At 41.8% G+C, this 57,671-nt stretch carries 51 protein-coding genes, 1 tRNA gene and 1 pseudogene (1 of these 53 only partly in view); 26 read left to right on the forward strand and 27 right to left on the reverse strand.

Annotated features, from left to right (window positions below; genetic code table 11):
• Positions 1–494: 494 nt before the first annotated feature.
• The 4 genes from modA to NSTC745_RS05485 all read left to right on the forward strand — a co-directional run bounded on the left by modA (position 495) and on the right by NSTC745_RS05485 (position 3,488).
• A complete protein-coding gene (modA, locus tag NSTC745_RS05470) occupies positions 495–1,349 on the forward strand; it encodes a molybdate ABC transporter substrate-binding protein (protein ID WP_445636240.1) in 855 nt (284 codons plus the stop codon).
• 62 nt (positions 1,350–1,411) lie between these two features.
• Positions 1,412–2,029, forward strand: coding sequence for a DUF642 domain-containing protein (locus tag NSTC745_RS05475; protein WP_445636241.1), 618 nt, complete (start codon positions 1,412–1,414; stop codon positions 2,027–2,029).
• Positions 2,030–2,414: 385 nt separating this feature from the next.
• Positions 2,415–3,110: a PEP-CTERM sorting domain-containing protein gene (locus tag NSTC745_RS05480; RefSeq protein WP_445636242.1), complete on the forward strand. Its 696-nt coding sequence runs from the start codon at positions 2,415–2,417 to the stop codon at positions 3,108–3,110.
• 304 nt (positions 3,111–3,414) lie between these two features.
• Positions 3,415–3,488, forward strand: a tRNA-Met gene (locus NSTC745_RS05485).
• Positions 3,489–3,674: 186 nt separating this feature from the next.
• Here the strand turns inward: NSTC745_RS05485 and NSTC745_RS05490 are convergent.
• Positions 3,675–5,972 (reverse strand): amylo-alpha-1,6-glucosidase, encoded by a 2,298-nt coding sequence (locus tag NSTC745_RS05490; RefSeq protein WP_445636243.1) that lies wholly within the window; start codon positions 5,970–5,972, stop codon positions 3,675–3,677.
• A gap of 130 nt (positions 5,973–6,102) precedes the next feature.
• Here NSTC745_RS05490 and NSTC745_RS05495 point away from each other — a divergent pair, with 130 nt between their 5' ends.
• Entirely contained in the window at positions 6,103–6,714 is a 612-nt protein-coding gene (locus tag NSTC745_RS05495; RefSeq protein ID WP_096535801.1) for a peroxiredoxin, read from the forward strand.
• Between the two features lie 198 nt (positions 6,715–6,912).
• Here NSTC745_RS05495 and NSTC745_RS05500 read toward each other — a convergent pair whose 3' ends face one another.
• On the reverse strand, positions 6,913–7,044 hold the full coding sequence (locus NSTC745_RS05500) for a hypothetical protein (protein ID WP_445636244.1): 132 nt from the start codon (positions 7,042–7,044) through the stop codon (positions 6,913–6,915).
• Between the two features lie 66 nt (positions 7,045–7,110).
• Here NSTC745_RS05500 and NSTC745_RS05505 point away from each other — a divergent pair, with 66 nt between their 5' ends.
• The 4 genes from NSTC745_RS05505 to NSTC745_RS05520 all read left to right on the forward strand — a co-directional run bounded on the left by NSTC745_RS05505 (position 7,111) and on the right by NSTC745_RS05520 (position 10,390).
• Positions 7,111–7,653, forward strand: coding sequence for a peroxiredoxin family protein (locus tag NSTC745_RS05505; RefSeq protein ID WP_445636245.1), 543 nt, complete (start codon positions 7,111–7,113; stop codon positions 7,651–7,653).
• Positions 7,654–8,186: 533 nt separating this feature from the next.
• On the forward strand, positions 8,187–8,825 hold the full coding sequence (locus NSTC745_RS05510; protein ID WP_096535797.1) for a lysophospholipid acyltransferase family protein: 639 nt from the start codon (positions 8,187–8,189) through the stop codon (positions 8,823–8,825).
• Positions 8,826–8,980: 155 nt separating this feature from the next.
• The gene (locus NSTC745_RS05515; protein WP_445636246.1) at positions 8,981–10,018 is read left to right on the forward strand and encodes an AI-2E family transporter; all 1,038 of its coding nucleotides are present in this window, start codon (positions 8,981–8,983) and stop codon (positions 10,016–10,018) included.
• A gap of 75 nt (positions 10,019–10,093) precedes the next feature.
• Entirely contained in the window at positions 10,094–10,390 is a 297-nt protein-coding gene (locus NSTC745_RS05520) for a DUF2288 domain-containing protein (protein WP_445636247.1), read from the forward strand.
• Positions 10,391–10,400: 10 nt separating this feature from the next.
• Here the strand turns inward: NSTC745_RS05520 and cofG are convergent, their stop codons facing one another.
• The 9 genes and pseudogenes from cofG to aroC all read right to left on the reverse strand — a co-directional run bounded on the left by cofG (position 10,401) and on the right by aroC (position 18,606).
• A complete protein-coding gene (gene cofG / locus NSTC745_RS05525) occupies positions 10,401–11,381 on the reverse strand; it encodes a 7,8-didemethyl-8-hydroxy-5-deazariboflavin synthase subunit CofG (RefSeq protein ID WP_445636248.1) in 981 nt (326 codons plus the stop codon).
• Between the two features lie 252 nt (positions 11,382–11,633).
• Positions 11,634–12,395 (reverse strand): beta-carotene ketolase CrtW, encoded by a 762-nt coding sequence (crtW, locus tag NSTC745_RS05530; RefSeq protein ID WP_445636249.1) that lies wholly within the window; start codon positions 12,393–12,395, stop codon positions 11,634–11,636.
• 161 nt (positions 12,396–12,556) lie between these two features.
• Positions 12,557–12,796 (reverse strand): hypothetical protein, encoded by a 240-nt coding sequence (locus tag NSTC745_RS05535; protein ID WP_445636250.1) that lies wholly within the window; start codon positions 12,794–12,796, stop codon positions 12,557–12,559.
• Positions 12,797–13,494: 698 nt separating this feature from the next.
• Positions 13,495–13,947, reverse strand: a complete 453-nt coding sequence (locus NSTC745_RS05540) for an SRPBCC family protein (protein WP_445636251.1) — start codon at positions 13,945–13,947, stop codon at positions 13,495–13,497.
• A 19-nt stretch (positions 13,948–13,966) separates the two neighbouring features.
• Positions 13,967–14,155: a CPXCG motif-containing cysteine-rich protein gene (locus NSTC745_RS05545; protein WP_096535781.1), complete on the reverse strand. Its 189-nt coding sequence runs from the start codon at positions 14,153–14,155 to the stop codon at positions 13,967–13,969.
• A gap of 155 nt (positions 14,156–14,310) precedes the next feature.
• A complete protein-coding gene (locus NSTC745_RS05550; protein WP_445636252.1) occupies positions 14,311–15,924 on the reverse strand; it encodes a B12-binding domain-containing radical SAM protein in 1,614 nt (537 codons plus the stop codon).
• A gap of 82 nt (positions 15,925–16,006) precedes the next feature.
• Positions 16,007–16,261 carry a SemiSWEET transporter gene (locus NSTC745_RS05555; protein ID WP_096535777.1) on the reverse strand — a complete coding sequence of 85 codons (255 nt, stop codon included), beginning with the start codon at positions 16,259–16,261 and terminating at the stop codon, positions 16,007–16,009.
• Between the two features lie 276 nt (positions 16,262–16,537).
• Positions 16,538–17,431 (reverse strand): annotated as a pseudogene (locus NSTC745_RS05560) (hypothetical protein).
• Positions 17,432–17,517: 86 nt separating this feature from the next.
• Positions 17,518–18,606 (reverse strand): chorismate synthase, encoded by a 1,089-nt coding sequence (gene aroC, locus NSTC745_RS05565; RefSeq protein WP_445636253.1) that lies wholly within the window; start codon positions 18,604–18,606, stop codon positions 17,518–17,520.
• Positions 18,607–18,926: 320 nt separating this feature from the next.
• Here aroC and NSTC745_RS05570 point away from each other — a divergent pair, with 320 nt between their 5' ends.
• From NSTC745_RS05570 to NSTC745_RS05585, 4 genes are all read left to right on the forward strand, one after another.
• Positions 18,927–19,355: a hypothetical protein gene (locus NSTC745_RS05570; RefSeq protein WP_445636254.1), complete on the forward strand. Its 429-nt coding sequence runs from the start codon at positions 18,927–18,929 to the stop codon at positions 19,353–19,355.
• A gap of 426 nt (positions 19,356–19,781) precedes the next feature.
• Positions 19,782–20,957: a hypothetical protein gene (locus NSTC745_RS05575; RefSeq protein ID WP_445636255.1), complete on the forward strand. Its 1,176-nt coding sequence runs from the start codon at positions 19,782–19,784 to the stop codon at positions 20,955–20,957.
• Between the two features lie 216 nt (positions 20,958–21,173).
• Positions 21,174–22,613 carry an NB-ARC domain-containing protein gene (locus tag NSTC745_RS05580; RefSeq protein ID WP_445636256.1) on the forward strand — a complete coding sequence of 480 codons (1,440 nt, stop codon included), beginning with the start codon at positions 21,174–21,176 and terminating at the stop codon, positions 22,611–22,613.
• Entirely contained in the window at positions 22,607–24,424 is a 1,818-nt protein-coding gene (locus NSTC745_RS05585) for a tetratricopeptide repeat protein (RefSeq protein WP_445636257.1), read from the forward strand. The genes NSTC745_RS05580 and NSTC745_RS05585 overlap by 7 nt, the downstream gene beginning before the upstream one ends.
• 239 nt (positions 24,425–24,663) lie before the next feature.
• On the opposite strand, the gene NSTC745_RS05590 is transcribed toward NSTC745_RS05585, so the two are convergent.
• From NSTC745_RS05590 to NSTC745_RS05620, 7 genes are all read right to left on the reverse strand, one after another.
• Positions 24,664–24,963, reverse strand: a complete 300-nt coding sequence (locus NSTC745_RS05590; RefSeq protein ID WP_445636258.1) for a hypothetical protein — start codon at positions 24,961–24,963, stop codon at positions 24,664–24,666.
• 45 nt (positions 24,964–25,008) lie between these two features.
• A complete protein-coding gene (locus NSTC745_RS05595; protein WP_445636259.1) occupies positions 25,009–26,499 on the reverse strand; it encodes a catalase in 1,491 nt (496 codons plus the stop codon).
• A 605-nt stretch (positions 26,500–27,104) separates the two neighbouring features.
• Entirely contained in the window at positions 27,105–28,481 is a 1,377-nt protein-coding gene (locus NSTC745_RS05600; RefSeq protein ID WP_445636260.1) for an alkaline phosphatase family protein, read from the reverse strand.
• 50 nt (positions 28,482–28,531) lie between these two features.
• The gene (gene eboE, locus NSTC745_RS05605; protein WP_445636261.1) at positions 28,532–29,794 is read right to left on the reverse strand and encodes a metabolite traffic protein EboE; all 1,263 of its coding nucleotides are present in this window, start codon (positions 29,792–29,794) and stop codon (positions 28,532–28,534) included.
• 132 nt (positions 29,795–29,926) lie between these two features.
• Positions 29,927–30,859 (reverse strand): UbiA-like protein EboC, encoded by a 933-nt coding sequence (gene eboC / locus NSTC745_RS05610; RefSeq protein ID WP_445636262.1) that lies wholly within the window; start codon positions 30,857–30,859, stop codon positions 29,927–29,929.
• 173 nt (positions 30,860–31,032) lie between these two features.
• Entirely contained in the window at positions 31,033–31,962 is a 930-nt protein-coding gene (locus tag NSTC745_RS05615; RefSeq protein ID WP_445636263.1) for a TatD family hydrolase, read from the reverse strand.
• 132 nt (positions 31,963–32,094) lie between these two features.
• Positions 32,095–32,961: an EboA family metabolite traffic protein gene (locus NSTC745_RS05620; protein ID WP_445636264.1), complete on the reverse strand. Its 867-nt coding sequence runs from the start codon at positions 32,959–32,961 to the stop codon at positions 32,095–32,097.
• A gap of 500 nt (positions 32,962–33,461) precedes the next feature.
• Here NSTC745_RS05620 and NSTC745_RS05625 point away from each other — a divergent pair, with 500 nt between their 5' ends.
• From NSTC745_RS05625 to NSTC745_RS05640, 4 genes are all read left to right on the forward strand, one after another.
• The gene (locus tag NSTC745_RS05625; RefSeq protein WP_445636265.1) at positions 33,462–34,664 is read left to right on the forward strand and encodes a 3-dehydroquinate synthase; all 1,203 of its coding nucleotides are present in this window, start codon (positions 33,462–33,464) and stop codon (positions 34,662–34,664) included.
• A 274-nt stretch (positions 34,665–34,938) separates the two neighbouring features.
• On the forward strand, positions 34,939–35,991 hold the full coding sequence (locus NSTC745_RS05630; protein ID WP_445636266.1) for an aldo/keto reductase: 1,053 nt from the start codon (positions 34,939–34,941) through the stop codon (positions 35,989–35,991).
• Between the two features lie 240 nt (positions 35,992–36,231).
• Positions 36,232–36,804 carry a DNA starvation/stationary phase protection protein Dps gene (gene dps, locus NSTC745_RS05635; RefSeq protein WP_445636267.1) on the forward strand — a complete coding sequence of 191 codons (573 nt, stop codon included), beginning with the start codon at positions 36,232–36,234 and terminating at the stop codon, positions 36,802–36,804.
• Positions 36,805–37,415: 611 nt separating this feature from the next.
• Entirely contained in the window at positions 37,416–38,132 is a 717-nt protein-coding gene (locus NSTC745_RS05640; RefSeq protein ID WP_445636268.1) for a pirin family protein, read from the forward strand.
• Positions 38,133–38,433: 301 nt separating this feature from the next.
• Here NSTC745_RS05640 and NSTC745_RS05645 read toward each other — a convergent pair whose 3' ends face one another.
• From NSTC745_RS05645 to NSTC745_RS05660, 4 genes are all read right to left on the reverse strand, one after another.
• Positions 38,434–39,651, reverse strand: a complete 1,218-nt coding sequence (locus NSTC745_RS05645; protein ID WP_445636269.1) for an ABC transporter permease — start codon at positions 39,649–39,651, stop codon at positions 38,434–38,436.
• Between the two features lie 10 nt (positions 39,652–39,661).
• Positions 39,662–41,131, reverse strand: coding sequence for an efflux RND transporter periplasmic adaptor subunit (locus NSTC745_RS05650; protein WP_445636270.1), 1,470 nt, complete (start codon positions 41,129–41,131; stop codon positions 39,662–39,664).
• Positions 41,132–41,475: 344 nt separating this feature from the next.
• Entirely contained in the window at positions 41,476–42,123 is a 648-nt protein-coding gene (locus NSTC745_RS05655; protein ID WP_445636271.1) for a response regulator, read from the reverse strand.
• A gap of 424 nt (positions 42,124–42,547) precedes the next feature.
• Complete coding sequence (locus tag NSTC745_RS05660) at positions 42,548–43,927, reverse strand: sensor histidine kinase (RefSeq protein WP_445636272.1); 1,380 nt, start codon at positions 43,925–43,927, stop codon at positions 42,548–42,550.
• 31 nt (positions 43,928–43,958) lie between these two features.
• On the opposite strand from NSTC745_RS05660, the gene NSTC745_RS05665 reads away from it, so the two are divergent.
• The 7 genes from NSTC745_RS05665 to NSTC745_RS05695 all read left to right on the forward strand — a co-directional run bounded on the left by NSTC745_RS05665 (position 43,959) and on the right by NSTC745_RS05695 (position 49,966).
• On the forward strand, positions 43,959–44,189 hold the full coding sequence (locus NSTC745_RS05665) for a hypothetical protein (protein WP_445636273.1): 231 nt from the start codon (positions 43,959–43,961) through the stop codon (positions 44,187–44,189).
• A 164-nt stretch (positions 44,190–44,353) separates the two neighbouring features.
• Positions 44,354–44,722 carry a hypothetical protein gene (locus tag NSTC745_RS05670; RefSeq protein WP_445636274.1) on the forward strand — a complete coding sequence of 123 codons (369 nt, stop codon included), beginning with the start codon at positions 44,354–44,356 and terminating at the stop codon, positions 44,720–44,722.
• Positions 44,723–45,033: 311 nt separating this feature from the next.
• Positions 45,034–45,273, forward strand: coding sequence for a hypothetical protein (locus NSTC745_RS05675; RefSeq protein WP_196515431.1), 240 nt, complete (start codon positions 45,034–45,036; stop codon positions 45,271–45,273).
• Positions 45,270–45,716: a type II toxin-antitoxin system VapC family toxin gene (locus NSTC745_RS05680; protein WP_445636275.1), complete on the forward strand. Its 447-nt coding sequence runs from the start codon at positions 45,270–45,272 to the stop codon at positions 45,714–45,716. Before NSTC745_RS05675 ends, NSTC745_RS05680 begins: the two co-directional genes overlap by 4 nt.
• Positions 45,717–46,028: 312 nt before the next feature.
• Positions 46,029–46,568 (forward strand): hypothetical protein, encoded by a 540-nt coding sequence (locus NSTC745_RS05685; protein WP_445636276.1) that lies wholly within the window; start codon positions 46,029–46,031, stop codon positions 46,566–46,568.
• A gap of 120 nt (positions 46,569–46,688) precedes the next feature.
• Positions 46,689–47,255, forward strand: coding sequence for a CAP family protein (locus NSTC745_RS05690; protein WP_445636277.1), 567 nt, complete (start codon positions 46,689–46,691; stop codon positions 47,253–47,255).
• Positions 47,256–48,070: 815 nt separating this feature from the next.
• Positions 48,071–49,966 carry a cadherin-like domain-containing protein gene (locus NSTC745_RS05695; protein WP_445636278.1) on the forward strand — a complete coding sequence of 632 codons (1,896 nt, stop codon included), beginning with the start codon at positions 48,071–48,073 and terminating at the stop codon, positions 49,964–49,966.
• Here NSTC745_RS05695 and NSTC745_RS05700 read toward each other — a convergent pair whose 3' ends face one another.
• Positions 49,967–50,158, reverse strand: a complete 192-nt coding sequence (locus NSTC745_RS05700; protein ID WP_445636279.1) for a hypothetical protein — start codon at positions 50,156–50,158, stop codon at positions 49,967–49,969. It abuts the gene before it with no gap.
• Between the two features lie 427 nt (positions 50,159–50,585).
• Between NSTC745_RS05700 and NSTC745_RS05705 the strand changes: the two genes are divergently transcribed.
• Together NSTC745_RS05705 and NSTC745_RS05710 are read left to right on the forward strand one after the other, a co-directional pair.
• Positions 50,586–52,664: a TIGR03032 family protein gene (locus tag NSTC745_RS05705; protein ID WP_445636280.1), complete on the forward strand. Its 2,079-nt coding sequence runs from the start codon at positions 50,586–50,588 to the stop codon at positions 52,662–52,664.
• Position 52,665: 1 nt separating this feature from the next.
• Positions 52,666–54,603, forward strand: a complete 1,938-nt coding sequence (locus NSTC745_RS05710) for a cadherin-like domain-containing protein (protein WP_445636281.1) — start codon at positions 52,666–52,668, stop codon at positions 54,601–54,603.
• 232 nt (positions 54,604–54,835) lie between these two features.
• Here NSTC745_RS05710 and NSTC745_RS05715 read toward each other — a convergent pair whose 3' ends face one another.
• From NSTC745_RS05715 to NSTC745_RS05730, 4 genes are all read right to left on the reverse strand, one after another.
• Entirely contained in the window at positions 54,836–55,477 is a 642-nt protein-coding gene (locus NSTC745_RS05715; protein ID WP_445636282.1) for a Uma2 family endonuclease, read from the reverse strand.
• Between the two features lie 228 nt (positions 55,478–55,705).
• The gene (locus NSTC745_RS05720) at positions 55,706–56,344 is read right to left on the reverse strand and encodes a hypothetical protein (RefSeq protein ID WP_445636283.1); all 639 of its coding nucleotides are present in this window, start codon (positions 56,342–56,344) and stop codon (positions 55,706–55,708) included.
• A gap of 44 nt (positions 56,345–56,388) precedes the next feature.
• Positions 56,389–57,414 carry a glucokinase gene (locus NSTC745_RS05725; protein WP_445636284.1) on the reverse strand — a complete coding sequence of 342 codons (1,026 nt, stop codon included), beginning with the start codon at positions 57,412–57,414 and terminating at the stop codon, positions 56,389–56,391.
• Positions 57,415–57,499: 85 nt separating this feature from the next.
• Positions 57,500–57,671: the end of a histidine phosphatase family protein gene (locus tag NSTC745_RS05730; protein ID WP_445636285.1), read on the reverse strand. Its footprint extends 476 nt past the window's final position; 172 of the gene's 648 nt are visible here — the last part of the coding sequence; the start codon falls outside the window, past its right edge — the gene reads right to left on this strand; its stop codon occupies positions 57,500–57,502.

Consider the following 57,671-nt stretch of genomic DNA (forward strand, 5'->3'; position numbering starts at 1 on the left):
GGGGGAAAGGGTTTAAATCCCTTACCCTTTTCCCTTTCCCCTTTCCCCAGCCCTCACAAGCGCGTTTTTGGGTTGGCAGACTACTAGAGTGTTCAGTAGATTACCAACCTGAAGAGTAAAACTAGTTTGGTTGGTATTTAATTAGCTATATGGCAGAGAACAGGTAACAAGCTTAAAGCTCTCTTGGTGTCAGGGTTAATTATGTCCTAACCTAGCTGGCAACTGCTATATTAAGGATTTTTTAGGCATAAATGACCTGAGAGAACTACGAACTTATACTTTAATGTCATGATTTATTTACCAAACATTTTGGTAAATACCTACTTTACTGGTAGAATTTCTACATTCTATCCTTTTTACTCTCTGTTTAAGTAAACCTACTGGAAAATCATCAATTTCCATCGTCGGATTCGCTTTGGGCGATTCCGGCACGGTTATTTGTTTTCAGGTATCGATTACGTGAGTGATGGGATTTCATCTCCAACTATGACTTTATGAACAGAAGAAGACTTATTGCTTGGATTGCTACGGCACTTACCAGCATGATGCTGGTAATAGGCTTACAGTTTGTCAATTTATCGCCAGCAAGCTCCACAACCACACTTAGAGTGTTTGCGGCTGTCAGCTTAACAAACGCGCTCAATGACATTAAGACTCAGTACCAAAGTGCTAACCCAAGTGTCAATATCGTCTATACCTTTGGCGCTTCTGGTACTTTACTGAGCCAAATACAAGCAGGAGCAACAGCAGATATTTTCATTTCTGCTGCCAGCGACCAAATGGATGTCTTGCAGAATGCAACTCCAAGTAAATTGGTTGCAGGTAGCCGTAAAAATATTGTCAAAAACCGTCTAGTTTTGATCGCCCCTACAACGCCTCCTGTTAGTGCTGGTAGTGCTGCTCTGACTAGCTTCAATGGTTTGACTAACGCCAACATTACTGGGATTGCTATAGGTGACTATACAGGTACTCCACCACTTGTACCAGCGGGAAATTATGCCAAACAAGTTCTAACTAGCCGAGGTATTTTCACTACTGTTAGTCCTAAGACATACCTTGCTAGCAATGTGCGTAATGTCTTAACTGCTGTTGAAAATAAAACTCTTGTAGTTGGAGGCGTAAATAAAACTATTGATGCAGGTGCCGTTTACAAAACTGATGCTGCCATTTCTAACAAGGTAAGAGTCGTAGAAACTGCCTTAACAACAGAGAGCGATCCGATTGTCTATCCACTGGGTATACTCGCCAACACTACAGTTTTATCGACAGCACAGAGTTTTTCTACCTACTTAAGTGGTACTACTGCCCAAAATATCTTCAAAAATACTTACGGATTTATCTTGCCTTAGTCACCACAAAGTAAATCAAGTACTTGCCATCGTGAATTTTGAACCATTTGGAGTTATGTCTTGTGAAGTTCGCTAAAAAACTCTCAATTATTGTTTGTAGTTTGACCGCTGCTCTCGTTCATACTGCTGTGATTGCCAATACTTATAAATCAGCAGCACAAGCAGAAGGACAAGAACTGATTACCAACGGGGGATTTGAAGACGACCAACTCGTAGATCCTAATAACGCAAACGCTACAAATCCTAATGTTACAGGATGGGTTAAAACTGGCGATCCGATAGATACATCAGGCACTAGAATTGACAATTTTGCTAACACTGGTAAACAAGGTTTATCGCTTGGTGGATTTTCAGCCTTAAGCTACATATCACAGACTATCCCTACAGTTGTTAATCAACACTACCGACTTACTTTCTATTTGGCATCTACAGAAGAAGTACCTGACTTGGATAATAAATTTAAGGCTTTTATACGTGGACACAGGGTTTGTTGGAAAAAGAATACTTCTTACCAACCCTACACACTATACACGTTTTATTTTAAAGCGAAAGAAACATCCACCGAGATCAAGTTTGCTTCCAGAGTCAAGTATGCATTTTTATATTTGGATGATGTGAGCGTCAAATCAATAGAAGAACAAGGGGAAAACTCTGTGTGTGACGATCCTGAGAGTGAATAAACCACAGATCGCAAGCTAACTCTCATTGTCTTAAAATGCGAAACGATATCTGGCTCTATAGTGTTGAGAATATCACTAAAATTCATCTGATTGAAATTAGCGATCGCCGGTTTATTGAGAAAAATTACTTGGGATGTCTGAATCGCAATCTACATCTATAGCTAAGTCTTATAAACCAGAATTCAGTGTTCAGTTTTATTAGCATTGTTTAGAGCCAGCGTTAATTTTATAGCAGTTGAAACATGCTTTAGCACATCAACTAATTGTAAAACCATTACGCCAAGAGAGTTCTTTGCCTGTTGTCTGTTACCTAGTGCCTATTCCCTGCTCTAACTACCAACTTGTTTTAATTGTTGCGATTTGGAATTATTCGGAGTCAAGCTTGATGAAGTTAACTAAAAAATCGACTATTGTTTTTAGTGCCACTACTACCTTAGCTAGTACTATTCTAATGACTGGAACTTATATTCCAGTAGCACAAGCACAATACGATCCTAACTATGTTGTAGATCCGACGGACATTGTTTTCAATGGAGGATTTGAACTCGACCCCCTCGTAGATCCTAACAATCCCAACACTACAAATCCCAATATTACAGGATGGACTAAAATTGGCGATCCCATCAATACATCGGGAACTAGAATTAGTAATTTTCCTCAAAGTGGTAATCAAGGTTTATCGCTTGGTGGGTTTGTAGATTTGAGCTACATATCACAGACCCTTTCTACACAACCCGGTCAGCAATACGAACTGAGTTACTATTTAGCATCTATAGCTGAAGCCCCAGATCTTGATAATCAGTTCCAAGCATTTATCGGTGGAAATAAGATTTTCGATGGCAAAAATATTTCTTTCCAACCATACACTCTATATCAGTTCAATTTCACAGCAGACTCATCATCCACAGAATTAAAATTTGGGAATCTGGATAAATATGCATTTTTGTATTTAGATAATGTGAGTGTCAAACCTGTACCTGAGTCATCAACTGTTGGAGGGATAGCAATTGCAGGATTGCTAGGAATTTTGTTGAAGAAAAAGCGATCGCTCTCACTACCATCTAATAAACTCTCTAATTGATTTACACTGTAATATCTGCATCTTGTCAGCCAAGGTGAAAGATTAAAGCTTGGGATGTAAGATAACCCCAGTTCTAAAGGGCTGGGGTTTTTGGGAACATAGGAGGGTATGCAATGGTAAACGCCTGTTCACACTCTTTGTTTAGCTAGATGCTGATGTCATAAATCGCACAAGCAGCAGATGAAAATACTCTCTTCCTAGTCACCAATCCCCAATTCCTATTTTCAAAACAGGAAAACTAATCGCAAAAGAGGCTAGCCATGAGTGAATTTGTATGTTATATTCGTAAATGACTAAAAAGCACGGCTCAGTAGCTCAGTTGGTTAGAGCACGGGACTCATAAGCCTGGGGTCGTTGGTTCAAATCCGACCTGAGCCACTCTAAAAATTATCAAGATAATGGTAACTACAAAGATTTCGGCTTGTAGCAACAGAAGATAGTAGCTAAGAGAAAGAATCATAGGAGATTGCATTGATGAGCTAGGGCGCTAGCAGCAGCGGTGCGGTTTACGATCGCCTTCTGCTTCTAGAGCCTCTTGCGTCCAATGCTCAACCCTACTCGGCACTACTTGATATGGCGAATGACTTCGGCAATTGACCAAGCTTGAGCGATCGCTCCTCTGGGTGTATGAGGTGGATCGCCATCAAATATTTCAGAAATAGAACCGATACAAGCGGCAAATAAAAAGTGATCTATTAGGGGTTGCCAATCAAAAGGCAGCGTTTGTTCTGGATAAAAACGTTGCCAAGCACGAATATATGGGCCAATTAACCAAGGCCAAACACTGCCTTGGTGATAAGCGCGATCGCGTTGCTCTTGGTTCCCTTCATATTTCCCTTTGTACTCCGGGTCTCCTGGGTCGAGACTGCGAAGACCGTAGGGAGTCAGCAAGCTGGCAGTTGCCAAATCTAGTATCTGGCATCCTTGGTGTTGAGAAAACCCACAATGGTGCAATGACAGGGCCAAAACAGCATTGGGACGAATTTGAAAATTTCGGCGATCGTCCGGCTCAATAGTATCGTAAAGATAACCTAGCTGGGGATTCCAAAATTTTTGCAGGGAGTTTTTTACCTGTTGTGCTTGCTGAGCATAACGCTGTGCTTGTTTACCAAGACGCACTGGTTCGCCAAACTTAAGCTGGCTCAGGCGTTCTGCCCACTTACTTAACCAACATAAAGCAGAATACCACAGCGCATTGATTTCTACTGGCTTTCCACGACGAGGAGTAACAGGGTTTGCCCCAATTACCACATCCATCCAAGTCAGGGCTACACCACGAGCATCCCAACCAATTAGTCTATCAGTAGCATCAGCCTGGATATTATAGCGTGTGCCACCGACAAAGGCTTTATGAATTTGCTGCACTACAGAAAACTGCTCTGCCAAAAATTCCCAGTCTTGTGTAGCTTCCAAATAAAGCCCTAAAGCTTCAATCCACCAAAGCGGTGCATCGATACTGTTATAAAATGCTTCCCTATCGACTTCAGGAAAGGCATTCGGAATCAAACCGTGACGACAGTAATGCCCAAAAGCTCGCAATATTCCTTTTGCTAATTCAAAGCGCTGGGGAACGAGGGTCAATCCCGTTAAGGCAATTAATGTATCCCGTGCCCAATCATTAAACCAATGATAACCAGCAATCACTGTTGGGCCTGCTATTGAGGCTCGATAGGCGATAAACCGATCGCTGGCTTTGAGTAGTTGTTGCTTAATTGGGGATGGGGCATGGGGCATTGGGCAAGCAGGAAGTGTGGGAGGTGTGGGAGGTGTGGGAGGATAGTGAAGAAATCTTTCCCCCCTCTCTCCCCACACTTCCCCATCTCCCCATCCCTCCATCTCCCCATCCCCCATTCCCGATGCCCGATGCCCGATGCTCGATGCCCCATTCCATCCAAAAATCTGAGAGAGCCTTTCTTGTTCTGCTTCCACTGCTTCTGCAAAGGTTTCGGGGGTAAGAACGCCCAGCATTGGGTTAGGAAAACCTAACCGTGCCTCCAGAGTTACTGCATCTCCTGGTTGGAGTGTAACTGTCAAGTAACCGGGACTGTGCAGGTCTTCGCGATCGCCTAATCCCCGTTTTGTCTCCTCAGAGAATCGATAATTCCAATACCAAACTGCATCAGGTTGATAATTTCCTTTTGTCCAGCGCAAGTGCCAAGGTATACCAAAATGCTCAGCTTTTCTTGCTTGCAGGCAGACTTGCTGTTGTCCTAGCAGTTGCGAGAACTGTAATTCTGAGCTAAAAGCCTGTTGTTGGTGAAAGTCACGTTCTGCTATCAGCAGTCGCAACCTTAAAATAGCTTGTTCGCTTCCCTCGTAGCGATAGTGGATTAAAATGCGATCGCAAAATTGGACAGGGGCATTGGGCATTGGGCAAGCTGGAAGTGTGGGAGGATTGGGAGGATTGGGAGGATGGGGAAGGAATCTTTCCCCCCACACTCCCCCATCTCCCCTGCTCCCCTGCTCCCCTGCCCCCTTGCTCCCCTGCTCCCCACTCCCTATTCCCCATTCCCCAGTCCCTACCAAGCCATAGGGCATCACCAATTGTCTGGTTAATTGCCAGTCATCTTCACCCCAAATCCATTTTGGAACTGGGTTAATATCAAAAGAGCGCAACAGCTCATAACCGCCCCGCTCTATCTGAACGTTACCCCAAATATTTGTCCCCAGTCCGATAACGCCCCCTAATACTTCCAAACTAGCTTCGAGGTGCGATAACAGCAAAGTACGCTCAGAAGGTGGATTTTTAGCGGCAAACAACCAACCGTGATAAGTACGCGTGCGGATATCAGAAACTGTCCCACTGGCATAACTTCCTAGACCATTGGTAAGTAACCATTCTCTTGTATCTAAATCAGACATTTGCTACTCAAAATCGTTATGAGTATGATATAGTCGTAACAGATCGTAATCAAACTGTGAAGCGTGGATGGGTGAGTTTTACCTGACCCAAATTCCAACGCTAGTAAACCGATAAAGGAGAATTAAGTTAATGTCTCTAACTTACGGATTAGAAGGAAGCCTCCGCGTTGGTCAGCAAGCTCCCGATTTCACAGCAACAGCTGTGGTAGATCAGGAATTTAAGACAATCAAACTTTCCGATTATCGTGGTAAGTATGTCGTCCTGTTTTTCTACCCCCTAGACTTTACGTTTGTTTGTCCTACTGAAATTACAGCATTTAGCGATCGCTACGAAGAATTCAAGAAAATCAATACGGAAATCCTTGGGGCTTCCGTAGATAGTGAATTCTCGCACCTCGCTTGGATTCAAACCGATCGTAAGTCTGGTGGCGTTGGCGACCTGAATTATCCTCTAGTCTCCGACATCAAGAAAGAGATTAGCGCAGCTTACAACGTGCTTGACCCAGCAGCCGGCATTGCCTTGCGTGGTCTGTTCATCATCGACAAAGATGGTATCATACAGCACGCCACAATTAACAACTTAGCATTTGGCCGCAGCGTTGATGAAACCCTGCGGACATTGCAAGCAATTCAGTACGTTCAATCTCACCCAGATGAAGTTTGCCCAGCTGGTTGGCAACCTGGTGATAAAACAATGAATCCTGACCCTGTGAAGTCCAAAGTCTACTTCTCTGCTGTCTAGATTAGATATGCTGGAGTTAATCCGGCAATGAACAATAACCACAGATAAACAAAGAATCTATCTGTGGTTTTGTTATTGAAAGGGGAGTGGGGCATGGGGAAAGGGGGATGGGGAAGTGTGGGGAGTGTAGGGAGAGAGGGGGGATGGGGGAGTGTGGGGAGTGTGGGGAGTGTGGGGAGAGAGGGGGGAAAGATTTCTTCACCAACCTCCCACACCTCCCACACCTCCCACACCTCCCACACCTCCCACACCTCCCACACCTCCCACACCTCCCACACCTCCCACACCTCCCACCCCTCCCACACCTCCCACACCTCCCACTCCTCCCAAACTTCCTGCTTGCCCAATGCCCGATGCACAATGCCCAATTTGTTTAAATAATCTAAAAATATAAATATGCTGAGTTCAACTGATTTTAGTGGATTATTTAATGAGCGATTCTTTCGCAACTTTTTACCAGTTCCAGCTACAAATCAACTTAGATTAGGAGTAGGAACGCCAGATTTTCAGTTGCCGGATATCACCAACGGAACTTTAGTAAAATTGTCTGATTACAGAGGTAAGCAACCAGTTTTACTTGCCTTTACTCGCATTTTTACTGAAAAGCAATATTGCCCTTTTTGTTTTCCTCACATCAAAGCTTTAAATGAGAATTACGAACAATTCAAAAATCGTGGAATCGAAGTTTTGATGATTACTAGCACTGATGAACGGCAGAGTCAAATAGTTGTAAGAGATTTAGGATTGCAAATGCCGTTACTTAGCGATCCTACTTGCCGAGTGTTTCGTACCTATAATGTAGGGCAAGCTTTGGGAGCGCCTTTGCCAGCACAGTTTGTATTAGATAAAGAAGGGAAACTTCAGTATTGGCATTTATTTTCCTTCCTGGATAGTAATGCTAGTATTGATACCTTGTTAGAGCAATTTGTTGATGATTAAGAGAAATGGTTGATGTTTAAACCTTTAATTAAATAAAATAAGAGGTACACAATTGCAAATCTTGTAGGATGCTGTTAGCAAAGCGTAACGCACCATTCTTTATTTGCAGCGATCGCTTAAAGGTGCGTGACGGCAACCTGAAATTTTTTACTGTGTCCAATCTTCTATTTGAATATTCTCTATTTTTCCAAAATCAGCCACATTTGCTGTCACTAAAATGTATCCTTCCGAGCGAGCTACAGCAGCTATTCGACAATCCTGAGTTTAAATACGTTTGATTTTTGTAGAGAAGGATTGATAAGCTCCAAACCCCTCATGTAGAGACGCGATAAATCGCGTCTCAAAGACTGACACGTAATATCATGTCCTGTTAAGATTTATCATTAGGATTGACGCTCTTACATAAAGACGCGGGGACGCGGAGAAATTTTAAGATCGATATCTTTAATCAGAAAAACCGATAACTTTTTTGCGTTTGCCTTGGGCCTTGCGATCGCTTATGCTAAATGTCAGTTTAATTGGCATTACTTTCTGTGGACACAAACCGCGAACCGTTTATTAGTCTGGCACTTTACCACGCCTTTAAATGGTCAGTCGTCAGCCCCATGCTTCACGCTTACTTTCGGGGTAAGATTTATGGTGCGGAAAATGTGCCGCGATCGGGGTCATTGGTGGTGGTGAGTAACCATGCCAGTTACTTTGACCCGCCAATTGTCTCTAATTGTGTACGCCGTCCAGTGGCGTATATGGCGAAGGAAGAATTATTTAATATCCCTGTTTTGGCGCAAGCGATTAAATTGTATGGTGCTTACCCAGTGAGTAGGGGAAGCGCCGATCGCAATGCTATCCGTGCAGCTTTAGAATATTTGAATCATGGTTGGGCCGTTGGTGTTTTCTTGCAAGGTACTCGCACTCCAGATGGTCGAATTACAGACCCCAAAAGAGGCGCACTACTGTTAGCGGCGAAAGCCAAAGCGCCAATATTGCCCGTAAGTGTTTGGGGTACCGAGGCAATTTTAGAAAAAGGCTCGAAAATACCCCGCGCAGTTCCCGTAACTGTGAGAATTGGCAACTTAATTGATGCTCCCAGTTCTAGCAATAAAGAAGAATTGGAGGCTTTGGCACAAAAGTGTACCGCTGTAATTAATCAAATGCATGATTTAGGAAGATGAGTTAGAGAAGTCGAAATATCTACTTTAGGGGGGTAGCGATCGCTATTACATTCCTATAATCTGAAATTCGATTGTATCAGTCGTCTTCCTTGAAATTCCAGTAACAGTTTTTCCTAAAGACTTCAATAATCCAAAATCTAAAATCCAAAATTAATATGAGCGGCTTTGAAGCCAAAAATTTCTGGCAACGATTAAATAATCTGGCGTTAGTCCGCTTTTTACTCTTAATTGCTTCTGGATGGGCAATTGTACAGCTTTTAGCTTACTTTGAAACAGTCATAGTTATTTTCACATTTGCCGCTATTTTGGCTTTTTTGCTCAGCTATCCCGTACAATGGCTGCGGCGTTTTTTGCCCCACGGTGTAGCAGTTGCTGTGGTTTTTTTGCTCAGTATTGTAATTATCGGCGGTCTGATAATTACCGTAGGTTTAACGATTTTATCCCAAGGGCAACAATTAATTGATAGTATAACTGGATTTTTAAATTCTTTGTTACCCCTTTTAGACAATTTAGAAAACTTTTTACGCAGTCGCAATTTGAATATAGATTTAAGTTTTGTTCAAGAACAATTACGCAATCAAGCTATAACAAGTATTGTGACTAGCTTAGCTATATTACAAGGTTTCTTGACTAATTTTGTGACTTTTATCTTAATTGCAGTCGTAGCTTTTTTTATGTTGTTAGACGGGGACAAACTATGGAATTTTATATTAAAAATAATACCAAAACAACGCCGTGAGAGATTTACTAAGGTCATCAGACGCGCCTTCCTGGGATTTTTTAGAGGTCAGTTTTTATTAAGCTTATTTCTCACCAGTTCAACTTTCTTAATTTTCTTAATATTACAAGTACCTTTTGCCCTACTATTATCAGTAATTGTTGGTATTGTTGATATCATTCCTGGCATAGGTGCAACATTAGGAATCAGCATCGTAACTTTGGTTGTATTATCTCAAGGTTTTTGGCTAGCATTGAGAGTATTGATAACTTGTATTGTTCTTCAGCAGATACAAGACAACTTGATTGCACCAAGAATTATGCAAGGTGCGTTAAATCTTAATCCTGTAGTAGTATTTTTTGCTTTGTTAGTAGGCGCTAGAGTAGCAGGATTATTGGGTGTTTTTATCTCTATTCCTATAGCTGGAGTAATTGTGTCTTTGTTTGAGATAGAAGAAATGAAATCTGAAGTTTAGTCATTAGTGATTTGTCATAAAGTACGAACTAGTGAATAATATAAGAATGGCTATATAAAAAGAAATTGAAGAATAATGTCTGATTTAAGAGCAGAATTAACAGAAAACTTAGACCAAGCAGAGTGGGAGTGGTTAATTCCTCATGTGCAGCGAGATGCAGTAATTTTGGTAGCGCTTGAGTTAAACTTAGTGGATGTTGGGGTAGCGATCGCAAATGATAATACTCCATCAGTGGAACAATGGATTAATGAAAAATTGATTACCAAACCTACTACAGCACAGCTGGGAGAATGGAATACTGATGTTACGAAGCGATTTAATACTCTCATTGTCCAGCCTTATGTTTTAGTCCAAGAAATTATCGCAGCATAACGAAAATTTTTCAAACTTCACAACCAGATTTAAAAGTATTTCGCCATGATTTGACTGAGGTTTGCAACTCCTGGGATAACCATCCATCAAATTGCGAATAAACTGGTAAGCGCTCAATCAATTCCCATCCCGCAGGTTGTAAAATTTCTCTTAATACCTGCTTTTGAAGATGAGGATAATCAGGATTAACTTCATCTTTCGGGCTAATTCCCCCTAAGTCTCGCGCACCAGCTTCGACGCAAGCAAGCAACCATCGTTCATCATTAACTAAATTTGGCGGAATTTGAATTGCAATATCCGTCGGTAAAATTTCACGTGCTTTAGCAATTACTTCTGGTAATTGATGGGGGTTGAAAGGCGGCGCATTAAAACTCTGCTGAAGTCCTGGACTATGAGGTTGTAAAATTACTTCTTGGATGTGATAGTAACGCTGATGTAATTGAGATATTGCTGCTAATGTTTCCCACGAATCATCAGCAGTTTCCCCAATTCCTAAAAGTAATCCTGTTGTAAAAGGAATCTGTAATTCTCCAGCCCATTCTAATTGTTGCAGCCTTACTTCTGGTAACTTACTCGGTGCGTGTCGATGTACGCTATTTAATAATGTCGGGGTTAATTGTTCCAGCATCAGCCCCATTGAAACATTTACACGCTTGAGCATTTCCATCTCTGCAAAACTCAAAGGCCCTGCATTGGTATGTGGTAAAAATCCCATTGAAAGTGCTAATTCACACAAATCATAAATCCGCCGAAACCACGCCTGACGCTTTGGCGAATGGGGATGCACTTCACCGCTAAGGATGAGAATTTCACAAACTTTTTCACTTTGAAGTGATTTTAAAATACTTGCTGCATCTGAAATACTTATCCAAGGGCTTTTACCTGGTTCAGTGCGAAAATTGCAGTAGCTACAGCGATTAAAGCACTCGTAAGTAGGAACAATTGTATAAGCAGGACTATAGGTAACGACACGAGAATTATTGATTAACATTAAAGGTAATTCAACAACTGGAAAGCGAATTATTATCAGGTGTATTTCGTTTTAGCTTAATTTACCACTAGATAACAATATAGCGTTTGCCAATCAAATGAGGTGTAGAAATTTGTAAGGGCGCAAAGCTTTGGGCCCCTACTTTGTACCTCACTAGAACGGGGAATGGTATAAGCTTATCCCAGTCTCAAAAGCGATGAAATTTAATTTTGATTGTTCGCTCATGACTGTTAACCGTCAACAGTTAACGTCTTACGCTTTTTTATACATTTCTGGTAATCGCCACCAAGGAAGATGAGGATTTTCGTGATGTTCTTTGTGATAGCCGAAATGATAACAGGTAAGAAATGATAACCAAACTGGACAGTCGATAGTTTGGGCACAATGTGGTTGAACGTAACCCCTGATTGGTTCGCTATGGGGTATAAAAGTACCAAAATAAAATAATTGCAATGAGCTTAATAGCGAGGGAACAACCCAAAATAAAATTAAATTTTTATGGGGAATGTGGAGTATAAGATTGGCAAATTGATAGCTTAGAGTTATGGCAATTATTTGTCCCCAACTCCAGTAATTTATCATAAAGTGGAAATACCAAGCAAAGAAGGTTTTGCGTTTTCCATCATGGAAATCTGGGTCTGCGTGAGTTGCAGGATGACGGTGATGCGACCAATGTTTTGCCAATAGTTTGTCATATGGTAAAAGCCCATAAAAAGCTAAGCTCAATCTTCCAACTAAATGATTAATTTTAGGATTTTGAGGAAACACTACACCATGCATAGCATCATGAGATGTAATAAATAAACCAGTATATAAAAATGTTTGCCAAGGTATTAAAGCACATAGCATCCAAAATTTTAGTTGAGAGATATCAACTAAGAGTAAAGAAACTAAACTTATAGCCCATAGGCTAATAATGAAAATAGCAATGAAAAATCCCCTAAAAGTAGATTCATTTTTTAATAATGGGGTTAGTCTTGTTTGATGATTAAGTGATTGTTCTAACTGGATCACGCTTTTACTCCGCCTAGCATTTAGGTAAAAATTCCTCAAATATAGTCATGACAAAAAGCACTAACCACCAGCCAGAAAATTCTATTAGCGGTCAGTGTTTTGGACTGGACAGTGCTAACACTTTAAAATGATTGCAAAATATTAAGATACATTAAATATTATTACATAGATAAACCCATACCAAAAACTGTTTTTGCTTGGAAGGCTAGGTAGATAAGTAATGCAGCTAGTTTTCTAGTATTTTTAATCACTCCTACCGATCGTTTTGTATTTTGTAAACAGTCGAGATTTACCCAAGAGTATCGGAAATTAGATGCGGTACGTCTTAGACTATGCTGTATCCGTTGATATCCGAAATTAGGTAAGCCAGAAAAGCGATCGCCACTAAACGACCATTCCAAAGTTCAGATTAAGCAGCTAATCCAAGCTCACCTACATTGCGGTTTTTGCCATTGTATGCATAGCCAGATAAAGTGCCATTGTTAATTTTCCTTAAGTAACTAATTACATTCTTCATGGTACTTACCGATGCATTAACCGCTATCTGTCTTTAGTTTCAAAGTAGAAACAAGTCTAAAGAATGAGATTTAAGCAAATTCACGAAATATTTGTCTAACAAAATTAAATAATAGTTTTTATTAATCTATTAAATACAGATTTTTTAACAATCAATTGATACAGCAAATTGCAACTTAGCGAGCTACAGATAATTGTAGGGGCACAACATCTTGTACCCCTACCTATGTAATTCATTTACTTGAAATACCCTGCAAATAAAACTCGATCCAAGCCGCAACATACTATTCAAATAATATTTGGGATACATCAATTATTCGTAAGGGCACAACATTAGACCTCTTGCAATCAATTGCTTTTTGCACTCTTGTGGAAAAAGGGATGCATCTTTATTGGGGAAAGGGAAAATACCAAACCTTTCCCCCTTTCCCCTTCCCCTTTTCCCGACTTCTGCAAGAAGTCTATTGTTATACCCTTAGCTATCTATCGCATTCTTTCTTCAAATTGGTATCAGAAAGTGGAAACACCTAAAGGCAATTTTCATCCCTAAGTTTAGCAATGGCTAATTTTTCCAAACATTGTGCTACTGTGACTCACATTCTCGTTTAGTAATGTAGTGGCGATAGCGAAACATTGCTTCTAGTTGTGCTTGCACTAACCAACCGCTGATGAATTCAACTGCTTCTCCACCAGGCATTGAAAAGGAAATAGCATCAGTCAGCCTGGTTTTACTAGCATCTTCTGGTTCAAATTCGTGTCGATGTACCCAAGACTCAAAAGGGCCAGATATCTGTTCGTCAGTGAACAAGCGATATTTTTGGTGTTCGGTATGACGCGCTAGCCAAGTTAAGGGTACCGGGCCGAGAAACAAGCGAAATTCTGTAATAGCACCTACATCAAGCCCTCCATCACGGCGAACTACTTGGACTGGCTGCCAAGGCGGAGTTAGCAGTTTTAAAATGTCTGGCCTTTCGTGAAATTTCCAAACTACTTCTGGCGGCGCATTGATGACTGAGGAATGTTTAAAGTGCTGCATGGAAAGAAAAACTTAAAATTCAACTTTCAGATTCGGTATCAATCTCGATATCTAGGGTGTCTTCGTCAACCCGGACATACAAAATATTTGGGTTACAGCAAACTTGACAATCTTCTACATAGGATTGTTGTCCCCCAGCACTCAAATCAATAAAAGTTAAGTTTGGTTCGCCGCAATAAGCGCAGTAATACTCAGCTGTGGTTTGCATCAAGTTCTCAGGTGTAATTTTTGGGCATTGGAAGTTAGGAGTTAGGAGTTAGGAGTTGGGAGTTGGGAGTTGGGAGTTAGGGGTTAGGGGTTAGGAATTATCCCTCTGCTCCCTCATCTCACTTATCTGCTCATCCCCCCATCTTCCTTTTTAAATTAGTTGAAATAACTTTTAGCATCAGCCAAATGCTTTAGTAGTGTAGACTGTGGCAGAGGCCCTTGCAAGTGGCTCCACGGTAATATTTGCTCTGTTGACCAATCGGCGTGGACGTAAAAATCTAAGTCGGGGATTTGTCCTTTGAGTTCTTTGAAGGCACGTTTGTAGCTACCCAAGGAATCGCCAAAGTTACGAGTTAGTTGCAGAAGTTGGGAGAGCCTGCGATCGCCCCTTGATAACAAAGCCTGTATAATCGACCAATTATAGCTTTCTGGGCGAAATTCTATCCCCTTTGGTTTTAGCTGTTTTTGTAAAAATTGCAAGCGTTTTTCTGCTTGCCGATTGACTCCCAACCATTGAAATGGTGTATGTGCTTTGGGTACAAAAGTGCTACATCCAAATGTTAACCGCAATCCTGGTGCAGCTTTTTTGATACTATGCATCATGGCTACGGTTTGTTCTAAATCTTCTGCTTCTTCGCCAGGAATTCCCGCCATTCCGTAGAGTTTCAAACCTGTAAGTCCACCGGCTTTGGCATTGATGGCTGCTTGGATAATTTCATCGTTATGCAGCTTTTTGTTGACTATTTGGCGAATTTTTTCGGAACCACTTTCTACAGCAATGGTAAGCGATCGCGTGTCTCGTTGTGCCAAAGTTTTTGCTAACTGGACTGTTACGGTATTGGTTCGTACTGAGGCAATACTCAGACGAACATCATCATACTTTGGCTGACTAATATAATTTAGTAACTCTTCAAATTCTGGATGTTGAGTTACAGAAGCCCCCAATAATCCCAGCCGATTTGTAACTTGTAAACCTTTTTCAATGGCTGGAATTAATGAACCTTCCAGACTTGCAGTTCTAAAAGGTAATGTCAGATAACTTGCCAAACAAAAACGGCACATTTCTGGACAGCTTCTTACCACTTCCACCATATAAATATTTTCCCAAGCGGCTTTTTCGGTGACTACAGTCGAGGCTGATAGAGTATTTCCTCGATAAGTTTGTTTTTGCACTACTGCGGGAATTTCGGGAGAAATTGGTTGAATAGACTTTATTGCACCATCTTTTGTGTGATATTCCACCTCATATAAACTGGGAACATAAATACCTGGTACTTGTGCCAATCTTTGGAGTTGAGTTTGTCTAGAAGCAGTTCTAACTTCTTTGTAAGCTTCAATCAAATTCCCCAGTAAATTTTCGCCATCCCCCAATAGAATGACATCAAAAAAATCTGCAAACGGTTCTGGGTTAGCGGTGAGAACTGGGCCGCCGCCAAATATTATTGGATGAGAATCATCGCGAGAAGTTGCTAAAATGGGGATTTTTAAAGATTCCAGCAAATTGAGAATATTTACATAATCCAATTCCCAAGAAATAGAAAATCCGATAATTTCGGGATTTCTGGGTAGTTGTTCCTGAGTATCAGTAAATAGGCGACTTACTTGCACATCATCACGCATTGCCAAAGTCGCCCAAACTACCTGATAGCCAAGGCTAGTGATACCAACGCTGTATTCATTAGGAAAGGCGAAGATTAGGGGTATGGCGTTGGTGTTTGGAGTAGTGGGTGTAAATAAAAGGCGTTCTAAGTCGAATACAGATGATGTCACGGGTTTTTTATAACTAATTTAGTTTCTTAAAAATCGCGCCTACACGGCAAAGCCAACTGTAGCAAGCGGAAGAGAATTTACTTTACCTATATTTAATTTTAAGCCATAGAATTATCAAATTAAAAAACAATGTAACGCTGTTAGCGAGAATAATTGGTAAGGCTTGGAGATAAATTCCATATATTAACCACAAAAAAACACCGCTGTTAAATGTAACCAACATCACAAAAGAAACGTCTTTTGCTGATTTGGTTTGCCAAGTTTTAAACATCTGTGGTAAAAAGGCGATCGTAGTTAATGTAGCTGCTGCTAATCCTAGAACCGTTAAAAAGTCCATTTATGCAAACCTATAAAATAAAGTCTTGAGTTGTTGAAAAATTTAACAACCGATTTTTATCATACTGTATTGATGTGTTCGCTTTAAATTCTATCGTGAAGTAAAAATTAAATGAAACAAAAAGGGGAAAATAGTTTAAATTTTCCCCAATTATCAAATAATATGCGATTGACTAAATTAACTTTGCAACAAACAAAAAATTAATCAACTAAGATTTTTTTGATTCGTGTATAACCATTCGTGAGTAAAACAAACTAAAATCAAAATTAATTGATACTAGCGAAACCTATCAATTAATTCTTCACGCGATAACTGCAACAATAAACGCGTAAACTCTTCTGGTGGTAACGCTAATAAAGGTTCAATAATTGCTTGAAGCTGATTATCTATTTCACCAAAGCGAACTTTGAGCAAATTTTCCACCACCAAGCGTTCTCCTTGCTGAATTCCTCGTTGTTCCCCTTCTTGTATCGCTTGTTCTCGGTCTTGTTGGTAAAGTGGTGCTAATCGCATAAGCAATTCCCTGTCTTCTTCGTTTTGATTTTGAGTAACTTGTAAGTTTTGTTGTAAGTTGTACAACAATTCTAACGTCGCTTTGCGGAAAGGGTTATCAGGAGTAAGTGCTTCTAATTCGTCAATTGCTTGCTTTTGAACGTTTCCTCTACCGATGATTCTTAACCATAAAGTTTCTGGAATAGAAGGTAACTAATGAATTGCGATTATAGCAGTACGCAAATATTCTGGCATGAAGTGTATTCCAGGCAAGTAGTCATCTTTTGGGTTAGCACCAAATCCTGATAATATTTGGGCTGATGCTGTGGGCGTAAAAATCCATAATTTTGGTAAATCAGATTCGAGAATACGAGTGTTATTTCGATTTGCTTGTCGTTGTAAATCGCCGCGTACTTCTAATAATTTTAAGAGACAGTCGCAAATTTCTGTAGCGGATGCAGCGTTACGAAAAGGCTCAAATAATGATGGAGTAGTGACAAACTGACCTAATAAACCTAGTGTCTTCGGAATAGTGCTTGGTTGTGGGTTGGGAATGAAATAAACGTCAATTTGTCTAACTTATCCTGCAACTCGCTTTGATGCTTGAACTTCACCGTAAGGAGTTAGTAATTGTTCGAGGTAGTCTTTGGCAAATTGGTCATGAATGAATCTGGTCATTTGTTGAAAACTCTAGTAAAAAAGGGCGAGTTAGTTATAGATACCCACCCTATAAAAAAATATTTTCTCTTAGTCAGAGTGTAACTTTACAACACCTTACACTGACCGTGATGCCGCAGTAAATGGTCGCACAACACTAACGCCACCATTGCTTCAACCATCGGAACTGCACGGGGTAACACGCAAGGATCGTGTCTGCCTTTTGCGGCTAAAAGCGTTTCTTCGCCTTCACGAGTTACTGTTTTTTGTTCTTTTCTAATTGTTGCTGTCGGCTTAAAAGCAACTCGCAAAATAATATTTTCTCCGTTGGAAATTCCGCCTTGAATGCCACCAGAACGGTTGGTTACGGTGCGAATTTCGCCATTTTCATCAATATAAAATTCGTCGTTATGCTCAATTCCTGTTAACAATGTTCCGCCAAAACCGGAACCTATTTCAAAGCCTTTGCTAGCAGGCAAAGACATTACACCTTTAGCAATATCAGCTTCTAATTTATCAAATACTGGTTCGCCCAAACCTTTAGGGACATTTCGCGCCACACATTCTACTACACCGCCAATAGAATCGCCTTGTCTGCCAGTTTGCTCGATTAATTCAATCATGCGTTCGGCGCATTCAACATCGGGACAGCGGACGATGTTGCTTTCCACTTGTTCTAAAGTAACAGTATTTGCATCGACTACACCTTCCAAATCCTTGATGCGCTTGACGTAACCAATAACTTCCACATTGGCAACTTGGCGGAGAATTTTTTTAGCGATCGCACCTGCCGCTACTCTGCCAATTGTCTCACGCGCTGACGACCTACCGCCACCTTGCCAATTGCGAATTCCATATTTGGCATCATAAGTTGCATCGGCGTGGGAAGGGCGATACTTTTCGGCCATTTCATCGTAATCTTGCGGACGAGTGTCTTTGTTCCGCACCAAAATTGATATTGGCGTTCCCAAAGTTTTGCCTTCAAATACCCCCGATAAAATCTCGCAGGTATCCGCTTCTTTCCGAGGTGTCGTGATTTTACTTTGTCCCGGCCGCCTTCTATCTAGTTCTACTTGGATTTCTTCTGCTGAAATTTCTAGTTGTGGGGGACAACCATCAATGACAACTCCCACGCCACCGCCGTGAGACTCGCCAAAAGTAGTTATCCGAAATAGATGACCAAAAGTGTTACCCATGATTATTGAGTGAGGAAAAAGGGTGAGGCTTATCTTTCACTCTAGTGTAAAATAGCCCCGCCCATAAGCGGGCGGGGCTTTTGAGTAGTTTCATTCGCTTTTATGAATTTTTAAGTATAATTACTTAATAAGTGTCACTCAGTCCCAACAAGAAGCGATTTTGAGCATCTGTTAATCGGAATATTGTTAGGAAAACCTGATTTAAAGTTGCGAAAATTCAAAGGTCTTGATAAGCTGAAACACTAATATCATAAGCCTTCTGGCGGTTTTATTGTCTTCACATTTCCCCAGACGCCGACGCAACATAGGAGTGTTTTTTAGTGAACGCATCTGAACAGGCAACTAACTTAGAACTCGCCAGCAAGATTGCTACGGTAGTTAATTTGTTCAAATTCGAGTTTCCTGATGCCAAATCTGACCTCAAACCCTGGAAGAACGACCCCCAAACAAGGCAGTTAGTCGATCCGGATTCTATAGATATTGGCTTTCACTTTCCTGGAATTAGCAAGTCTTGGCGAAGTCGCAGCGTATTAATTCAAATCCGATTTTATCAAGATCCTATCAATAATTCACGGCGAGCGATCGGTGTGGAGGTAGCTGGATTCGATCATCGCGGTGAAGCGTGGCGACTTTCTACGGTAGAAAACTGGAGTGTTGTCGGCGCATCTTCGCCTTCTGGTGAAATCGAGGATAAGCTCAAACAGATTTGTCGCCAAATTTTAGAAGTTTTTAATAAGCCAAGTGATTAAAAATTTGTAATTACCAAGACTTACGGAAATGACAAATAAAAAAATATCTACTTAAGACTTAACTCTTGTGGGGTGGGCGTCTCGCCCGCCATATCGACTGGGCGGGTAGGATGCCACTGGTGTCAACTTAACGTGAAACCTTTGTCATGACGTAGTTTTGAATTCACTCATTCAATATCACGATCCGCGTTACCCCACCCCGATTTTGTCTAAAGCCAAAATCGCCCCTCCCCTTGCCAAGGGGAGGGGTTGGGGGTGGGGTAAAACGTATGTGGGATAAGTGTTTGAACTTAAGTTGACACCAATGGCAGGATGCCCACCCCACAATCTTGAATAATTGAATTACGAATTATGTATTACAAATTTAGTAATTATTCTGCGAGCATGAATAATACAGAGGAGAAGCTTTGCGATCGCTAAATAACAATGACCACTGTAATATTTGTACATGGCACAGGCATTAGGGAAGGAGAATACAAGCAAAGTTTTGAGCTAATCGAGCAAAAGATTCACGCCCAGCGTGCTGACGTTAAAGTTGCTCCGTGTCTTTGGGGTGAATTAGGTGCAAAGTTCAATGCTCATCGAGCATCAGTACCCTTGGAAGATGCGACACTGGCTTTATCTCAAGGAGAAGAAGACGCAGATATTATTCTGTGGCGACAATTGTATCGCGATCCTCTGTATGAATTGCGGGTGTTGTCTTTGAAACCGGTTGAGTCAGGAAATCCCTTTGGGGAAGAACCAAGAGATGTTTTACAATCTCGTGTAGCGAGTCTGACTCCGGCGTCTCAACTGCAAACTAAGTTGCAAGAGGCGGGAATTGCACAGGTGTTTGAGGAAGCACGAGAGGCTGTTATCCGCAGCGAACCGTATGAACGGGCATTGCCCACAGTTTCCGAATCTGATTTGAGTGAATATTATGCAGCGATCGCTAGGGCAATTGTGGCTCAAGCAATGTTTCTTAGCGAACTGCAAGAAATATTTCCCCCCATACTCACCGATGCCCAATTGCGCGATGATGTTGTGGAATTGCTGACTCTGGCTTTGACAGAGGCGGAGTTAGGATTGGGTGGCTGGTTGTTAAAGCCGCTTGTGGAATTAGCAAAGCACGGCGGAACAAATTATATCAGAGGAAACCGCTTTCAACTAACTGATAAAATTTCGCCTATGCCTGGGGATATCTTGGTGTATCAAACGCGGGGTGAAAAAATCAGGGCGTTTATCCAGCAACAAATCGAACAAGCAGAACCGCCAGTCGTTTTACTCGCCCATAGCTTGGGAGGTATCGCTTGTGTAGATTTGCTAGTGCAACAGCAATTACCTCAAGTGGAATTATTAGTAACAGTTGGTTCCCAAGCACCATTTTTATATGAGATTAACGCCCTCTACAGCTTAAAATATGGAGAGTTATTGCCAGAAAATTTCCCGGAATGGTTAAATATCTACGATTTACGGGATTTTCTCAGTTACGTTGGTAAGAAAATTTTCCCGGATAGAGTGCAGGATGTGGTAGTGGATAGCAGACAACCGTTTCCCCGTTCCCACGGTGCTTATTGGACAAATGCCAAAACCTGGGAGGCGATTATTTCGAGGTTGCCATAATGGTTTACCCCACCCTAACCCTCCCCTTTACAAGGGGAGGGAACTGGATCTCTTTTTCCCCCCTTTCCAAGGGGGGATTAAGGGGGGTAGAACCCGAATCTAGAAAGAAAATCCGACTTGTGTGTAGGCCGTAGATTCCTTATTAGAGAGGGAGGTTAGGGGATTAGGTTAGGTCATTTTCCATAGGAGGTGAGAAACTAAATTATCATGCAGTTGATGGCGAAACCTGAGCAGACATTTGGGTTAATTGTGGGTATTGAAAAGTACCACGAATCTGAATGGAATGTGCCAGGTGGGGGGCCAGCCGATGACGCGCTGAAATTTGCTCATTGGCTGCATCAGCGCGGCGTACCGAAGGAGAATATTCGGTTATGTTTATCAACACTGGAAGAAAATCAGCAGTTAATTGGGGAATGTGGGTTAAATGTAGAGTTAGCAACTGAGCAAAATATCTCCGATATTGTGACTAACTTTTTATCCTCAAAATCGGGGGATTTACTCTACATTTTTTGGGCGGGACATGGTTTGATTACCTCAGAACGAGAGCGTCGGTTGCTTTGTGCCGATGCAAATAAACAGAATTGGCAGAATTTAGATTTGAATTCTTTATTAGTTTTGCTGGGTTCCGATAAATTTCAGATTCGCAATCATATTTGTATTATTGATGCCTGTGCCAATTATTTTTTAGAGTCGATGGGAAGACCAACTAACTTAGGTGGTAAAGCTTTTTTGAGTGGTCAGCCAAGGCAAGATAGTCAACAATTTGTGTTACTAGCTACGCGGGAAGGAGAAAAAGCTAAGGTAAATTCTGAAAATAAAACAGGATACTTTTCTCAAGCTGTGAGAGAGGCTTTTGCAGCAGCTAATGGGACTTTTCCACCGAATATGAGGGAAGTTACCGAGGCAGTTAAGCAGCGATTTAAGGGTTTAGAGAAAAAACAACTGCCGACTTATTTTTATTCCCGTAGTTGGGATGGAGATATTGAAAAATCTCATTTCAACCCGTTTGATATTCCGCATAATATCCAACAAAGTCAAGCTCGTAAGTTTGTTGGCAGGGATGAGCAAATAGAACAATTGCGTCAGCTATTGCAAGCAAATGATGTTGTGGTAATTAGCGATGCGACCGGACAAGGTGGGGTGGGTAAAACAGAGTTAGCTATTCAATACTCCTGGCAATATTTGGAAGATTATTCTGGTGGGTGTTGTTGGTTAAATCCCCAAGGAACTGATTTAGGAACCCAGTTATTAGAGTTTGCAGTTGTGAATTTACCTAATTTTTATCCTCCTAATGGATTAAGCCTAGCAGGTAAAGTTGCTTATTGCTGGAAGAACTGGCAAGCTGGCAAAGTTTTATTAGTATTTGATGATGTTAAAGACTGGAAACAAATTCAACCATACCTACCACTCAAAGGTTCTCGGTTTAAGGTGTTAATTACCACTCGTCAAAACAGAGGGTTAACATATCCATCACTACCGTTAGGTAAATTGTCACCAGATGCAGCTTTAGAATTATTAGCAAAGCTATTGGGGGATGAATATGTTCAACAGGAGGAAGAGACAGCAAAAGGAATTTGCAAATTAATGGGCTATATACCAATTGGACTTTACCAAATAGCGGCGTATAGTCGTAACCGAGGGGGAGTTTTATGTTAGCAGACATTCTCGCACGGCTACAAAAGCAAGCTAAGCCAAGCGAGTCTGGTGTTGCAGCAGCTTTTGAGTTGAATTGGCAATGCTTAGAACCAGAAGCGCAAAAATTGGCTTGTCTGTTGAGTTTGTTTGCTTTGGCTCCTATCCCTTGGTCTTTGGTAGAATCAGCAGTGAGTTATAGCCATTTGGAATTTGACCTTAAAGCTAACTGTACACTTCTAGTTGAGCGTTATCTGCTGCAAAAATTAGCCGATGACACTTACCAAGTTCACGATCGCATTCAAGAATTACTCCACCGGAAGTTAGAAGATTTGGCTGAAGGTAGTGAACTTAAGCGTGGATTTTGTCAAGCAATCGTAGCTGTGGCGCGGAAGATTCCTCAGACACTCACACAGATAAAAATTGAGCAAGTAACCTTTGCCATCCCTCACATTGCAGAAGTTGTCACAGCTTATCAAGATTGGATTAGCAATCAAGAGTTAATTTCGGCTCTTGTTGGCTTAGGTAGATTTTACCAAGGACAAGAGTCTGGCGAGCAAGTTTTCACTTGGTACGAGCAAGTTTTACCTTGGTATGAACAAAGTTTATTAGCCACAAAAGAACGCTTTGGAAAGTCACACCTCAATGTGGCACACAGCTTAAACAATTTGGCATTACTTTATGACTCCCAAGGACACTACAGAGAAGCCGAACCTTTGTTCATTCAAGCATTGGAGATGAAAAGACACCTGTTGGGAGAATCTCACCCGGATGTGGCACAAAGCTTAAACAATTTGGCATTACTTTACCGGACTCTGGGACGCTACAGCGAAGCTGAACCTTTGTTCATCCAAGCTTTGGAGATGAGAAGACAGCTGCTGGGGAAATTAAACTCCAATGTGGCAAATAGTTTGAACAACTTGGCAGGACTCTACCGTTTGCAGGGACGCTACGGCGAAGCCGAACCTTTATTCATCCAAGCTTTGGATATTAAAAAACGCCTACTGGGGGATGAACACTCAGATGTAGCCAACAGTCTGAACAATTTGGCATTACTCTACCGTTCCCTGGGACGCTACACAGAAGCAAAACCTTTATTCATCCAAGCTTTGGAGATGAGAAAACGCCTGCTGGGAGAATCTCACCCAGATGTAGCACAAAGCCAGAATGATTTGGCATTACTCTACCGTTCCCTGGCACGCTACAGAGAAGCGGAAACCTTGTTCATCAAAGCTTTGGATACGAGAAGACGCCTGTTGGGAGAATCTCACCCAGATGTGGCACAAAGCCTGAACAATTTGGCATTCCTTTACTCTTCTCTGGGACATTACAGCGAAACGGAACCTTTGTTCATTCGAGCTTTGGAAATGAGAAAACGCCTGCTGGGGGAATCTCACCCAGATGTGGCACAAAACTTGAACAATTTGGCATTTGTCTACTCCTGTCTGGGACACTACAGAAAAGCCGAACCTATGTTCATCAAAGCCTTGGAGATGACAAGACGCCTGTTAGGGGAATCTCACCCGGATGTGGCACAAAGCTTAAACAATTTGGCAGGACTTTACCGTTCAGAGAAACGGTACAACGAAGCTGAACCTTTGTTCATCAAAGCGTTGGAAATGAGAAAACACCTGCTGGGGGAATCTCACCCGGAGGTGGCAATTAGCTTGAACAATTTGGCTGCATTCCACTGTTCACAGGGAAGGTATAGCGAAGCCGAACCTTTGTACATTCAAGCTTTAGAAATTGCTGAATGGCAGCTAGGAGAAAACCATCCCAATACAATAAACATTCGTGAAAATCTGGAATACTTGCGGTGGAATCGTCAGCCTTGATTTAAGAGAATGGTTGCTTTTGTCTTGCCTTGGTTTCAGCAATTTAGGTAATCTGCAACGGCTGTATTACCTACCTGGGATTGAAATCTTAGTCTAAAAATTAGACACAATCTCTGATTATACAATGCCATAGCAAATGCAGTGAAGCAAAATAATACGATCGCAACCCCCATAACTACTTCTCTAAGATATGCTTTGTGAAGAGAGCGATCGCGATCGCTGTTAATATTTTTGTTTATCTAGTTAATGAGGCTCTGAACTCCATTAATGAACCTCGGAACTCCATTAATGAGCCTTTGATACTCATTAATGAGCCTCTGAACTCCATTAATGAGTCTTTGATACTCATTAAAGAGTCTTTGAACTCCATTAATGAGTCTTTTAGCTGCATTAAAGAGCCTTTGAACTTCATTAATGAACCTCTGAAATCCATTAATGAGCCTTTGAACTCCATTAACGAGTTTGTTTTCATTTATTAAATCCCCGACTTCTTCAAGAAATCGGGGATCTAAATTTACCTTAAGTACGTAACCTAGCATCCAGGTTTTTGGTGCGTTAGCCTACGACATAACACACCTACGAAACTAAAAAATTGCAACTTCAGCATGGTTGTCGAGCATTGCAGGATCGATCGCAATACCTAACCCTTGAGCGACACTAAGACCATAGGAGACATCTGCTCTAAAAAAGTGGCAAAGTTGGCGCATTTGGACATCTTGCTTTGCTTGGCTGAGGCTACCAACGATATTTTTGACAAGACGCTCTTGCTGTTCGGGAGTCATTAACCGATAGAGGTCGCCTGCTTGAGTATAATCGTCGTTTCCTTCACGATGATTGTAGCGATCGACCGTGGTATCCCCTAGATGGGTGGGTGGTTCTGCATAGGCTGGATTTTCTTTCGGCGTACCTTCAGCACTATTCGGTTCGTAGTTGGGAGCGCTACCATTGTTATTTCCCAAAGCCATGAAGCCATCTCGCTGGTAATGTCTCACTGGACATTTGGGCTGGTTGACTGGTAGTTGCTGATAGTTACCACCCAAGCGATAGCGTTGAGCATCTGGGTAAGAAAAGATCCGAGCTTGAAGCATTTTGTCTGGGGAGAAACTAACGCCAGGAACCACCGCGCTAGGACTAAAAGCAGCTTGCTCAACTTCGGCGAAATAATTCTCTGGGTTACGATTTAGCTCTAATATCCCGACTTCGATCAAGGGATATTCTGAATGCTTCCAAACTTTTGTCAAGTCAAAGGGATTATCGCGATGTTTTGCCGCTTGCTCCTCGGTCATCACTTGAATGCAGAACCGCCATTTGGGATAATCTTGTTGAGCGATCGCTTCAAATAAATCGCGAGTTGCATGATCGGGATCTTCACCCTTAATCTTGGCTGATTCTTCCTCTGTCAAGGTTTGATGTCCTTGCAAAGTCTTAAAGTGAAATTTACACCAAACGCGATCGCCTTGAGCATTAATCAAACTAAAAGTATGGCTACCAAAGCCGTCCATGTGTCGATAGGTTTTCGGAATTCCCCTATCTGAAAACAAAATCGTCACCTGGTGGAGTGATTCCGGACTCAGCGACCAAAAATCCCATTTGGCGTTGTGGTCTTTACAATTCGTTTGGGGATTGCGCTTTTGGGTATGGATAAAATCAGGAAACTTCAGGGGGTCGCGAATGAAGAAAATCGGAGTATTGTTTCCTGTAATATCCCAGTTACCTTCTTCTGTGTAAAACTTGATAGCAAAACCTCTAGGATCGCGCTCCGCATCTGCTGAACCCTTTTCTCCACCAACCGTAGAAAAGCGCAGCAAAACCTCTGTTTTCTTACCAATCTCAGAAAAAAGCTTGGCTTTTGTGTAGCGTGTAATATCATTAGTAACCGTAAAAATACCGAAAGCTGCCGCACCTTTGGCATGGACAACTCTTTCAGGAATACGTTCTCTGTTGAAATGAGCCAGCTTTTCTAACAGGTGAAAATCCTGTATTAATACAGGACCACGCGCCCCCGCAGTAAGTGAGTTTTGGTTATCCGCAACAGGAATACCGTCAGCAGTTGTCAAGTTTTGCGGTTCTGTCATAGGTTGAGAACTTCTCCATTAAGTTAGTGAAATTGCCCACAGTATATTTTAGTCAGTAGATAAACGGATGCCTACTGATAAAATTTAATAAGTCATAGTCATTTCGAGTTTATATATTAAGCATACTCGAAATGACTATGAATTGCCAAAAATTTTTTTGTATTTTTACAGGATTTTTCAGGAAAATGAGCTGCGCGGGTAGAGGCAAAACAGCTGTACATTGGTATCAACTGAAGCTCAAACGCTTATCCCACACGCATTTTACCCGACCCCCAACCCCTCCCCTTGCCAAGGGGAGGGGAGGTTTTGCGTCAGCAAAGCCGGGGTGGGGTAACGCGGATCTTGATGCTAAGTCAGAGTATTGAATATCACATCTTTACAAGGGTTTCACGTTGAGTTGACATATATGACAGCTGTAAAGCCCCTACAATAACCTGTACCTCACGCCTGCTGGAATCTGCTGTATTATTTGTAGAGGCGGACAGGTATCCACCCTCTACTATAAATCTATCGCAGCTATTTTGTGAAATGCTATGTAAATAGGATTAAGGACGGGATTTTTGATTAATTTAAGGCTTTATAGCGCAATAACCCTGTATCTTCTGCTAATGCCAATTCAAATGTTTGAGAATCAACGAACAAACATCCGTCGCCTCAATGATGTCGCTATCAACTAGGTGAGTTTGATGGGTGATAAATAGCGGCCCTTCATTTCCAGAAGTGCTAATCTGACCGTGAGAACCACGCACTAAAGAAGCATCCAGAGGAATCACATCCATGAGGTAGCGAAAACCGAGTTGTTTCTTAAGTAGCTTAAGAGCAATTTTTCCTTGAGGAAATTTAATTTGTGGATCGAGGAAAAGTTCTACAGGATCGTAACCGGGTTTGCGGTGGATATCGACGGTTCTGGCAAAATCCGGGGCTTTGTTATCGTCAAGCCAATAATAATAAGTAAACCAGGTATTCGGCTCGGCGATCGCCACTAACTCTCCAGATCTGGGATGATCGAGATGGTAGGCTTGTTTACCTTGTTCGTCTAATACTTGAGCTACACCTTCAGTGGCTTCTAAAAGCGATCGCACTTTTGAAATGTAGGCTGGATCGTTTACATATACATGAGCAATTTGGTGATCTGCTACAGCAAAAGCAATACTACCACCAAAATCGAGCAGCTCTCGCCCCAATTCTTCCCGAACCGCAATTAAATTATTTTCCCGTAAGACGCGGTTCAAATGTACTGCTTTGTCAACAGGAGTAATGCCATACTCAGAAAGAATAATTACCTGAGTATTTCGTGCTTGATAATATTCAATTAACTCCTGACAAACACCATCAATTTCTTGTAAATCTGCTTGGATATGTTTTTCATCGTGACCAAATTTTTGCAGACAATAATCTAAATGTGGCAAATAAACCAGTGATAATGTAGGGCTATACCGTTCCTCAATCCATTTTGCAGAATTGGCAATCCATTGGCTAGAATTAATTGAAGTTTTTGGCCCCCAAAAATCAAATAAAGGGAATTGACCTAAATCAGATTGAATTGGCGATCGCACATCACTAGGATGGGTATAAATATCAGGTAATTTTCTGCCATCCGCAGGATACATTGGGCGCGGTGTAATCGCATAATCCACCGAAGAATACATATTGTACCACCAAAAAAGGTTGGCACAAGTGAAGTTGGAATCTATTGATTTAGCAATTTCCCAAACTTTGGGAGCCTGTACTAATTTATTAGATTGTCGCCAAAATTTTACTTCACATTCGTCTCGAAAATACCAACCATTAGCAACAATTCCATGTTCATTAGGCAATTTTCCTGTTAAATAAGTAGCCTGAACAGAACAAGTTACAGCAGGTAGCACTGTTTTGATTGGAACTACTTGGCCTTTAGCAGCCCAAGTAGATAAAAATGGTGTGTTTTTTCCCAATAAACTAGGCGTTAACCCTACAACATTTAGAATAACGGATTTTTTCATAAACTTAATTCCCTCTTAATTTGCAGTAAGTTATATAAAGATTTAGGAGCTTAGGTATAAAAATATTCTGAATTCTCAATTCTGGATTCTGAATTCTTGTTTAGTTCTTTTAATACCCATTCATATTCCCGCTGAATAGAAGTCAGTAAATCTATTTTCATTTCTGATGGCAATACATCCCAAGTGTAAGTCTCGATTTCTAAATACGAGCACGCATTATTTGTTTGAAGTAGATGCAAAACAGTAGCAATATCTTCTTGCGTAGACTGCAAGATTTGATAATCATGAATAAAAATCGGAACATGAAAATGAGTCCGCCATTCTTCAGCTAGAGATTGTTCTAAATGTGGTAATGCATTTATTAAGTCAGGATAGTGATATAGCGTACCATCGCTACGACGTTCGATTACTTGATGAAGATAGGTAGATTCTGCAAAAGGACGCAAACGTTCGACTATCAAACTACGCTTCTCAACCTCAGCAGGGATTTTTACTTGAATCGCCGCACTGATTTGAACCTTGCCAATTTTAATTCCTGCTGATTCTAAACGCGCAAACACAGATTGTGGTTGCTCGTATTCAACTGAAAAATGGCAGGTATCATAACAAACGCGGATATGTTCTAGCAATTTTGCTTCAGCTAAATTTTGTTCGATATTTAGTTTTTCTGATAAATAATTACCGCCAACTGGCAATAACCAATTTTGAAAAAAATCAATTACTTCTGATGTATTCTCAATTAATCCATCGGGTTCTGGTTCTAAATCGATATGTAATAATTTTCCTGTTTCTTCCCAGATACGGATTGTATTCTCAACAACTGATGCTAGGTTTAAACAACTCTGTTTGATAACCGAATCGCGAGTTTTTTGACCTTCGCCCCACCAAGGTTTATAAGATAACGGCAATGTAGAAATACCGCCATCAATTCCTTTGGGTAATAAAGTTGCTAAAATCTGTGTAAGATTGAATGTGTAGTCTACTCGTTCTTGTGTAGACCAATCTGGTGCATAAACTCCATCTTTTACTACTTGTCTGTGAAATCCTCCGTAAGGAAATCCATTTAAGGTAAAAACATATAAATCTTGTTGGCTTAACCATTCTTGAAATTGAGCCAAATTATTATTTTCTAAAAGTTCCTTGGCAGCTATATCTGCTAACCTCAAACCAATACCAAAGGGTTTTGTTGGCGATAAACGTGATTTGAGTTCGGGAATATATTTTTGTAGATTTGCAAACACCTCTACCCAAGTTTCGCCAGGATGAATATTGCTGCAATAAGTCAAATGGAAGTTGTTGTTTGTAATTTTCATCTTTATCCTCTATTTTATTTGCACGCTCCAGACGCAGAGTACCAGAGAGGTTTTTATAATCTGAATGATTGCAAAACATTGTACAAAACTCAATCCTTCTCTCAGCGCCTCTGCGTCTGGAGCGTGAAAATTTTAAGTAACAGCAAAGATTTTTGCTAACTTCATAGAAATTGGGAGCAAAATCAGGACTGCTAAACCGTAATACAAACCCGCAAAACCAGATGCAACAGTCGCGTCTAAAACAATTAAAGACAAAACACCTATTTTCACGGCATTGCGGATATTTTCGGCTAAAGGTTCGCGTGCAGCTTTGACAAAATTAGGCAATATTCGGATAGCTAAGAAAATAGCGAATGGTAATGCTGCGATCGCTGTATACTCTGGTAATATTCCTAATGCTAAAACTGCCGTCAAAACTATTGCAATCAGAACTAGTGCTAAGACTCCTGTAATCTTCTTTCCTCCGTGAACTTCGCCCTGACTAATTGCGGTAATAGCAGCAATATAAATAACAGGAATCAGCGTTAAATACCAACGTTCTTCTATGATTGCTGGAACAGCACTTACACCTAATAATAAGTTACTGCCACGGCACAAACCCATATTCAGCGGCCCAAAAAAAGGATGATGTTTGGCAAGGGAATTATACAGCAGTGCTGAGAGAGCAATAAAGATAGCGATCGCACCACTCAACCAGGATACTTGAAAAGCGGCTCCAATACCGATGGCAAACAGTATACTGCCTAATAAAATAGCATTTTTTAATGACACCCGACCGCTAGGAATTGCTCTATTTGGTCGTTCTTCTGCATCTAAATCAGCATCAAAAACATCATTAAAAACAATACCGCCGCCATATAAGCCTGTTGTTGCTAATAACAACCAAGCTAATGGAATTAAAACTGCAAAATTGGCGTCACCATTGATTAATTGAGCGAAAATAATCCCAGAACCAGAAGCAGCAAACCCAACCAAAATATCAGCCCAAGCAGTCACAATATTAGCCGGACGCATCAATTCAAAATAGCCGCGCCAACTTTGAAATTTCAAGCTTGCAACATTCACTTATCTGTCTCCCTAATACTATGGATTTGAGATTTGGGACTGGGGACTGGGGAGTGTGGGGGGGACAGGGAGGAAAGATTTTTTCACCATCCTCCCACACCTCCCACACCTCCCACACCTCCCACACCTCTCAATGCCCCATGCCCAATGCCCAATGCCCTATTCCCAATTTTCTATTCAATCAGCACTGAAAGTGAATTGATACCGGGTTCTTGCCCCCGCAACACAGAGTTACCATTAAATAGCTGACGCTGGTCGATGGATTGAGGATTGAGCCAGTCTGAGGCTTGCATCTGCCCGGTTTGGCTGTAAGCAGCTAGAGCATTTTCGTAACAAACTGCTCGTACATGTTCTTCAGGAATGCCTCTTTCTAACATTAACTGGGCCGTTTTTGGCACTGCCAATGGATCGCTAATTCCCCAATCAGCACTACTATCAACAATGATGCGATCGCATCCATATTTACGAACAACTTCCACCATCCGAGCGTTACCCATTTTTGTTTGGGGATAAATCGTAAAAGCTGCCCAAAAACCACGTTTTAATACTTCTTCAACGGTTTCTTCGTTGTTATGATCGATAACTACTTGTGAAGGATCTAAGCCATATTCAATACACCGCTCCATACTCCGAATTGCACCCGCTTTCTTATTACGATGAGGAGTATGAATTAGTACTAACATATCGAGTTCTTTGGCTAATGCTAATTGTTGACAAAAGTACTTATCTTCTGCTTCTGTCATATCGTCGTAGCCAATTTCGCCAATGGCAACAACTCCCTCTTTACAAGCATAAAGCGGTAGCAGTTCTATCACTTCTGCTGCCAATGCTTCATTGTTAGCTTCTTTGGGATTTAAGCCGATTGTACAGTAATGCTGAATACCAAACTGATTAGCACGAAATCGTTCCCAACCCACAAGACTGCTGAAATAGTCTTTGAATGTGCCAGCGTTAGTTCGGGGTTGTCCCAGCCAAAAAGCTGGTTCGATAACGGCGACAATGCCATATTCCCGCATTACCAGATAATCGTAAGTAGTACGGGAACACATGTGAATGTGAGGATCGATAAACATCATAAGTTGAGGAAATGGGGCATTGGGCATTGGGCATTGGGCATGGGCAGAAGAGGCGGAGGGGCAGAGGTGCGGAGGGGCACAGGAGAAAGAACTTATACAAAAATTCTCCTTTGCTCCCCTGCTCCTCTGCTCCTCTGCTCCCCATCTCCCCAGTCCCTTTCAGCGATCGCTGCTAAAACTATTCCAAGTTAGGTTACCCTGTTCTATGGATGACTGTAAATCTGGATAATGGGAGAGTAATACTTGCGCTTCGGGTAAACCGGATTCAGCACAAGCTAATGCTGCTGCTTGTTGTTCGGCTGTATCGCCGTTCATCAAGACTTTTTCTAAATCTGCGATGATTGCACTATCGGCATATTTACCTACAGGTCGCCAAAGTTCTGGGGTAACTGGGCGTTTAGCAGCCCAACGCTCATGGGCATAGTCTGTCAACATCTTCGCTAATTCTGGGTTAGCACGACGATCTAGACCCCAAATTAGATGCAACGGACTACCGACAAACACAGCTTTCAACACCATTTGATTCCAAGCGGCATTATCTAAATAATTGGCTGGATATGGATTGCGTAGTGCTATGGCTTGGAATACGTTGCTCATATTGCTGCGAATTCCCTCAGCAGCACGCTGACGGTGTAATTCTGGATGTGGCAATAGGGGTAAACTCTGATATAGTGCAACTAACTCGCCCATATCGGCGCTAGAGAAAACTTTATCAAGCGATCGCACATAAGCCTCGGCATCATCATGGGGCAAAGCTAAAACCAAGAGCGTGCGACCTGCTTGATGTACGCTCCAATCAGCAGGATTCCAACCGGGAATTGCCTCCTGCGCTGCTTCCAAATCTTGGGATGTTAGCTGCAAATTCTGTTTACCCAGATAACGCGGCACAGCACTAAAAGCTGTGAAAAACACTCGTTCAGCACCACCACTAGTAATCTGTGCCTGCTTCTGCTCCAGCCAATCAATACCGGACTGGGAAACAGACTGTAGTAACCACTGATGTAGTAACTTGTTTACTTTACTCACGATCGATTTCAAGAGAAGTTACCCAACTTTTTTTTGGTGACAACTATGTATAATTTCTAGCATTAAATTTGATACTTTGTTTTTCAATCAGTTATATAGTATATTACTTAGCTAATAACTTCATTGAATCTATAAAATAGATATAATTTGGATAAGATACTGTAAAGATCTGATTTTAAATCGATAAAACCCTAAGTTCGCTTCCGAAAAAAAATTAGATTTTTGTGTAATAATGATGATATCAACTGTCAAACTTAGATATAAAGTCTAAGATATATTTAAGTACAGCTATCAAGAAATTTGTAACCAATTGTCATTCTGAAGCTTTATTCGACAATGAATAATAGCATCATCAAGCAATGATTTACTAGCTCTATATATGTAGTAAATTATTGTAATCATTGCAGTGCGAAATTTATTTATATTGTTGAAACTTTCAATAATCTAAATTAAAGTACTGCATATATTTACAATTAATTAATAGTTAATGATATTTGGATATGGTTATTAAACAAAAGACTGCTTTCAATCTCCAACCCATTAATCAATGCGTTCGAGTAACCTTCAAGTATGATGTGCATTTTACTACAGGTTTGTTTGAATTAGAGAATTCTTTATTGGCACAAGTGATTGCCGGAAATGGAGAGATAACTCCAAAACGAGTGTTAGTAGTGGTGGATGGAGGAGTTTTAAATTACCAAAAAGGATTGTTAAAAAAAATAGCACTTTACGCCGAGCGTTATGCAGATGTATTGACCTTGACTGACGAACCAATAATCGTTCCAGGCGGAGAAGCAGTCAAGAATGATTCTAAATTTATAGAGCAAATTCATCAACGAATCGATACAGTTGGATTGTGCCGTCATTCCTACGTCATAGCAATTGGAGGTGGAGCCGTATTAGATATGGTGGGATACGCCGCAGCGACAGCTCATAGAGGAATTAGGCTCTTACGGGTACCGACAACAGTATTAGGACAAAATGATTCCGGTGTCGGAGTCAAGAATGGAATAAATGCCTTTGGCAAGAAAAATTTTCTTGGCACATTTATGCCACCTTATGCTGTATTGAATGACTTTGATTTTATTACTAGCCTTGACGATCGCGATTGGCGATCGGGTATTGCAGAAGCGGTGAAAGTAGCACTAATTAAAGATGCAGATTTCTTTAATTTTATTATGACTTATGCCGATAGATTAGCTAATCGAGATATGGAGATTATGGAAAAGCTAATCTATCGTTGTTCGCAGTTGCACTTAGAACATATTGCTGGTGGTGGCGATCCTTTTGAAATGGGTTCATCGCGTCCTTTAGATTTTGGACATTGGGCTGCTCACAAGCTAGAACATTTAACTAATTACAGCTTACGTCACGGTGAAGCTGTGGCGATCGGCATTGCTTTGGATACAACCTATTCATATTTAACAGGGCAACTTTTACAATCCGAGTGGCAAAGAGTTCTAGTTACACTTAAGAAATTAGGCTTTACTTTGTATGTATCGGCACTCACACAGGAATTAGATAGACCAGATCATCCTAATTCTATATTTAGGGGTATTACAGAGTTCCGCGAACATCTAGGAGGAAAATTAACAATCACCCTTCTAGAAGGAATCGGTCAAGGAATAGAAGTGAATCAGGTGGATTTATCTTTCTATAAACATGCTATTTCCTTGCTACGAGATTGGGAAGTATTGCATTGAAGAAGAATTCAGAGTTGAGAATTCAGAATCCAGAATTAATCTTGATAATTTAAACAAAATCAAACAGTCATAGAATCATTGGTTTTTCAATTATTCTCATCATGGCTCGTAGTTACCCTTTCGCGCGAAAGTGAAACTACGAGCTAATTTTGGATATTTTACAGTTTGTTACATATCTTTGTTTTTTCTTACCGATCTACTTAAGTCCTAATTTCCAGTTATCATGCCTTTGGGATAGTATTCGCATAGTTTTTTCATTAATGAGAAAATATTTATGAGATACAAACTCTTGGGCAAAAGCGGGTTAAGAGTTTCTGAACTCTGCTTAGGAACAATGACTTTTGGGGAAGATTGGGGTTGGGGTGCTTCCAAAGACGAAAGTGCTAAAGTCTTTGATGCTTTTGTAGAAGCAGGGGGCAATTTTATTGACACCGCCAATGGTTATACCGATGGTAGCAGTGAAAAAATTGTCGGTGAATTAATTGCCAAAGACCGAGAACGCTTTGTAGTGGCGACAAAATATTCCTTTCCCTTGCGGATGGGCGACAAGAATGGCAACCCCAATGGTAGCGGAAATCATCGCAAGAATTTAATCCAATCTTTAGAAGGTAGCCTGAAGCGGTTAAATACCGACTATATTGATTTATTTTGGTTACACGCTTGGGATTTTACCACACCCATTGAGGAAGTGTTGCGATCGCTTGATGATGTAGTTCGCCAAGGTAAAGTACTTTACATCGGCATTTCTGATGCACCCGCTTGGATTGTTTCCCAAGCAAATACCATCGCTCAATATCAAGGATGGACGCAGTTTGTCGCGCTGCAAATTGAGTATAGTTTAATTCAGCGGACACCAGAACGCGATTTACTGCCGATGGCCAAAGCTTTCGATTTAGCAGTAACACCGTGGTCGCCTTTGGGTGGTGGCGTGCTAACAGGGAAGTATAACAAACCCCCTCAAGAAAGTGGGGAATCAGGAAGGTTAGCAAATCCCGCCTTAGGAATTATTTCAGAAAAAAGTTTAGCGATCGCGGAAGTTGTGAGTCAAGTTGCAACAGAAATTGGACACACACCATCACAGGTAGCATTAGCTTGGTTACGCGCTCAAAGTGAAGTAATAATTCCGATTGTTGGGGCGCGTAAATTAACTCAGTTTCAAGATAACTTAGCTTCTTTGGATGTGACTCTTTCCCCAGAACATTTACAACGTTTAAATCAAGCGAGTCAAATTGATTTGGGTTTTCCACATGAATTTTTACACAGCGATCTGATTCGCGATCGCCTTTTTGGTGGTACATTTAATGCCATAGACAACCATCGGATCTAATGCGATCGGTCATTAGTCATTAGTGATTTGTTACTTGTTCTTTATAAATATTTTATTATTTACTAATGACCAATGACCAATGTATTTACACTAAGCATTGAACAAAAATAAATTCTCAATCAAAATTGTATCAACTTGAAACAATAACACATTCAGGCTTGAATTCAATCTATCGTCAGAGAGTTTCGCTTTGCTAACTAAAATCTGTAAAGTTAACTGTAAAAGGCATTAAGTAAAACCATGAGCGACAACACCCTAGCATCACGTTTGTACCCCACACGCATTGACATTCCTGCTGAAGCAAGAGTGCAAATTGTAGTTATTCTCAACAAAACCCTGGCAGCTAGTTTAGATTTGAAAACCCAGGTAAAACAAGCGCATTGGAATGTTAAAGGCACAGATTTCTACCAGCTACACGAATTATTTGATGAAATCGCTGGTGAATTGGAAGAATATGTTGATATGGTTGCAGAACGCGTCACCGCTTTGGGCGGATATGCTGTAGGAACAGCCCGTGCTGCTGCTAATAATTCCATTCTGCCTGAATATCCATTTGATATTTTGGATGGTAAAGACCATGTAACAGCTTTAGCAGATCGTTTTGCACCTTTCGCTAAACATATCAGAGAAGCGATCGATAAAACCGATGAATTAGGTGATGCTGATACCGCTGACCTTTACACTGAAATTTCCCGCACCATTGACAAACGTCTGTGGTTCTTAGAAGCTCATCTACAAGTAGCAGAAATTAAGGGAGAAAATGGTAGCGCAGGTGCTACTAAAACTCAAAAAGCAGTAGCTAGCGTCAAGTAAGCACTTTTAAATTAGGGAACAGTAGATCTTAACTAGTATGGTGCGTTACGGCTTGAACCTAACGCACCATATTATTTATATACAGGAGAATCGAAAATCACTTTTGAGAGGTTATTTATAAAATAAACCTTAAATCGTAGTGGCATGGCAAGACTAAAATAATTCATTAGCAGTAGGTTGGTTTGAAGGTCGTGAAACCCAACATTGATTGAGGTGTTGGGTTACCCTCCGGGAAGCCGCCTCTGGCGTCTACGTTCCTCAACCCAACCTACAATTTTATTGCAACATTTAAAGCTTGACACGCTAACCGTGTCAGTCCACTACATATACTTTCATTTTTTATTCTAATAAAGAATCCAATATAATTAAAAATCACTCTAAAATTTCATAGTATCTTTCTGGTAAGTATCGCACTTTTAAGTGCGTACTTTTCATTTCGTATGTATATACTTTACTATTTAAATAGTTGAAAATTAGGTTGAGTAAATAACAAGTATGAACAATTTTTGTTATCCAACCTTATTAATTCTGAATTCTGAGTTTTATTAGCGCACAGGGGCGTAGCCCATTTTGAATTGTTACCTAAAAATAATTAAGAACGAGGTAAATCTATGTCTAAAAATACAATCACTCATCTAATTCACGATCGCAATGCACGCGGCCACGCTCAAATAGGCTGGCTTGATAGTTATCACACATTTTCCTTTGGTAGCTTTTACGATCCCAACCGTATGGGATTTCGTTCTCTGCGAGTAATCAACGATGATCGCATTGCTCCTGGCGCTGGATTTCCTACCCACGGTCATCGGGATATGGAAATTCTCACATACGTCTTAGAAGGTGCCGTGGAACATAAAGACAGCTTGGGTACAGGCTCAGTAATTCGTCCCGGTGATGCCCAGATTATGAGTGCTGGTACTGGAATCAGCCACAGCGAATTTAATCCTTCGCCAACTGAACCACTACATTTACTACAAATCTGGATTATTCCTGACGAACAAGGGTTGACACCAAGATACGAACAAAAAGCTTTTCCCATCGAAGAAAAGCGGGGCAAATTACGCTTAATTGCTGCTAAAGATGGCCGTGATGGCGCTGTAACAATTCACCAAGATGTTGACTTATACACATCTGTTTTAGAACAAGGTGATGTTGTTAATTATCAAGTCAAAAGCGATCGCTATGCCTGGTTACAAGTAGCCCAAGGTATAGTTACCTTAAATGGTGAAGAACTCAGAGCAGGCGATGGCGTTCAAATCAACGGCGAAGAACAACTAGAAATTAGCACCGATATCGGCGGCGAAATCTTGCTTTTTGATTTGGCGTAATAGGTTAATTAGTTAGTAAACCCGAAGAACCCCAAACCAAAGCTGTGCTTTGTCTCCCCTCCCCTTAGCAAGGGCAGGGGATTAAGGGGTGGGGTCAATACGGTTCGGATAAGCATTTTTCATCTCTGATGTGGTCTAGAAAAAGGGTAAGGGGAAAAGGGAAAAGATTTGAAATTACCCTTTTCCCTTTCCCCTTTAACCGAACCGTATTGGGGGTGGGGTCTAATGATTGCCGAAATCACAACTAATTACCCGGACACGATATAAGCGCCGATTTCCCGTTAACTTGACGCTGATACGATCAGGCGCTTCTTAATGCAACGATGGGGTCGAGTTTAGCAGCGCGACGTGCGGGAACGACGCCAAAGAATAAACCAATACCGCCGGAAACACCCACAGCGGTGGCGATCGCCACCGTAGAAATCCCAGCATCTAATGGTGTTAAAGCTGACACCAAAAGAATACCGCTGACACCAATGGCAGTCCCAACTAAACCGCCAGCTGCGGAAACTATTACTGCTTCAATGATGAATTGTAGCAAAATATCTTGCTCTGTTGCCCCAATCGCTTTTCTCAATCCAATTTCTTGGGTGCGTTCGGTGACGGAAACTAGCATAATATTCATGATGCCAATGCCGCCGACAAACAGCGATATGGCTGCGATCGCTGCTAGCATAATTGTCAATGCACCTGTAATTTGACCGACAGTTTGCAAAGCATCTTTTTGGGTGCGAATCGTAAAGTCATCTTCACCATTAATTTTGTGTCGCAGACGCAGCAAATTCGTAATTTGAAACTCTGCTGCATCGACACTATCACCATCACGAGCAGCAGCGACGAGGTAATCTAAGGCAATACCGTAGGGAGAATTCTTTCCTACAAGCCGATTTGCAGAGGTTGTAATCGGTATTATGGCAGCTTCATCATAATCTGCTCCTACACTGGAACCTTTGGCTACTAATGTGCCAATTACTTGAAAGCTGGTATTGCCAATTCGCAATTGCTGACCGGTGGGATTACTATTACCAAATAGTTTTTCTGCTAAGTCTGCACCTAATACAACAACTTGATTGCTTCGCTTAATATCTACTTCGCTAAAAAACCTACCTTTATCAGTTTCAAAATCTCGCACCGATAAAAAGCTGGGAGTTGTACCAATAATATTAACGTCAGTATTTCGATTCCGATAAGTAATTACTTGTCTTCTATTTAACTCAGGTGCAACTCCTATAACTGATGGTACTTGAGAGGCGATCGCATCGGCATCTTGCAACACTAAATTTTTCGGCACTTCAAAGGAAATTCGTTGAGTCTCTCGATTTCCTGGGATTACAAACAACACATTTGGCCCTAATGATTCGAGTTGTTTTTGAACGAATTTCTGCCCACCTTCGCCAATCCCAATCATGGCAATCACTGAAGCATTACCAATAACAATACCCAGCATCGTGAGGGCACTACGCAGCTTATTTGATAACAGGGTTTTCCCCGCCATTTGTACGCTTTCTAAAAAATTCATGTCTTAATAATTACGAATTATCGTTTTCTTTGGCCTTTTCAATTTTGTAATCTTTCGGTGGGTTAACAAAAATGCGATCGCCTTGTTTTACTCCTCCTAAAACCTGCGTTTGGTCTTTGATTTGTGCGCCCACTGTGACTTCGCGGAATTGAGGTTTATTATTTTCATCTGGTACGAGTACGCCGGTTCTACCTTTTTCGGTGACGATGGAAACTGTTGGTAATACTAAGGCATTATTAACGCGATCGCCTAAAAAAGTCAGATCTACATTTAAGCCAGAACGCAGTTTATCTATGCCAGTATCCAAAGCAACGCGCACCTGGAAGGATGTCACGCCTTGTTCTACCACTGCTTCCGGAGCAATCAAGCGCACGTGTCCTTTAAAAACTTGGTCTGGATAAGCATCCGCGACAATTTCCACTTGTTGTCCCGCTTTGATTCTGCCAAGATCTGCTTCGGGAACTTGAGCTAATATTTCTAAACCCCGCGCTACGGCGACAATTGAACTAGAAGTTGCTGAAGCACTAGTAGAAGCAGAAGTTGTGGGGGTGACAAAAGCACCAACGTTGGCGTACTTTTGGGTGACAATTCCCGAAAAGGGAGCGCGAATAATTGTATCTTCTAACTGTACTTGCACGCCTTTTAACTGAGCCTCAGCGGATGCGACGGCTGCTTGGCGTTGAGCAATTTCCTCGGAACGGGTGCCATCTTCTAACAGTACTAATGCTGCGCGTGCTTCATTGACTGCTGCTTGACGTTGGGCGATTTCTTCACTGCGAGAACCGCTTTGGACTAACGACAATCGTTTTTTCGCTTCTTCTAAGTTGGCTCTGGCACTTTTGTCATCGCTGATGGCTTGATCGAGTAATTGTTTTTTCTCTGCGCCTTCTTTATATAGATATTGATAACGCTTTACTTGTTCAGCAGTGTAATTCACTCTTGCCTGAGCCGCATCTACCTGGGCTTGAGCTTGGGCAATTTCTTGGGGACGATTACCTACACGAGCTTGGGTTAATTGAGCTTGGGCTTGGGCTAATCGCGCCCTTGCTTGGGCAATTTCTTGAGGACGACTACCAGCCACGCCTTCGGCTAACTGTGCTTGACTTTGCGCTAAGTTAGCAAGATACTGGCTTTTTTGTGCCTCGATGCTGGCACTATCCATGCGGGCGAGAATTTGCCCTTTTTGAACGCGATCGCCTTGTTCGACGTACAATTGCGACAGCACACCAGGATTCTTGGGACTAATATTTACACTTTGAACTGGTACGACTTTACCGCTAGCCGTTATCCGTAATGTAACGTTTTGTGCTGATACTGGCACAGTGAGGCGATCGATGTCTTCTTGGTTTGTGGCTGGATTTATCAGAGTAAAGTTTGCAACTGTACCCACAACCAAAGCGCCCCCCGCCATCAGCCCAATGAACCAGCGTAATGGATACTTAATTTTGCCAATAACTGGAATTTCTATGTTCGTAGCCATACAATACAAGCCTGTGATGATTGCCGTGTGGGAGTAGCCTTTAGTTAGAGGACAAGTGCAGAATCAGGAGTTGTTAAAGGTTTGCGATCGAATCTTGAGAAATTTACTAACAACTAGACGCATAATAAGCTTCATAGTTGCTTAATGTTACTTCATACTAGGCATTGGTATGTCTGTATGCCTTCACCTGAATGGATGACTTTTGCGACTGATATCGTTGGGTAGCATCAAAAATACTACGGTATTTCTCATTTGCTTGATGTACAAAGTAGTAGAGACGTAGCACTGCTACGTCTCTACAATTAAATTTTCACTTTATCTTTATCTAAAGCCACAAAACGCGGTTAAACACATCCAACTCGCACCGCCCTAGTAGCAGCCTCCGTGCGGTTGGTTGCTCCTAACTTATTTAGTACCTGACTGACATGATGTCTAATGGTAGAAGGACTCAGTTTCATTCGTTGAGCGATCGCTTCATTACTCAATCCTAAAGCCAGGAGTGTTAACACCTCTGCCTGTCGCCTGCTCAGTTCGTATAAAGGAGGAGATGATGGTTGAGTTGGTTGCAGCAACGCCTGAATTACCTCTACTGCCAAAATAGATTGACCAATGGCAGCACAACGTATGGCATTCGCTAACTCATCAATTGAGACACCTTTGAGCAAGTAGCCAATGGCTCCGGCTTGCATTGCTTTCTGTACCAAGCCCTTGTCTAGAAAACTGGTCAAAATTAAAACCTGAATGTGTGGGTATTTTTTGCGGATAACTCTTGTTACTTCCGCCCCATTCATCCCCATCATCATCAAATCCATTAGCACTACATCTGGTTGCAAGTTTTCGCAAAGACGTACTGCTTCATCTCCATTACCCGCTTCCCCAACTAATTCAATGTCATCAAACGCCAGCAAGAGAAATTTAATACCTCCCCGCAAGATTTGATGATCGTCAACAGTTATGACCCGAATTGGTTTGACCAATTTATCTGTTTCCATGTTTAAATCCGGGCTTTTAATAGTACTTTTTTAATACATTGATATTATTTTCTATTATTCCATCATTAATTTTTTAGATAAAATTCTTAATCTTTAATTTTTATTTGTTGCCAACAAATAATATAAAAATTCACAATTATGAATCATAATGTGTATTTTCCAAATAAGTCAAGTTAAATAAATATAACTATATTGCAATCAGGTCAGTTAGGACAATTCTTCTGTAAAAGTAAGGAAATAGGGAATAAGAAACGGAGAATAAAAGCGGAAAAACAAACTTATATGAATTGAAGTGAACTATATTACGAAAATTAAATTTGTCTAAAAACCTTACTATTGAGCAATAAAAAAGCAAAAATGTCGATTGTATCTAGTTAAGTTTATTTGTACCCAGCCTAATGCCTGATTCCCAATTCTCAATTTTCTATTCTTGATTCCCTTTTTTCAAGGTAGGGGTTGACCAACTTAGGGAAATCTCAGTCCCCCTTCCTAAATAGCTTGATAAGTGAAAATTAGCGCCAATGGAATCAGCTCGTTCTTTCATAATTGCTATTCCCAAATGGCCAGATGGTATCGGTATCTGTGTGAGGTCAAAACCACAGCCATTATCGCTGACACGCAAGACTATCTTTTGTGAATCGTACTCAAGGCTGACTGATACTTCCGTTGCTTGGGCGTGTTTAATAATATTATTCAGTGCTTCTTGAGTAATCCGGTAGAAAACGAGCTTTATCTCACTAGATAAAGGTAAATCGACTTCTACCGTTGTTGTTACCTGTAAACTTGCTCGTCCAGAAATTGCCTTGGTTAGCTGCTGTATTAATTCACCTAATGCTTTCTCTGCTAAACCATCAGGACGTAACTCGATTAGTAAATTTCGCATCTCTGCTAACGCCCCTTGTGTGAGTTGGGCGAGTTCCTCTAATCCTTGTTGGGCTACCTCTGGGTTGCGTTTCCAAACTCTAGGCAAAGCTTCGGCAATGGTCGCTACAGTAAACAATGTCTGCGATACTGAATCGTGTAAGTCGCGGGCGAGGCGATTTCGCTCGACTTCTACTGCAATTTTTCGTAGCCGTTCGCTTTCTAGCAATTGTTCGCGTAGTTTCACAGCTTGGATCAAGTCTTTGGATAAGCGTAGACTCATAATTACTATGAAGGACAGATATCCAAATTCAGCCAGGTAGATAAATTGGATCTTCCCTAAATCTACTAGGCGATCGTGTTGTGCAGCTGCTACCAGAATCGCTAAACTCAGGCCTAAACTAAGTGCTGCTTGCTTCTCACCGCGCCGATATTGAAGGTAACAAGCAGAAACAGCGAAAACAGTATTACTGTTTAAAGCTAATAATTGAAAACTGAATAAGGGATTGAGTGTACCTTCTGGGTAATAAATAGATTCGCCCCAAGGCAAAGAAACGCTTGATAGGCTACTTACATGAGAGTAGATAATCCCTGTCGGGGAAATTTGGTTGATTAACAGGCTGATAACGTACAGGCTATTCAGTACCAAAATTAAACGCACTGGCTTTATTTTAGTAAAAACAGCCATAAACCATACAACAGCCACAGCATAAATATATCCAACAAAACATACCAATTTTTGGGCAGCGATGTAGTCTTCTACGTTAGCAGCTTGATATCTCAGCATTAAAGCCAGGATATAGCTAACACATCCTAAGCAAACTAACCCAAAGCACAAATGAAGGGTGGTTTGTAATCTTCCACAGGCAATCAGCAGGTGAAACAGACCAACATATAAACAAATACCAGCAACTATACTCAGGAAGATTGGAACAAGAGTCATTAGGTAATTGTATCAAATATATACAACTATCATGTGCGTTTATTCAGGCGATCGCTCCTCATGCACAAAGAACGATCGCGTCTACTTGGATGATTCCTTGATGCTGATATCCTTTGCATTAACCTGTACCTTTGTTGTATTAGCTAGCAACTTAGTAGCATTTTCCTGCACCTTTGTTGCATTGGCTAGCAACTTAGTAGCATTGACTTGCAACTTGATTGTATTGGGATATACCTTTGTTGCATTAAAGTTGTACAAATGAGCGCGACTCAGTTATTAAGGAGTAGTGACCTGTGCCCTTACAGCGCGATCTATTTACTTGAATAATGCTGTAATTTTGCTTGACGACTGAAAAACTTCAATTTACTGATAGCTTTAGAGTTGCAATGGGTACATTAAACACATAATTGACAACAGTATGGTAATATGACTACCCAAAATACAACACGCCGTTTGCGCCCTCAATTAATTAGTGAAGATGTGACTTCATGGCACGGTTTACAAACTATCAGTACTTATGAAACTAACCGTGGTGATGCCTCTGCTGTGAAATTACAGCAAGCTTATCAAGCTATGTTAGCCCAACAACAAGCGGAAACTGAAAAACAAGCTTTATACCGTGCTGCGGCTGATGCTGCACGACTAGCGGAATGGGAATTTCACAATGCGGTATTAGCAATGAAAGAAGTTGTGCGCGGACAATATGGATTAGATAGCGATCAAGCCCAAGCAATAGGATTGAAGAAAAAATCGGACTACAAGCGTCCTAGCCGCAAAAAGACAGTGGCATCATGAGATAAGTAAAATTAACGCATTTTGACAGAGCGATCGCACTTGACATTTATTTGTGCGATCGCTTTCTTGCATAGATAAAAACCCTGCAAAACTCTCTATTACTTGTCATCTGTCAGCAAAATTTTAACACTGCCAATAACTATAAGTATCAATTATATAGAACAAAGATCCTAGTCAAAACTTGGATCTTTGTCCGATGCGGTCGTTGGAGCGATTGGCAGAGGCAATAACCAGTATTATAATAAAGCGGCATAAGGGTAGGGCAAAAGCTCATTGCATAGAGTGACTCGGTAAATTGGTATACACAACTTATGAATGTACAACTTGTTAATTCCCTTGTAGAAGTGGTACTAAATCTATCGCCCGAAGAGCAAAAACTTTTTCAAGAAAAGCTGAGTAACAAGCATTTAACGTTACTAACTAGTAAACCTCAAACATCATCGGAAAGATTATTACTTTGGCAAGAGTGGATAGATACAGCACCAAAAAGCTATGCCAACCTTGATGATGAAGCTCTGCGTCGAGAAAATATTTACGATGATGAAGTATGACCGATTATTTATTAGATACCAATGTCCTTTTACGCTCTAGGGATATAGCTTCACCCGATTATAATCTTGTCGATCGCACAATCAGGTATCTAATATCTAATAACCATCAATGTTTTATTACATCTCAAGTTTTAATTGAATTTTGGGTTGTAGCCACCCGTCCTGTAGCTGTAAATGGATTTGGATGGACACCAGAAGAAACCGAACGAACGCTGCAAATGCTTATAAATCAGTTTGAGTGGCTAAAAGAAATACCAGATGTATTTCGCCTTTGGTTTAGCCTCGCTACAACTCATAAGATTTCCGGGAAACGCACCCACGATTTACGCATACAAGCAGTAGTGCTTGCTCATAACATCAGCCATATTCTGACTTTAAATCCAAAAGACTTTGTAGAAGTTGAAGGAATTACTATTGTTCGCCCCAACAGCATAAATAGCTAGAGGCTGGGATTAAGTGCGATGTCTACGACGGGCTACGCCTACGCAATTTTTATTGTGAGGTGTACTTAGTTGCATCGGCTTGCACCTTTGTTGCATGAGCATTGCAAGAATCAGCCTTGCTCAGTCTTCATCGGTAGTAGGGTTGGCGTAGCCCACCGTAGGTATCGCTTCTCTCATAATTTACATAAGCACTAATTATATAGGACAAAGATCCTAGTCAAAACTTGGATCTTTGTCCGATGCGCTCACAAAGGCGATCGCTATATAATCCATTTCGCTACAGCAAAATTTAGGTAATTACCTAACCTGACAATGAATAAAATCTGGTTTGGCAATACTTTATTGTTTAGTTCAGTTTTAGCAAGTACCTTACTTGCTAGTCCTAATGTTGCTAGGAGTAACGACTTTACCGTACCCGAAACTCTAGCAAATACAGCATCTTGTCGCCTTAACGTCACTGGTGCTTATTTAACAACAATCTTCAACGCAGATAACAGCGTCTCCTCTCGTGGAGTTATTACACTGACCGCAGATGGTAACTTTTTTGTCACTGACTCCAATCAAGGTGGTGTAACCAACGTCTTCAATCCCTTTACTAGCGGACAAGGCGCTTGGAAGTGTAATGGCAAAACTAAAGTGAGTGCTAGGTCTATCACCTTTGCTTTTCCTGGAAGTGCAGGAGCCGGTAGCATTGGTCGCGCCGACTACCAAGCCACCTTTAATCCCCAAACGCAGACAGTACAAGGGACTATTACACTGCGCTTATTCAACCTCAATGCTAATCCGTTGTTAAATAATGTCGCCCCTGTAGGAACATTCAACTTCTCTGGACAACAAATCAAACCTAATTAATTGTTGAACGATGAAGAGAACAAACAAGGCGGCTGAATTCCAAGCCCCTAAGTTTACATATAGGGTATTACTTGCGACTTGATTTAACTTAGAAAAGTTAACTTAACTAGAGAGAAAATCATGAATAAATTCTTTTCGACTCTAACCTTAACAACAGCTACAACTTTAGCTATTGCATTCACTGGAGCAGCAATCGGTAATCACTTTGTTTTAGGACAGACATCTATTGACTTAGCCAAGTTACGTAGCGATGCTGTATCTGCACACAACACTTATCGAGCCAAGCATAAGAGTCCTAATGTCACCATCGATGATACTCTCAACCAGAGCGCCCAAGCTTGGGCAGAAACCATAGCAGCTAAAGGTGACTTAGAACACAGTACCAATCGCAACAATGTCGGAGAGAACATATACTGGGGTGGAGAGTCAGCAAACTTAGGTACCGCAGCAGTTGACAACTGGTACAGTGAAATTAAAGATTATGACTACAACAACCCTGTATTTTCTGGCTCAACCGGACATTTTACTCAGGTAGTCTGGAAAGGCAGTACCAAAGTAGGCTGCGGTGCTGCACCTGGCCCTGCAACAATTGACGGTACTAAGTACGATGGCGTCTATGTAGTTTGTCAGTATGCTCCCGCAGGTAATGTGAAAGGACAGTTTGCTGATAATGTACTAAAACCGTAGTAGTTATATCGATTTAAAAAATGTTTGCGGCACATAGCCCACTCGCCATGCGGTATCCTCTCTTTAGCAAGCAGGGAGAGTCTTGTTCATGTGTCGCATTCTTTTTTCAATTCTATAGCGGTGACGGTAACGACAGTCTTTTAGGAGGTAACCGTCAAGATTTAGTCGTCAGCGTGCGGGTAATGATTTCCTCGACGGTGACAAGGGAAATGATAACTTACTGGCTTTGATACGACGACGCTGACACAAAACAACTTTACTTGTGTTTAAGTCTTTTGAGTGGGTGAATGTTTGCCCACTCGCCAAATTGATTAGGTGCATCCAAAAGCAACTTTGATGTATTGGCTTGCACCTTGATTGCATTGAGTTGCAACTTCGTTGCATTGAGTTACAACTTTGTTGCATCGACTTGCACCTTAATTGCATCGACCGGCAAGTTTGTTGCATTGGCTTGCACCTTAGTTGCATTAAAGTTGCAAAAATTAACTTGGCTTAGTCTTCAGAGAGTACTAGCGATGTCTACGACAAGGCTTACGCCTACGCTCTTTCACATTTCACATAAGTATCAATTATATAGGACAAAGATCCTAGTCAAAACTTGGATCTTTGTCCGATGCGGTGATTGGGGCGATCGCTCTATAATCCACTTCACCACAGCAAACTTAGGGACTTCCAAGAAATAAATTATCCACTCTTGTGGGGTGGGCGTCTCGCCCGCCCATTCATAGGGGCGGACAAGATGTCCACCCCACAGGAAAAGTTGTATATTTTTTTATTTGGAAGTCCCTTAACAAAAAACGACGAAGGTAATAGCTATGACAACTATCAATTTTGACAATTTAGCTCCTGGTACAGTTCTAAGCAATCAGTATTCAGGAGTAACCTTTTCATCCGATCCAGGGAATTCTGTTGTAGTAATTCCTTTAGGTGATTTCACATCTCCACCAAACGTAATAGGTACATTTAATTCCAGCGGCCAGCCAAATGGATTGCTAAATCTTAATGTTGATTTTGCTCAACCAGTTAATGATTTATCATTTCGTGTAATATTCGATAATACTGTTGGTGCTACTGCCAAAATTGATGTTTATACAACTACTACAGGATCGCCCATTACAGTCGATCTCATTACTGATGGTAATGGTTTCACTTCAGATCTTGTAGATTTATCATCATTTACAAACATCACCCGCATTAGTATCAACAACATAACAGATCCTGGCGGTTTTCCATATGATGACTTTCAATTCAACTTTACTCCAGTCGCCGTTGATGACAGTGCCACCACGAATGAAGACACCGCCTTCAGTGGTAACGTACTAGCCAATGATACTGACCTAGATACAAGTGATATCCTCACTGTTAGTGCAGTCAACGGCAATGCTGCTAATGTGGGTAATCAAATTACTTTAGCTTCTGGTGCATTATTAACTCTCAATAGTGACGGCAGTTATAACTACAACCCTAACGGTCAATTTGAATCTTTGGGTGTGGGAGCTACTGCCAGCGACAGTTTTACTTATACTATTAGCGATGGCAATGGCGGTACTAGCACAGCCACAGTGAACCTCACCATCAACGGTGTCAACGATGCCCCCACAGGTTCGCCCACAGCCACATTAAACAGTACCCCTGAAGATACCGCCATTACCATTAGTGCAGGTGACTTATTAACAGGGTTCAGTGATGTGGATGCTGGTGATACCCTTTCAGTTACCAACTTGACTGCCACTAACGGGGCATTGGTAAATAACAATAATGGGACTTATACCTTCACCCCAAATGCCAACTTTAATGGCACAGTTAACCTCACCTACAATGTGACTGATGGTGTAGCAACTTTAACCGGACAAACTCAGAGTTTCTCTGTCACCCCTGTTAACGATGCCCCTGTTGCTGTTGATGATACTGCTACCACATTCTTTGGTACTAGCGTCAACATTTCAGTTGCTACCCTACTAGCCAATGATAGCGATATTGATAGCACCTCCCTGAGCATTACTGGTGTCAGTGGTGCTACCCACGGTACTGCCGTCCTGAATAATAACGGCACAGCCAACAACAGTGCAGATGATTTCGTTACTTTTACGCCCTCTCTTCTGTTTTCTGGGAATGCCAGCTTTAATTACACCCTCAGCGATGGTAGCCTGACTGACACTGGTACGGTGACTGTGGCTGTCGGTCTTAACAATAATGGCACTAATTTTGCGGATAGCCTGATTGGCAGCATTGGTAACGACATCATCAACGGCGGCAATGGCAACGATACCATCTACGGCGGCGCGGGTAACGATAGCCTCAACGGTGATAATGGCAACGACATCTTGTATGGCGATGGGCTGATGGACGGCGGCGCGGGTAACGATACCCTCAACGGTGGTAATGGCGATGATACGCTCTATGGTGGCGGCGGTACTGATTACCTTTCTGGTGGTAATGGTAGCGATTTACTCTATGGTGGTGCTGGCAGCGATATCCTCACTGGTGGTAACGGTAACGATATATTTGCCTTTGCATCTGGGGAAGGTACTGATACCATTACTGATTTCTCTAAGGGTAGCGATTTGATTGGATTGTATGGTGGTTTGAGCTTTGGGCAATTAAGTTTCTCTGGTAACAATATCAAAGTCACTTCCACAAATGAAATTTTGGCAACGCTGACTGGTATTAATACTACGACGCTGACTGCTGCTAATTTCGTAACCCTTTAATCATCTCGATTCATGCAAGCCGATCTTAGTTGCATTGGCTTGCACCTTTGTTGCATCGACTTGCACCTTTGTTGCATTGGCTTGCACCTTTGTTGCATTGGCTTGCACCTTTGTTGCATCGACTTGCACCTTTGTTGCATCGACTTGCACCTTAGTTGCATTGGCTTGCACCTTTGTTGCATTGGCTTGCACCTTTGTTGCATGAGCGTTGCAAAAATTAGCCTTGCTCAGTCTTTATGGAGTAAACGCGATGTCTGTCTTGAAAAGTTCAGATCCGCGGAAGCCGCCGCTCCGACGCCAGTTGCTTTCCGACGCAAGGCGACAGGAACGCACTGGCTCGACTTTTCGCTACGACAAGGCTTACGCCTAAGCTCTTTCATAATTCACATAAGTATTAATTATATAGGACAAAGATCCTAGTCAAAACTTGGATCTTTGTCCGATGCGGCGATCGGGGCGATCGCTCTATAATCCATTTCGCTACAGCAAAACTTGGGCAATTGCCTAATTAAAAAATGATGCCTCAACTGATCCCTAGCCTACAACCCTCTTCGAGCCAAAAGACAGATTTTTCACGATCTTGTTACTCGTTTTTGAACAACGCTTTGAAAACTCAATAATGCAGACAACATCGAACCGTCATTCTAATCCTTCCTTGGAAATTACCGCCTCGCCAGAGTTCACCTCCTGGTTAGCACAGCAGAATCTGAGTGTTGCTTGTACTACCTACCAAACTAACCGTCTCTTTTTCCTTAGCACTCAAGCCAATGGGCGCTTAAAATTCCACGAGAGGTTATTTGACAAGCCGATGGGACTCTATGCTACTGGAAATAGCCTCTACATGAGTAGCCGTTACCAACTCTGGCATTTTGAGAATCTCCTAGAGGCGGGAGAAAAGTATGGGGAATGCGATCGCCTCTATAGCCCTCGCACCGCCTACACCACAGGAGATGTCAACGCCCATGAAGTAATCTTAGACGATGCCGGAAAAGTGATTTTTGTCAATACCGACTTTAGTTGTTTAGCCACCCTCAGCCCAGACTACAACTTTGTCCCCATTTGGCAACCGCCCTTTATTTCCAAACTCGTCGCCGAAGATCGTTGTCATCTGAATGGGTTAGCAATGGTATCCAGCAAACCCGCTTATGTCACTGCCTGTAGTACCACAGATACAGCTGCCGGGTGGCGTAATCATCGCGTCGATGGCGGAGTCGTCATCGACGTTGCTCAAAATGAAATCATCGCCACAGGCTTATCCATGCCCCATTCTCCCCGTTGGTATCAGGGGAAATTATGGTTACTCAATTCTGGCACAGGAGAATTAGGCTACATTGAGGAGCGTCAATTTCATCCGATCGCCTTCTGCCCTGGATTTGTACGTGGATTAGCCTTTTGGCAAAACTTCGCTTTTGTGGGACTATCTCAACTACGTTCCCAGACTTTTACCGGATTAACCCTAGAAAAACGCTTAAGTTCCCAAGGAAATCGCCCCCAGTGTGGCTTAATGGTAATTGACTTGCAGACAGGCACAGCCCTGCACTGGCTATATTTTCAGGGAGTAATAGAAGAACTATTCGATGTTGTAGTTCTGCCTGGGGTGCTACAACCTCAAGCAATTGGTTTACAGTCAGACGAAATTCAGCGATTAGTCAGATTTCCCAACAGTGGCGGCATTGTCACCACCAAACCCACTGCCAAACGTCCTAGTTTAGGTGCAACCCCCCCCATCGCTGGTTTACCCACACAACAAATTACCCCTCTTAATTCCCCCGAAGATCAAAGAGAGTTAGGGTGGGGTAATCTCAGGACTAGTAGTGAGGCAGCCTTTTCAAGCAGAGAGCAAATCCGTTACCAACGGGTGTATCACCTCAACAGCAGCAACGCCAAAGCCTACGATCGCCTTACCTATCCCAGCCTGCAAAAACGCTGGCAAACTCAATCGCCCCAAGGCGAATTAACTGGGCTTTCTGCTTCCCTAGACGGTGCAATAGTCGGCTTTGCCATCAGCGAACGTTTAAACCCCCAACAAGCCGAAATCATCTCCCTATTCGTCTTACCCGAATACCGTCATCAAGGAATTGGCACTCGCTTACTCGCCTATTTAGAACGAGAATTAGCGCAACAGGGATGTGTTGAAATCATCCTCAGCTATTCAACCAGTACACTCACCAATGTAGCTTTAGAACCGCTACTTTCTAAGCTACATTGGCAACCACCCCAAATTAACTTGGTGCTTGGCAAAACCGCCACAGAAAAAATTGTCCAAGCCCCTTGGTTAAACAAGTATCGCCTACCTCCAGCCTTTGAGGTGTTTTCTTGGTTAGATGCCGGTTTATCCCTGCCGCCTAATGTCGAGGCACACCGCTTAGAACCCTTAAATAGCTTGGGATTGCGTTATCAGGGAGAGGTAATTGGTTGGGTGTTAACCCATCGGATTGCACCTGACACAATTCGCTACACCAATTTTTCAATTGCACAAGCATTTGAGAAGCGGGAGCAAGGGGTTTCCCTGTTAGCTGAAGCGATTCGTCGTCAAGTTCATAGTGGTGTTCCCTATCTCACGGGTTCGGTTTCTTACCGTTATCCGCGTTTGTTGAAGTTTGTCGAGCGACACCTGACTCCCTATTTAACTGGAGTAGGGGAAGTGCGACAGACAAATAAGTTTATTAACCGTAAATTTGACACAGGAGAAAACTAACATGGCTAATCCTAATTTTATCACCCCAATTACCAACCCCTTTGGACTGACGAATGTAGGAATTTATACTATACTCACCTTGGCCGATATTGATGGAGATGGGGACTTAGATGCTTTTGCGGGTAAGAATGATGGCAATACCCTTTTCTACCGCAACACCGGAACTAGCACTGCACCTACCTTCACCCTGGAAGCCACCAATTTCGGACTGACGGATGTCGGAATTTACGCCAATCCCACCTTCGCTGACATTGATGCGGATGGGGATCTTGATGCTTTTGTGGGGAATGTTTATGGAACGACCCTGTACTACCAGAACACGGGTACTGCAAGTAGTCCCAGCTTTGCAGCCCCCCTCACCAACCCCTTTGGACTGACGGATGTAACATTTTATGCCGACCCCACCTTAGTTGACATCGATAAAGATGGGGATCTTGATGCTTTCGTGAGGGATTATTATGGAAATACCGTGTACTACCAGAACACGGGTACTGCGAATAGTCCCAGCTTTGCAGCCCCCCTCACCAACCCCTTCGGACTGACGAATGGGGGAATTTATTCCTTCCTCAGCTTAGCTGACATTGATGGGGATGGGGACTTGGATGCTTTTGTGGGTAATGGGCCGGGCAATACCCTGTTTTACCGCAACAGTGGAACTGCCACGACTCCCGCCTTCAGCTTTGAAGACACCAATCCCTTCGGACTGGCGGATGTAGGAGATTATGCTGTACCCACCTTTGCCGATATCGATGGCGATGGGGACTTGGATGCTTTTGTAAATAATAGTGTTGGCGATACCCTGTTCTTTAAGAATAACAATGCACCTACAGGTTCACCCACAGCCACATTAAGCAACACACCAGAAGATACAGCTATCACAATTACTGCGGCTGACTTATTGGCAGGTTTTACGGATGTAGATACTGGTGATACCCTCTCAGTTACCAACTTAACTGCTACTAACGGTGCATTGGTAAATAACAATAATGGGACTTATACCTTTACTCCAAATGCCAACTTTAATGGCACAGTTAATCTGAGCTACGATGTGACTGATGGTGTAGCAACTTTAACCGGACAAACTCAGAGTTTCTCTGTCACCCCTGTTAACGATGCCCCTGTTGCTGTTGATGATACTGCTACCACATTCTTTGGTACTAGCGTCAACATTTCAGTTGCGACCCTACTAGCCAACGATAGCGATATTGATAGCACCTCCCTCAGTATCACTGGTGTCAGCGGTGCTACCAACGGTACTGCTGTCTTGAATAATAACGGTACAGCCAACAACAGTGCAGATGATTTCGTTACCTTTACCCCAAATCTTCTGTTTTTTGGGAATGCCAGCTTTAATTACACCCTCAGCGATGGTAGCCTGACTGACACTGGTACGGTGAGTGTGGCTGTCGGTCTTAACAGTAATGGCAGTAATTCTGCGGATAACCTGATTGGCACTATTGGTAACGACATCATCAACGGCGGCAATGGCAACGATACCATCTACGGCGGCGCGGGTAACGATAGCCTCGACGGTGGTAATGGCAACGACATCTTGTATGGCGATGGGCTGATGGATGGCGGCGCGGGTAATGATACCCTCAACGGTGGTAATGGCAACGATACCCTCTACGGTGGTGGCGGTACTGATTACCTCTCTGGTGGTAATGGCAACGATTTACTCTATGGTGGTGCTGGCAGCGATATTCTCACTGGTGGTAACGGTAACGATATATTTGCCTTTGCATCTGGGGAAGGTACTGATACCATTACTGATTTCTCTAAGGGTAGCGATTTGATTGGATTGTATAATGGTTTGAGCTTTGGGCAATTAAGTTTCTCTGGTAACAATATCAAAGTCACTTCCACGAATGAAATTTTGGCGACGCTGACGGGTATTAACACTACGACGCTGACTGCCGCTAATTTTGTAACGCTTTAATCATCTCGATTCATCCAACGCCGACTTTAGTTGCATCAAAGAGCAAAACTGATGCATCAAAGAGTAACTTTGATGCATCGACTTACACCTTTGTTGCATTCGCTTGCACTTTTGTTGCATTCGCTTGCGCCTTTGATGCATCGACTTGCACTTTTGTTACATTGGGTTGCACCTTTGTTGCATCGACTTACACCTTTGTTGCATTGGCTTGCACCTTAGTTGCATGAAAGGATTATTGTTGAAATTGGCTCAATAACCAAGCACCAACTTGGCTTTGAGACATTTGACGAGTTCGCCGTAATGCTTCGTTTAATAAAGAAATAGCTAATCCTGGCAATATCTGAGATTCTGTAATTCTTCTACTACCTTGGTTTTCAATGGCAAAAGCTATAATTTCTACATTTTGGACATCTAAAATCCAGTATTCTTTGACTGCTAAATCTTCGTATAGTAACCGTTTGTTACCGAGGTCGTCAGCAAGGGAAGTATTAGCAACTTCAATTACTAAATCTGGTGGTGGATAGATATCTAAGCTAACAATAGAAGTTCCGTAGGGAATAACATTAGCATTTTCGCTAATGTAGTAAGACACATCAGGTTGAGCTTCATTAAAGCCTGTTTTTCGGTAGGTGCAGTTAGTTAAGCCTTTGGCAAGGATGCCTTTGATTGTGCAAAAAAGGTTAACAGCAAAAGCAATAATTGTGTTATCGCAGGCGTGGTCATGACCGAGTGGTGGCATTTCAATCCTCATGTGTCCATTGTAGTAGTAGCCCTTGGCTTTCTCGTAGGCGGGATTTTCTATTAATTCAATATATTCATCCCAAGTGGCTTTTATCCAAGTGTCAGTTACTAATGGCGTCTGCAATTCACTCATAATATTTTCCCAGTCCCTGCTTCTAACATAGTCAATTGCGGGAAAATTCCACACTCCGTACACACAAGGGTTAACCCTTATCTCTAGTCACTATTTCCAGCTATAAGCGATCGCACTCAATATTATATTGTGAAAAACTTTTTAAATTCTGGTGTGCCTAAAAGCCATCACCAGAATTTTTTGATTTGGCACCGAATCACCAATCCCCAGTTCTCAGTACCTTTGACTTCACTTTTTCAAAACTATTTGGAAGGAATTTAAATATCCTGTAATAGTTTTAGCTAATGTCTTTTGCTGCTTTTTCGTCGTTATTGCCATTACTTGATACAATCTGCCTTCGGCAACATACATTCTACTTTTAGTAATTTTTCCTCCAGAATTGATATACTCAATTTCTTTGCCGGGATGATTATTTGAACTCCGAATATTTCGTTGACTAATTAAATTACTTTGGGTAGTTTTCAGAGCCATATCCCGTGCATCGTTGAGTACAGCTTGGGGGTCAGACATTTGTCCATAGCTGTAAGGAAAATCATTGTAAGTAACTATGTATGCTACTTCTTGTTTTGGTGGTTGAGCGACAAATATTTCTAAGTTAATTTCCCCCATGTAAGTTTTTTGGAATTGGGTTTCTCTGTTGGGTCTTCCCGGCATCAAAATACTAAACCGCCCATCTGGAGGAGTGAATAATTTCCATTTTGGTTGTACGGGTTGAGAAACGGTTGGTTTGGCCTTTGGTTTAACAGTTGGTTTGGGAGTTGTTTTGACAACTGATGCAGGTGATTTGGGTTGACGCGCTTCCACCAAAACAGATCCGCCACAGATAAATGTGGCGGCGATGAATGGCAACAGACGTTTAATTGTCATATTTTTTGCCTTTGAGATGCTAATCTCACTGATGATGCCAGCTGTTATAACCTAGCAGCACACAAAGCAGCACCTATTAGACCAACTTGTGGGTTGAGAATAATATACACGGGTATCTCTTCCAGCAAGGAACGCATCCTACCCTTTTGGGTGAAATTCAATAAGAAATCACTGTTTTGAATTAATGGCAGGATTTTGGGCGCAATTCCCCCAGCGATGTATAAGCCACCGTAAGGTAGGAGTTTGAGGGCGAGATTCCCGGCTTCTGCGCCGTAAGCGTCTATGAATAATTGCAGGGTTTGTTCTGAAAGGCGATCGCGTTTTTGGAGTGCAGCTGTACCAATGGCGGCACCAGGATCGACGCTTTTCTCTTCCTTACCGGCTTCTTGTTCCCAAGTTCTGACGACTTGGGCAATGTCTGGTGATTCGCTGGCAAATTTGCGATCGCGCAAAAATTGGTAAATTGCCACAATTCCCATTCCGGAAACCACCCGTTCTACAGAAATGCGCTGGATATCATGTTTACCCAGCAGGTATTTCAACAATTGAAACTCGATTTCGTTACGGGGGGCAAAATCAGCGTGTCCGCCTTCTGAGGGAAAAACTTGATAGTAATTTCCCGTTTTAATTAAAAATCCTTGCCCTAAGCCAGTACCAGCACCAATAATGGCAATGGGGGCTTGTGGTTGAGGTTTCCCAGGCTGTAACACGTGCAAGTCTTGTTGTTGTAAACCTGAGATCCCATACCCGACGGCGGCGAAGTCGTTAATCAAAGAAATATGTGGGATACCCAACTCTTGTTGTAGGCGTTCGGTATCGAGGAACCAGACTAAATTCGTCAATTTAGCAGTATTTTTGACAATGGGGCCAGCGATCGCAAAACAAGCTTTCTCTGGTAATGATGTGTTAGCTTTAGCCAAAAACTGCTGCACTATCGGTACTAAATCTGGAAAATCTGCACTGTGGTAACTTTCCTGATAAATAGGCTGTAAGGTTTGCGAATCGGATGTTTCAACCAATCGCAGAATAGTTTTCGTACCGCCGATATCTCCCGCAAGTAGCAAAGTCATAGAATTTATTGACGAATTTATACTTTTTTTTGGAGGATATACCTAACATAGCGAAAGCCATGATTTTAAATACCTATCTGACGATTTAGGCAAATCGAATAACTTCTTCTATGTGAGTTAAATGGGAAGTATCTCCCTTTAGTTCTAATAACCATTCTGGTTCCTGACGTACCACTTTTACCAAAGAACATAAGGAAGCTTTAACTTCCGTTTTGGCAATTTCCCCCACTAAACCCATTGCTGCGCCCAACACAGAT

This window comes from Nostoc sp. DSM 114161 (assembly GCF_052692665.1).

Coding starts and splice junctions, on each gene's coding strand:
- NSTC745_RS05490 (WP_445636243.1), bottom strand. CDS start 5,972: ATGTCTGATTTAGATACAAGAGAATGGTTACTTACCAATGGTCTAGGA.
- NSTC745_RS05720 (WP_445636283.1), bottom strand. CDS start 56,344: ATGACAATTAAACGTCTGTTGCCATTCATCGCCGCCACATTTATCTGT.
- NSTC745_RS05580 (WP_445636256.1), top strand. CDS start 21,174: ATGGCGAAACCTGAGCAGACATTTGGGTTAATTGTGGGTATTGAAAAG.
- NSTC745_RS05555 (WP_096535777.1), bottom strand. CDS start 16,261: ATGGACTTTTTAACGGTTCTAGGATTAGCAGCAGCTACATTAACTACG.
- NSTC745_RS05725 (WP_445636284.1), bottom strand. CDS start 57,414: ATGACTTTGCTACTTGCGGGAGATATCGGCGGTACGAAAACTATTCTG.
- aroC (WP_445636253.1), bottom strand. CDS start 18,606: ATGGGTAACACTTTTGGTCATCTATTTCGGATAACTACTTTTGGCGAG.
- NSTC745_RS05625 (WP_445636265.1), top strand. CDS start 33,462: ATGGTTATTAAACAAAAGACTGCTTTCAATCTCCAACCCATTAATCAA.
- NSTC745_RS05495 (WP_096535801.1), top strand. CDS start 6,103: ATGTCTCTAACTTACGGATTAGAAGGAAGCCTCCGCGTTGGTCAGCAA.
- modA (WP_445636240.1), top strand. CDS start 495: ATGAACAGAAGAAGACTTATTGCTTGGATTGCTACGGCACTTACCAGC.
- NSTC745_RS05680 (WP_445636275.1), top strand. CDS start 45,270: ATGACCGATTATTTATTAGATACCAATGTCCTTTTACGCTCTAGGGAT.
- NSTC745_RS05480 (WP_445636242.1), top strand. CDS start 2,415: ATGAAGTTAACTAAAAAATCGACTATTGTTTTTAGTGCCACTACTACC.
- NSTC745_RS05645 (WP_445636269.1), bottom strand. CDS start 39,651: ATGAATTTTTTAGAAAGCGTACAAATGGCGGGGAAAACCCTGTTATCA.
- NSTC745_RS05630 (WP_445636266.1), top strand. CDS start 34,939: ATGAGATACAAACTCTTGGGCAAAAGCGGGTTAAGAGTTTCTGAACTC.
- eboE (WP_445636261.1), bottom strand. CDS start 29,794: ATGAAAATTACAAACAACAACTTCCATTTGACTTATTGCAGCAATATT.
- NSTC745_RS05520 (WP_445636247.1), top strand. CDS start 10,094: ATGTCTGATTTAAGAGCAGAATTAACAGAAAACTTAGACCAAGCAGAG.
- NSTC745_RS05690 (WP_445636277.1), top strand. CDS start 46,689: ATGAATAAATTCTTTTCGACTCTAACCTTAACAACAGCTACAACTTTA.
- NSTC745_RS05615 (WP_445636263.1), bottom strand. CDS start 31,962: ATGCCCAATGCCCCATTTCCTCAACTTATGATGTTTATCGATCCTCAC.
- NSTC745_RS05710 (WP_445636281.1), top strand. CDS start 52,666: ATGGCTAATCCTAATTTTATCACCCCAATTACCAACCCCTTTGGACTG.
- NSTC745_RS05540 (WP_445636251.1), bottom strand. CDS start 13,947: ATGCAGCACTTTAAACATTCCTCAGTCATCAATGCGCCGCCAGAAGTA.
- NSTC745_RS05675 (WP_196515431.1), top strand. CDS start 45,034: ATGAATGTACAACTTGTTAATTCCCTTGTAGAAGTGGTACTAAATCTA.
- NSTC745_RS05640 (WP_445636268.1), top strand. CDS start 37,416: ATGTCTAAAAATACAATCACTCATCTAATTCACGATCGCAATGCACGC.
- NSTC745_RS05650 (WP_445636270.1), bottom strand. CDS start 41,131: ATGGCTACGAACATAGAAATTCCAGTTATTGGCAAAATTAAGTATCCA.
- NSTC745_RS05665 (WP_445636273.1), top strand. CDS start 43,959: ATGTGCGTTTATTCAGGCGATCGCTCCTCATGCACAAAGAACGATCGC.
- NSTC745_RS05655 (WP_445636271.1), bottom strand. CDS start 42,123: ATGGAAACAGATAAATTGGTCAAACCAATTCGGGTCATAACTGTTGAC.
- NSTC745_RS05695 (WP_445636278.1), top strand. CDS start 48,071: ATGACAACTATCAATTTTGACAATTTAGCTCCTGGTACAGTTCTAAGC.
- NSTC745_RS05685 (WP_445636276.1), top strand. CDS start 46,029: ATGAATAAAATCTGGTTTGGCAATACTTTATTGTTTAGTTCAGTTTTA.
- NSTC745_RS05590 (WP_445636258.1), bottom strand. CDS start 24,963: ATGCTAGGTTACGTACTTAAGGTAAATTTAGATCCCCGATTTCTTGAA.
- NSTC745_RS05715 (WP_445636282.1), bottom strand. CDS start 55,477: ATGAGTGAATTGCAGACGCCATTAGTAACTGACACTTGGATAAAAGCC.
- NSTC745_RS05705 (WP_445636280.1), top strand. CDS start 50,586: ATGCAGACAACATCGAACCGTCATTCTAATCCTTCCTTGGAAATTACC.
- NSTC745_RS05660 (WP_445636272.1), bottom strand. CDS start 43,927: ATGACTCTTGTTCCAATCTTCCTGAGTATAGTTGCTGGTATTTGTTTA.
- NSTC745_RS05595 (WP_445636259.1), bottom strand. CDS start 26,499: ATGACAGAACCGCAAAACTTGACAACTGCTGACGGTATTCCTGTTGCG.
- NSTC745_RS05515 (WP_445636246.1), top strand. CDS start 8,981: ATGAGCGGCTTTGAAGCCAAAAATTTCTGGCAACGATTAAATAATCTG.
- dps (WP_445636267.1), top strand. CDS start 36,232: ATGAGCGACAACACCCTAGCATCACGTTTGTACCCCACACGCATTGAC.
- cofG (WP_445636248.1), bottom strand. CDS start 11,381: ATGTTAATCAATAATTCTCGTGTCGTTACCTATAGTCCTGCTTATACA.
- NSTC745_RS05585 (WP_445636257.1), top strand. CDS start 22,607: ATGTTAGCAGACATTCTCGCACGGCTACAAAAGCAAGCTAAGCCAAGC.
- NSTC745_RS05505 (WP_445636245.1), top strand. CDS start 7,111: ATGCTGAGTTCAACTGATTTTAGTGGATTATTTAATGAGCGATTCTTT.
- NSTC745_RS05670 (WP_445636274.1), top strand. CDS start 44,354: ATGACTACCCAAAATACAACACGCCGTTTGCGCCCTCAATTAATTAGT.
- NSTC745_RS05545 (WP_096535781.1), bottom strand. CDS start 14,155: ATGCAAACCACAGCTGAGTATTACTGCGCTTATTGCGGCGAACCAAAC.
- NSTC745_RS05575 (WP_445636255.1), top strand. CDS start 19,782: ATGACCACTGTAATATTTGTACATGGCACAGGCATTAGGGAAGGAGAA.
- NSTC745_RS05600 (WP_445636260.1), bottom strand. CDS start 28,481: ATGAAAAAATCCGTTATTCTAAATGTTGTAGGGTTAACGCCTAGTTTA.